56 protein-coding genes and 5 pseudogenes (2 of these 61 cut by a window edge) are annotated in these 57,671 nt (G+C 32.1%); 43 read left to right on the forward strand and 18 right to left on the reverse strand.

All coding sequences use genetic code 11. The annotated features are described in order from the left end of the window. A protein-coding gene (locus AAHN00_RS14195; protein ID WP_342271651.1) for an IS982 family transposase crosses the window boundary here: on the forward strand, positions 1–30 show its final stretch. The gene continues 825 nt to the left of window position 1, outside the view; 30 of the gene's 855 nt are visible here — the last part of the coding sequence; its start codon lies off the left edge, out of view; the stop codon is at positions 28–30. Here the strand turns inward: AAHN00_RS14195 and AAHN00_RS14200 are convergent. The 3 genes and pseudogenes from AAHN00_RS14200 to AAHN00_RS14210 form a co-directional block, all read right to left on the reverse strand. Continuing rightward, a pseudogene (locus tag AAHN00_RS14200) lies at positions 11–271 on the reverse strand (DDE-type integrase/transposase/recombinase); the annotation flags it as partial. The gene AAHN00_RS14195 and the pseudogene AAHN00_RS14200 sit on opposite strands and share 20 nt — an antisense overlap. A 23-nt stretch (positions 272–294) precedes the next feature. Then, positions 295–1,557 (reverse strand): IS256 family transposase, encoded by a 1,263-nt coding sequence (locus AAHN00_RS14205; protein WP_342270914.1) that lies wholly within the window; start codon positions 1,555–1,557, stop codon positions 295–297. Between the two features lie 44 nt (positions 1,558–1,601). Further along, the gene (locus AAHN00_RS14210) at positions 1,602–2,102 is read right to left on the reverse strand and encodes an IS6 family transposase (protein WP_342271652.1); all 501 of its coding nucleotides are present in this window, start codon (positions 2,100–2,102) and stop codon (positions 1,602–1,604) included. A gap of 76 nt (positions 2,103–2,178) precedes the next feature. Here AAHN00_RS14210 and AAHN00_RS14215 point away from each other — a divergent pair, with 76 nt between their 5' ends. The 3 genes from AAHN00_RS14215 (at position 2,179) to AAHN00_RS14225 (ending at position 6,596) form a co-directional block, all read left to right on the forward strand. After that, positions 2,179–2,466, forward strand: a complete 288-nt coding sequence (locus AAHN00_RS14215; RefSeq protein WP_342271653.1) for a type II toxin-antitoxin system RelE/ParE family toxin — start codon at positions 2,179–2,181, stop codon at positions 2,464–2,466. A gap of 256 nt (positions 2,467–2,722) precedes the next feature. Further along, positions 2,723–4,060, forward strand: a complete 1,338-nt coding sequence (gene miaB, locus AAHN00_RS14220; protein WP_342271654.1) for a tRNA (N6-isopentenyl adenosine(37)-C2)-methylthiotransferase MiaB — start codon at positions 2,723–2,725, stop codon at positions 4,058–4,060. A 160-nt stretch (positions 4,061–4,220) separates the two neighbouring features. Beyond that, positions 4,221–6,596: a penicillin-binding protein 1A gene (locus AAHN00_RS14225; RefSeq protein ID WP_342271655.1), complete on the forward strand. Its 2,376-nt coding sequence runs from the start codon at positions 4,221–4,223 to the stop codon at positions 6,594–6,596. Positions 6,597–6,825: 229 nt separating this feature from the next. Here the strand turns inward: AAHN00_RS14225 and AAHN00_RS14230 are convergent, their stop codons facing one another. The 8 genes from AAHN00_RS14230 to AAHN00_RS14265 all read right to left on the reverse strand — a co-directional run bounded on the left by AAHN00_RS14230 (position 6,826) and on the right by AAHN00_RS14265 (position 13,209). Then, entirely contained in the window at positions 6,826–7,317 is a 492-nt protein-coding gene (locus AAHN00_RS14230) for a transposase (protein ID WP_342271656.1), read from the reverse strand. After that, complete coding sequence (locus AAHN00_RS14235) at positions 7,290–8,153, reverse strand: transposase (protein ID WP_342271657.1); 864 nt, start codon at positions 8,151–8,153, stop codon at positions 7,290–7,292. The genes AAHN00_RS14230 and AAHN00_RS14235 overlap by 28 nt, the downstream gene beginning before the upstream one ends. A 246-nt stretch (positions 8,154–8,399) precedes the next feature. Further along, positions 8,400–9,467, reverse strand: a complete 1,068-nt coding sequence (locus AAHN00_RS14240; RefSeq protein ID WP_342271658.1) for a tetratricopeptide repeat protein — start codon at positions 9,465–9,467, stop codon at positions 8,400–8,402. Between the two features lie 4 nt (positions 9,468–9,471). After that, entirely contained in the window at positions 9,472–10,086 is a 615-nt protein-coding gene (locus AAHN00_RS14245) for a hypothetical protein (protein ID WP_342271659.1), read from the reverse strand. After that, on the reverse strand, positions 10,067–10,750 hold the full coding sequence (locus tag AAHN00_RS14250) for a uroporphyrinogen-III synthase (protein ID WP_342271660.1): 684 nt from the start codon (positions 10,748–10,750) through the stop codon (positions 10,067–10,069). Before AAHN00_RS14250 ends, AAHN00_RS14245 begins: the two co-directional genes overlap by 20 nt. After that, entirely contained in the window at positions 10,747–12,009 is a 1,263-nt protein-coding gene (locus AAHN00_RS14255) for a pitrilysin family protein (RefSeq protein ID WP_342271661.1), read from the reverse strand. The genes AAHN00_RS14250 and AAHN00_RS14255 overlap by 4 nt, the downstream gene beginning before the upstream one ends. 248 nt (positions 12,010–12,257) lie before the next feature. Further along, positions 12,258–12,965, reverse strand: coding sequence for an IS6 family transposase (locus AAHN00_RS14260; RefSeq protein ID WP_342270905.1), 708 nt, complete (start codon positions 12,963–12,965; stop codon positions 12,258–12,260). 13 nt (positions 12,966–12,978) lie between these two features. Continuing rightward, a complete protein-coding gene (locus AAHN00_RS14265; RefSeq protein ID WP_342271662.1) occupies positions 12,979–13,209 on the reverse strand; it encodes a hypothetical protein in 231 nt (76 codons plus the stop codon). A gap of 136 nt (positions 13,210–13,345) precedes the next feature. On the opposite strand from AAHN00_RS14265, the pseudogene AAHN00_RS14270 reads away from it, so the two are divergent. From AAHN00_RS14270 to AAHN00_RS14285, 4 genes and pseudogenes are all read left to right on the forward strand, one after another. Next, positions 13,346–13,561 (forward strand): annotated as a pseudogene (locus AAHN00_RS14270) (transposase); the annotation flags it as partial. A gap of 182 nt (positions 13,562–13,743) precedes the next feature. Further along, positions 13,744–14,634, forward strand: a complete 891-nt coding sequence (locus AAHN00_RS14275) for an IS982 family transposase (protein WP_342270981.1) — start codon at positions 13,744–13,746, stop codon at positions 14,632–14,634. Then, positions 14,635–14,895 (forward strand): annotated as a pseudogene (locus AAHN00_RS14280) (transposase); the annotation flags it as partial. 83 nt (positions 14,896–14,978) lie between these two features. After that, positions 14,979–16,163 (forward strand): IS3 family transposase, encoded by a 1,185-nt coding sequence (locus AAHN00_RS14285; RefSeq protein ID WP_342270912.1) that lies wholly within the window; start codon positions 14,979–14,981, stop codon positions 16,161–16,163. Between the two features lie 701 nt (positions 16,164–16,864). Here the strand turns inward: AAHN00_RS14285 and AAHN00_RS14290 are convergent. Then, complete coding sequence (locus AAHN00_RS14290; protein WP_342271663.1) at positions 16,865–17,257, reverse strand: transposase; 393 nt, start codon at positions 17,255–17,257, stop codon at positions 16,865–16,867. Positions 17,258–17,679: 422 nt separating this feature from the next. Here AAHN00_RS14290 and AAHN00_RS14295 point away from each other — a divergent pair, with 422 nt between their 5' ends. The 3 genes from AAHN00_RS14295 to AAHN00_RS14305 all read left to right on the forward strand — a co-directional run bounded on the left by AAHN00_RS14295 (position 17,680) and on the right by AAHN00_RS14305 (position 19,810). Further along, the gene (locus AAHN00_RS14295; protein WP_342271664.1) at positions 17,680–17,835 is read left to right on the forward strand and encodes a hypothetical protein; all 156 of its coding nucleotides are present in this window, start codon (positions 17,680–17,682) and stop codon (positions 17,833–17,835) included. Positions 17,836–17,881: 46 nt separating this feature from the next. After that, positions 17,882–18,550, forward strand: a complete 669-nt coding sequence (locus AAHN00_RS14300; RefSeq protein ID WP_342271665.1) for a hypothetical protein — start codon at positions 17,882–17,884, stop codon at positions 18,548–18,550. 75 nt (positions 18,551–18,625) lie between these two features. After that, entirely contained in the window at positions 18,626–19,810 is a 1,185-nt protein-coding gene (locus AAHN00_RS14305) for an IS3 family transposase (RefSeq protein ID WP_342270912.1), read from the forward strand. Positions 19,811–19,996: 186 nt separating this feature from the next. On the opposite strand, the gene AAHN00_RS14310 is transcribed toward AAHN00_RS14305, so the two are convergent. After that, the gene (locus AAHN00_RS14310) at positions 19,997–20,548 is read right to left on the reverse strand and encodes a winged helix-turn-helix domain-containing protein (protein WP_342271666.1); all 552 of its coding nucleotides are present in this window, start codon (positions 20,546–20,548) and stop codon (positions 19,997–19,999) included. Between the two features lie 177 nt (positions 20,549–20,725). Between AAHN00_RS14310 and AAHN00_RS14315 the strand changes: the two genes are divergently transcribed. From AAHN00_RS14315 to AAHN00_RS14395, 17 genes and pseudogenes are all read left to right on the forward strand, one after another. Then, the gene (locus AAHN00_RS14315) at positions 20,726–21,706 is read left to right on the forward strand and encodes a transposase (RefSeq protein ID WP_342271025.1); all 981 of its coding nucleotides are present in this window, start codon (positions 20,726–20,728) and stop codon (positions 21,704–21,706) included. Positions 21,707–21,949: 243 nt separating this feature from the next. Then, positions 21,950–22,399, forward strand: coding sequence for a helix-turn-helix domain-containing protein (locus tag AAHN00_RS14320; protein ID WP_342270962.1), 450 nt, complete (start codon positions 21,950–21,952; stop codon positions 22,397–22,399). Next, positions 22,393–22,953 (forward strand): IS630 family transposase, encoded by a 561-nt coding sequence (locus AAHN00_RS14325; RefSeq protein ID WP_342270961.1) that lies wholly within the window; start codon positions 22,393–22,395, stop codon positions 22,951–22,953. Before AAHN00_RS14320 ends, AAHN00_RS14325 begins: the two co-directional genes overlap by 7 nt. After that, the gene (locus tag AAHN00_RS14330) at positions 22,940–23,332 is read left to right on the forward strand and encodes an IS630 family transposase (protein WP_342272695.1); all 393 of its coding nucleotides are present in this window, start codon (positions 22,940–22,942) and stop codon (positions 23,330–23,332) included. Before AAHN00_RS14325 ends, AAHN00_RS14330 begins: the two co-directional genes overlap by 14 nt. 67 nt (positions 23,333–23,399) lie before the next feature. Next, positions 23,400–23,852 (forward strand): hypothetical protein, encoded by a 453-nt coding sequence (locus tag AAHN00_RS14335; RefSeq protein WP_342271667.1) that lies wholly within the window; start codon positions 23,400–23,402, stop codon positions 23,850–23,852. Positions 23,853–23,943: 91 nt separating this feature from the next. Beyond that, a complete protein-coding gene (locus AAHN00_RS14340) occupies positions 23,944–25,134 on the forward strand; it encodes a fatty acid desaturase (RefSeq protein WP_342271668.1) in 1,191 nt (396 codons plus the stop codon). Between the two features lie 7 nt (positions 25,135–25,141). Next, the gene (locus tag AAHN00_RS14345) at positions 25,142–25,384 is read left to right on the forward strand and encodes an exodeoxyribonuclease VII small subunit (protein ID WP_410521396.1); all 243 of its coding nucleotides are present in this window, start codon (positions 25,142–25,144) and stop codon (positions 25,382–25,384) included. Between the two features lie 424 nt (positions 25,385–25,808). Then, complete coding sequence (locus AAHN00_RS14350) at positions 25,809–26,012, forward strand: hypothetical protein (RefSeq protein ID WP_342271669.1); 204 nt, start codon at positions 25,809–25,811, stop codon at positions 26,010–26,012. Positions 26,013–26,293: 281 nt separating this feature from the next. Next, positions 26,294–27,424: pseudogene (locus tag AAHN00_RS14355) on the forward strand (IS110 family transposase); the annotation flags it as partial. A 285-nt stretch (positions 27,425–27,709) separates the two neighbouring features. Continuing rightward, positions 27,710–27,940 (forward strand): hypothetical protein, encoded by a 231-nt coding sequence (locus AAHN00_RS14360; protein WP_342271671.1) that lies wholly within the window; start codon positions 27,710–27,712, stop codon positions 27,938–27,940. Between the two features lie 333 nt (positions 27,941–28,273). Further along, positions 28,274–28,660 carry a transposase gene (locus tag AAHN00_RS14365; RefSeq protein WP_342271672.1) on the forward strand — a complete coding sequence of 129 codons (387 nt, stop codon included), beginning with the start codon at positions 28,274–28,276 and terminating at the stop codon, positions 28,658–28,660. Positions 28,661–28,681: 21 nt separating this feature from the next. Next, entirely contained in the window at positions 28,682–29,389 is a 708-nt protein-coding gene (locus AAHN00_RS14370) for an IS6 family transposase (RefSeq protein ID WP_342270905.1), read from the forward strand. 449 nt (positions 29,390–29,838) lie between these two features. Then, positions 29,839–29,988 carry a hypothetical protein gene (locus tag AAHN00_RS14375; RefSeq protein WP_342271673.1) on the forward strand — a complete coding sequence of 50 codons (150 nt, stop codon included), beginning with the start codon at positions 29,839–29,841 and terminating at the stop codon, positions 29,986–29,988. 229 nt (positions 29,989–30,217) lie between these two features. After that, a complete protein-coding gene (locus AAHN00_RS14380; protein ID WP_342271674.1) occupies positions 30,218–30,676 on the forward strand; it encodes a division/cell wall cluster transcriptional repressor MraZ in 459 nt (152 codons plus the stop codon). After that, positions 30,673–31,626, forward strand: a complete 954-nt coding sequence (rsmH, locus tag AAHN00_RS14385; protein WP_342271675.1) for a 16S rRNA (cytosine(1402)-N(4))-methyltransferase RsmH — start codon at positions 30,673–30,675, stop codon at positions 31,624–31,626. The genes AAHN00_RS14380 and rsmH overlap by 4 nt, the downstream gene beginning before the upstream one ends. Beyond that, positions 31,616–32,026, forward strand: coding sequence for a hypothetical protein (locus AAHN00_RS14390; protein ID WP_342271676.1), 411 nt, complete (start codon positions 31,616–31,618; stop codon positions 32,024–32,026). Before rsmH ends, AAHN00_RS14390 begins: the two co-directional genes overlap by 11 nt. A 183-nt stretch (positions 32,027–32,209) precedes the next feature. After that, positions 32,210–33,883: a peptidoglycan D,D-transpeptidase FtsI family protein gene (locus AAHN00_RS14395; RefSeq protein ID WP_410521459.1), complete on the forward strand. Its 1,674-nt coding sequence runs from the start codon at positions 32,210–32,212 to the stop codon at positions 33,881–33,883. Between the two features lie 3 nt (positions 33,884–33,886). Here the strand turns inward: AAHN00_RS14395 and polA are convergent, their stop codons facing one another. Together polA and AAHN00_RS14405 are read right to left on the reverse strand one after the other, a co-directional pair. Continuing rightward, positions 33,887–36,529, reverse strand: a complete 2,643-nt coding sequence (polA, locus tag AAHN00_RS14400; protein WP_342272698.1) for a DNA polymerase I — start codon at positions 36,527–36,529, stop codon at positions 33,887–33,889. 248 nt (positions 36,530–36,777) lie between these two features. Beyond that, positions 36,778–38,016, reverse strand: coding sequence for an MFS transporter (locus AAHN00_RS14405; RefSeq protein ID WP_342271677.1), 1,239 nt, complete (start codon positions 38,014–38,016; stop codon positions 36,778–36,780). Positions 38,017–38,148: 132 nt separating this feature from the next. Here AAHN00_RS14405 and AAHN00_RS14410 point away from each other — a divergent pair, with 132 nt between their 5' ends. From AAHN00_RS14410 to AAHN00_RS14465, 12 genes are all read left to right on the forward strand, one after another. Beyond that, positions 38,149–38,565 carry a DedA family protein gene (locus tag AAHN00_RS14410; RefSeq protein ID WP_342271678.1) on the forward strand — a complete coding sequence of 139 codons (417 nt, stop codon included), beginning with the start codon at positions 38,149–38,151 and terminating at the stop codon, positions 38,563–38,565. 48 nt (positions 38,566–38,613) lie between these two features. Continuing rightward, positions 38,614–41,535 carry a PD-(D/E)XK nuclease family protein gene (locus tag AAHN00_RS14415; RefSeq protein ID WP_342271679.1) on the forward strand — a complete coding sequence of 974 codons (2,922 nt, stop codon included), beginning with the start codon at positions 38,614–38,616 and terminating at the stop codon, positions 41,533–41,535. Between the two features lie 268 nt (positions 41,536–41,803). Continuing rightward, positions 41,804–43,153 carry an exodeoxyribonuclease VII large subunit gene (xseA, locus tag AAHN00_RS14420; protein ID WP_342271680.1) on the forward strand — a complete coding sequence of 450 codons (1,350 nt, stop codon included), beginning with the start codon at positions 41,804–41,806 and terminating at the stop codon, positions 43,151–43,153. A 27-nt stretch (positions 43,154–43,180) separates the two neighbouring features. Beyond that, positions 43,181–44,779 carry a transporter substrate-binding domain-containing protein gene (locus tag AAHN00_RS14425; RefSeq protein WP_342271681.1) on the forward strand — a complete coding sequence of 533 codons (1,599 nt, stop codon included), beginning with the start codon at positions 43,181–43,183 and terminating at the stop codon, positions 44,777–44,779. A gap of 273 nt (positions 44,780–45,052) precedes the next feature. Further along, a complete protein-coding gene (locus tag AAHN00_RS14430; RefSeq protein WP_342271682.1) occupies positions 45,053–45,484 on the forward strand; it encodes a hypothetical protein in 432 nt (143 codons plus the stop codon). 366 nt (positions 45,485–45,850) lie between these two features. Beyond that, positions 45,851–46,180, forward strand: coding sequence for a hypothetical protein (locus AAHN00_RS14435; RefSeq protein WP_342271683.1), 330 nt, complete (start codon positions 45,851–45,853; stop codon positions 46,178–46,180). Next, positions 46,134–48,956, forward strand: a complete 2,823-nt coding sequence (locus AAHN00_RS14440; RefSeq protein ID WP_342271684.1) for a hypothetical protein — start codon at positions 46,134–46,136, stop codon at positions 48,954–48,956. The genes AAHN00_RS14435 and AAHN00_RS14440 overlap by 47 nt, the downstream gene beginning before the upstream one ends. Positions 48,957–49,114: 158 nt before the next feature. Continuing rightward, positions 49,115–50,647 (forward strand): NTP/NDP exchange transporter, encoded by a 1,533-nt coding sequence (locus AAHN00_RS14445; RefSeq protein WP_342271685.1) that lies wholly within the window; start codon positions 49,115–49,117, stop codon positions 50,645–50,647. Positions 50,648–50,997: 350 nt separating this feature from the next. Further along, positions 50,998–51,744 (forward strand): transposase, encoded by a 747-nt coding sequence (locus AAHN00_RS14450; protein ID WP_342271686.1) that lies wholly within the window; start codon positions 50,998–51,000, stop codon positions 51,742–51,744. A gap of 130 nt (positions 51,745–51,874) precedes the next feature. Further along, positions 51,875–52,522 carry a transposase gene (locus AAHN00_RS14455; RefSeq protein ID WP_342270936.1) on the forward strand — a complete coding sequence of 216 codons (648 nt, stop codon included), beginning with the start codon at positions 51,875–51,877 and terminating at the stop codon, positions 52,520–52,522. Between the two features lie 20 nt (positions 52,523–52,542). Then, complete coding sequence (locus AAHN00_RS14460; RefSeq protein ID WP_342271266.1) at positions 52,543–52,704, forward strand: hypothetical protein; 162 nt, start codon at positions 52,543–52,545, stop codon at positions 52,702–52,704. Continuing rightward, entirely contained in the window at positions 52,625–52,792 is a 168-nt protein-coding gene (locus AAHN00_RS14465; RefSeq protein ID WP_342271687.1) for a hypothetical protein, read from the forward strand. Before AAHN00_RS14460 ends, AAHN00_RS14465 begins: the two co-directional genes overlap by 80 nt. Positions 52,793–52,795: 3 nt before the next feature. Here AAHN00_RS14465 and AAHN00_RS14470 read toward each other — a convergent pair whose 3' ends face one another. Beyond that, the gene (locus AAHN00_RS14470; protein WP_342270912.1) at positions 52,796–53,980 is read right to left on the reverse strand and encodes an IS3 family transposase; all 1,185 of its coding nucleotides are present in this window, start codon (positions 53,978–53,980) and stop codon (positions 52,796–52,798) included. Positions 53,981–54,065: 85 nt separating this feature from the next. Between AAHN00_RS14470 and AAHN00_RS14475 the strand changes: the two are divergent. Next, positions 54,066–54,722: pseudogene (locus AAHN00_RS14475) on the forward strand (IS256 family transposase); the annotation flags it as partial. Between the two features lie 11 nt (positions 54,723–54,733). On the opposite strand, the gene AAHN00_RS14480 reads toward AAHN00_RS14475, so the two are convergent. Further along, positions 54,734–55,690, reverse strand: coding sequence for a transposase (locus AAHN00_RS14480; protein ID WP_342271688.1), 957 nt, complete (start codon positions 55,688–55,690; stop codon positions 54,734–54,736). Between the two features lie 399 nt (positions 55,691–56,089). On the opposite strand from AAHN00_RS14480, the gene AAHN00_RS14485 reads away from it, so the two are divergent. Continuing rightward, positions 56,090–56,284 (forward strand): hypothetical protein, encoded by a 195-nt coding sequence (locus AAHN00_RS14485; RefSeq protein ID WP_342271689.1) that lies wholly within the window; start codon positions 56,090–56,092, stop codon positions 56,282–56,284. Positions 56,285–56,415: 131 nt separating this feature from the next. On the opposite strand, the gene ccmA is transcribed toward AAHN00_RS14485, so the two are convergent. Further along, on the reverse strand, positions 56,416–57,018 hold the full coding sequence (gene ccmA, locus AAHN00_RS14490) for a heme ABC exporter ATP-binding protein CcmA (RefSeq protein WP_342271690.1): 603 nt from the start codon (positions 57,016–57,018) through the stop codon (positions 56,416–56,418). A 404-nt stretch (positions 57,019–57,422) separates the two neighbouring features. On the opposite strand from ccmA, the gene acnA reads away from it, so the two are divergent. Next, on the forward strand, positions 57,423–57,671 hold the start of the coding sequence (gene acnA, locus AAHN00_RS14495) for an aconitate hydratase AcnA (RefSeq protein WP_342271691.1). It continues 2,409 nt past the right edge of the window; only the first 249 of its 2,658 coding nucleotides appear in the window; its start codon is at positions 57,423–57,425; the stop codon falls past the right edge of the window.

Here is a 57,671-nt window from a genome sequence, read left to right on the forward strand (position 1 = left end):
GTTTTGGACATTATGATGCCATTAACATAGCAAAATTCTCAAAAGTAGAAAGATTATCATTAGCTCCAATTATTTGTCTTTTTTGCATCATACGAATATTTTCTATACCGGTAATAGTCATTTCTGCAGAATGAAAACTCTTAAAACCAAGCATTGGCTTTGTACGTTTTTTGATAAACCTATGATCTTGTTCTACAAGATTATTCAGGTATTTGGTCTGAATAACCTTAATTTTATAATCTTTAGGAACTTCTGTATTCAAATCATTGAGTCAATCATTTAATTTGTGTAAGTTCATTTTTTATTTTCCAATAAATCATATTTAAAATCTCCACAAAGTATTTCAAATTGATTTAAAGCTAAAGACCAATCTTTAATAGGCATGGTCCATTTTTTGGCTGCATTTTGTAGGGATAAAAATATTATTTTTTGAATTGACTTATCATCTGGAAACACCCCCTTATTTTTGATAATTTTTCTAATTTGACGATTTACAGATTCTATAGTGTTAGTAGTATAAATTACCTTTCTGATCTCTTCAGGAAAGGCAAAAAACGGTATTATCCCAGACCAATTACGTTGCCAAATATCAGAAATTACCGGATATTTTTTATCCCATTTTACACCAAATTGCTGAAGTTTTAAACGTGCCATTTCGTCATTATTAGCTGTATAAATTTGTTTTAGATCTGATGTGACCTCTTTTAAATCTTTATATGACACATACTTTACTGAATTGCGAACCATATGTACAATACATAATTGTACTATAGTACTCGGGAATACACTGCTTATAGCTTCTGGAAAGCCCTTTAAACCATCCACACAAGCAACATAAATTTGTTCAATTCCTCGATTCTTTAACTCAGTAACTACTTGCATCCAAAATTTAGCACCTTCATTTTTGCCTATCCAAATGCCAAGTAACTCCTTTTTCCCTTCTATATTTACAGCAAGTGCTAAATATACTGCTTTATTTATTACTATGTGATTGTCTCTAGATTTTACATAGATACAGTCCAAGTATAATATTGGATACACCCTATCTAAACAACGATTTTGCCACCTAGTTACTTCTTCTATCACCCCATCTGTTATGGTGGATATCAAGTCACCAGATACATCAGTTTGATATATTTCTTCTAAATGCCCTCGGATCTCGCTGACTGTCATACCGCGACCATAAAGGGATATCACTTTCTCATCAAATCCATTAAATCTCCTCAGCCCTTTTGGTATTAATTGAGGATTATACTCTCCTTCCCGATCTCTTGGTACTTCTACTGTCAGCTTACGACCATCCCCATCAATTACTGTCTTCTCATAGCTACCATTACGACGATTATTATCTACTTTTGGCATCTTGCTATGTTTTGAATATCCTAATTCATGATCCAACTCACTTGCTAATATTTTCTCAACTATTTGCTTCTTTAGCTGTTGAAATAAACCATCTCGACCAAATAACTCCGATGGATCTGCTTTTGATAATAATTCTTCTACTAGCTGATTACTGATGTCTAATGTATCTTTATCTGTATCTAATTTTTTAGCCATAATTCCTCCTTGCTTGCTTAAGTTACTTTTTTTACAGTAATCTCTTACTGCTTTCTTTGCAACTTACACAAACTATAGGACAGACTCAAATCATTAAGAGCAGCCGTATTACTACCGCTTTTATCAATTACTACTTTCTCAGGAAAATTATTCTCTCTAAAGGCTTTACGAAAAAATGCAAGTGCTGCAGGCTTGTCTCTATGCTTACGTAGCAGAAAGTCTACAGTATTACCAAGACTATCTAGTGCTCTATATAAATAAACCCATTTACCGTTTAATTTAATATAAGTCTCATCCATTCTCCAACTACTACCAACTGGCTTCTTTCTTTTTCTAACCACCTGATCTATCAATGGTACAAATTTTATAACCCATCTTTGTAATGTAGAGTGATCAATTTTTGCTCCCCTTATACTCATCATTTCTTCCAAATCTCGATAACTTAAAGAAAATCGGCATTTCATATAGACAAATAACATTATTATTTCTGGTGAAGAACAAAATCCTTTGAAATATGATAATAATCTTGCAGTAATACGAAACATCTTAACATCTTTTTTAGATCATTATATCAATCTTTTTTCTATTGTCCAACATATGCGACAGAACCAATAAAGCTTAATGGTTCAGTGTAAATTTACAAATAGTGCGAAACGTGATCTTGAAGATATTACAGATTATACACTAAAACATTGGGGAAGGCAGCAAACTATAAAATATTTAGATGAGATACATAACAAAGCTATTGCTTTAAGTCTTAATCCTAATATAGGTACTTTACGAAATGATATATATCCTACCTTATTGAGCTTCCCTACAAAAAAACATATATTGTATTATCTAAAACAAAAATATGGTATTATCATAGTTAGAGTATTACACAAACATATGTATACTGCTCGTAAATGAAGAGTTGGTAGACGAAGGTCAACTTCAAGAAGAGCTAGGAGTGTCAAAGTCGAGCAGCGGAGCGTACATTAGTACGTGAGCAGCGGATATCTTTAGACACGACGACGCCAATTCTTGAAGTTCACCGAGTATACTAAAGCTTCATAACTTTCCAAACCTTAATAACCTCAAATAAAATCATTCCAAAAAAATATGTCATATTTTTTACAGTATTATATATAATGCAACCTAAATTTATTTTTGTTAAGTAAAAAACGTGAAAAAAAAGCTCTTTATTAAAACTTACGGATGTCAAATGAATGTATATGACTCCATCAAGATGCAGGATTTGCTAGAGCCATTTGATTATCAGCCAACTGATTCTATGTACCAAGCTGATATGATTATTTTAAATACTTGTCATATTAGGGAGAAAGCTGCAGAAAAAATGTATTCCGAGCTTGGTCGCATCAAACAAATTAAAGATGATAGAAAATCAAAGGGAGAAGGTAATGTAATCGTTACTGTTGCTGGATGTGTTGCACAAGCTGAAGGTGATGAAATTTTTAGAAGAGCTAGTTATGTAGATATAGTAGTAGGACCACAATCTTACTACGATTTACCAGAGTTGATAGCAAAAATTGCTAGACATGAAAAACATGTAATTAAATTAGATTTTGTTGAAGAAGCTAAATTTGATAAGCTGCCTGAACAGTCTAATATACAAGGAGTAAGTAGCCTTATTTCAGTTCAAGAAGGTTGTGACAAATTTTGTACTTTCTGTGTTGTACCTTATACTCGGGGTGCAGAATTCTCAAGGAGTCTAGAACAAATATACAGGGAAATTACAAGCTCCGTTTCAAACGGAGCAAGAGAAGTAATCTTGCTAGGTCAAAATGTTAATGCTTATCATGGAAAAACTATTGAAGGCAAAGAGTATAGTTTAGCAGATCTAATCAGCTACATAGCAAAAATACCAAGTCTTGAGCGTATTAGATACGTTACTTCTCATCCTATTGATATGACAGAAGATTTAATTCTGTTACATGGGTCTGAGCCAAAATTAATGCCGTTTTTACACTTGCCAGTACAGTCAGGTTCTAACAAAATTTTAAAATCAATGAATCGTAGACATAACAGAGATTATTATTTTGATATTATTAATCGTTTAAGAAATGCGAGAAGAGATATAGTCTTTTCATCTGACTTTATTGTAGGATTTCCCGGAGAAACGGATGAAGACTTTGCTGACACTTTAGATCTAGTAAAGAAAGTTGGTTATGGTCAGTGTTATTCTTTTAAATATACTCCAAGACCTGGTACACCTGCTGCGGTTAAAGAGCAAGTGCCTGAACATATAAAATCTAGGCGTTTAGCAATTTTACAGCAAGAAATATCTCGCCAACAATTATTGTTTAATGACAGTTGTATTGGCAAAATAATGCCAGTATTATTTGATCGTGACGGTAAATTGGACAATCAACTGATAGGGAAAACATGTTATATGCAGTCGGTGCATGTAATAAGCCCTGCAAAAGATTTGTTCGGTCAGATTATCGACGTAAAAATTACCGAGGCTGGGGCAAGTAGTTTGAGCGGAGAAATGGTGCTGTGATCCAATTTACGCGAATTCGGGATAGGAATTAACTATTCTTATCCCAGTCATCACAACGTAAACTGGGAGCTAAAAAATAAACAGGAAGGATGTTTTAGATGATGATATTATATAAGATAAAACTTTTACTTGAATAAATGTAAGAAACACACTATCAAAAATGCTCAAATTTTTTTATATATCTTTTAAATTATTTATAATATCAGGCATAATAGCTCTTAGTGCTTGTATATATTTGTTGTATCATTACTCTAAGGATTTACCGGACTATTCTCAACTTGCCGATTATCATCCACCATCGGTAACAAGAGTATATGCCCAAAATGGAAAATTAATGGAGGAGTATGCTTTGGAACGTAGAGTTTTTGTACCTATTAGTAGTGTACCACGCTCTCTCATAGAGGCGTTTATTTCAGCAGAAGATAAGAATTTTTTTGAACATCCAGGAGTTGATGTTATAAGTATAATCAGAGCAGCAATATTAAATATCTCTAATATCGTACACCGTCGTAGAGTGGAAGGAGGGTCAACTATTACCCAGCAAGTAGTTAAGAATTTTTTATTAAGCTCTGAGGTATCGATAGAACGTAAGATTAAAGAGGCGATTTTATCATATATGGTCTCAAAAACTTTTACTAAAGATCAAATTTTGGAGTTATATCTTAATCAAACATTTTTTGGTAGGGGAGCTTATGGAGTTGCCATGGCTGCTCAGAATTATTTTAATAAGTCTATTGAAGATTTAACTGTTGCCGAATCAGCTTTTATCGCTGGTCTACCAAAAGCACCATCAAATTTTAATCCGGAGAGAAATTATGCTAGGGTGAAAGATCGTAGAGATTATGTTATTATGAGAATGTTGGAAGATGGTTATATAACGCAAGAGACAGCAAAAGAAGCAGTAGATAGTCCTATTACTTTGCAAAAGCGGGATCGTAATGAAACCGTTACAGCCGGTTATTATGCTGCGCAAGTACGGGAAGAAGTCATTAGTAAAATTGGCAGTAAAGAATATTTCTATACTGGAGGGTTAACGGTCATTACTTCACTTGATGCTGGTTATCAGCAAGCTGCAGAAAATGCTCTTAGGCAAGGCATAAGAGCATATGATAGGAAGCATGGTTTTAGAGGAGTCATAACTAATATTGATCTAAATAACTGGCAAGATAATTTAAATAAAGTAGCAAAGCCTCCAGCTATTTTAGAATATCAATTAGCTGTTGTGTTAAATGTTTCGGATAATCAAGCAGAAATTGGTCTTTGTGACTTGAGTCAGTCAAAAATAGTTTTATCAGAAATGAAGTGGGCAAAAAATGATCTTAAATCAGTAAAAACTCTTTTACAGAAAGGTGACGTTGTAGTAGTCGAAAAAGTAAATGCTAATTACTATTTGCGTCAAATTCCTACTGTTAATGGTGCGATTATAGTGATGAATCCTACAACAGGTCAGGTACTTGCCAGCGTTGGTGGATATGATTTCACAGTTAGTAAATTTGATCGTGCTACTCAGGCACTGCGACAACCAGGGTCACTCAGTAAAACTTTTGTTTATCTTGCTGCTTTAGAAAACGCAATCCAGCCAAATAGAATTTTTGAAGATGGTCCAGTAGAGATTCCGCAAGGTCCTGGCATGCCAGTTTGGCGACCAAAAAATTATAAAGGGAATTTTCTAGGTTCAATTACTATGCGTATAGGGCTTGAGAAATCACGAAACCTTGTTACTGTTAGGGTAGCACAAGCTATAGGGCTAAGCAAAGTTGCTGAGATAATCAAGCGATTTGGTATTAATAATGAGCCGAAGAGATTTTACTCTATGGTGCTTGGTTCGCTCGAAACCACACTAGAAAAAATGACCAATGCTTATGCAATAATTGCTAATTCAGGAAAAAAAGTTACGCCGCATTTCGTAGAGCTAATTAAAGATCGTAATGGTAAAATAATTTATCGTAGAGATAATAGGGAATGTAAAAATTGTAATGTATCTGACTCCCAGCTTACTGATAACTTATCACTCCCTATCCTAGCTCAACCCGACTATCGGATGATTACCGATGAAGCAAGTGATTATCAGATTATCTCATTTCTCACTGGAGCAGTTGAAAGAGGTACGGCAACCGCTGCAAAAAAACTTGGTAAGGTTATAGCTGGTAAAAGTGGTACTACCAATGAGAGTATGGATACTTGGTTTATTGGTTTTACTCCCAAAATAGTTGTCGGAACATATATTGGTTATGATACACCAAAAACACTAGGAAAAACTGCAACAGGTTCAACTGTTGCCTTGCCTATATTTATTGATTTTATGGAGAAGGCTTATTCTGATATTCCATCACTGGCATTTAAAGTACCAGAATCAATTAAATTGTTACCAATAGATCCAACAACTGGTAAAATTACTTCTGCTAGTAGTATTATGGAAGCATTCAAAATTCATGATATACCAGTATTAGATTATCAAGAAGAACACCAAGGTCAAGATAATGATGCTTTCCATAATATCCCTCCCGAAAAAGATACTTCTCAGGAGATATATTAGACTTGCTGCATAAATCAAAGATAGTTGAGTCCGTCCGCCAAAAATATTTAAAGCCCCCCATAATCTATGATTGAATAAAATTTTTACAAAAAAAATTCTAATATTTGCACTAAAATTAAAAATTGTTTTCAATTTTATTGAAAAATTTCTGTTTTAGTAAAATTTTTACATGAGCTTATTGTTAACGATTTTTTTTAATCGTTTAGCAAGTTTTTTAATGATAATTTTTTTATGTAGAGTTAGGCATGATGTGTAAATGATTGGCAATACATCGTAAATTCAAACCTATAGCAGAGATTATTGGATTGATCACATCTCCTATCACACCCTTCAAGAAGTTTCTGCCCATCCTGCCATATTGTTTCAAATGCCCTATTATTGGTTCTATAGCACTGCGTCTCCTGATCATACACTTGTCTTCTTTCAATAACTTTTTCCGAGTTTTTGGGGTATATACCTTACTCTTCTCTTTAACATTGCTGCCAGTATAACCAAGATCAACAAACGATTTTTTTATCTTTATTCCAGTTACATTTTCTACCGCTTCAAAACTCTGCTGCAATGTATGACCATCATAAGGATTATTATGAAACGATTTTGCTGACAGTACAAAATTTCTACGACCACTGACTACTACCGCAACTTTATTGCCAAACTCATATGGCTTGTTTCGTTTTCCCTTCCCTATACACTCTACCTCAGGGGCATGAAAACTATACAATATTTTATTCTGTTCTGTTCTTTGTATTGCTTTTTCTCTTCTCTTTTTAAAACAGATTGGCTATGTATTTGTTTTACTTTTTTCAATACTTCTTGATCTCTGATAGATAAGTTTAATTTCTGATTTTTTATCTCACGCTCACATATTCTAACCAAACGACCAAGTAACGTTTTTAAATGCTTCATTATTTTCCAACGCTTCTTGGCTTTGCTATGCTCTTTATACTTCCAGAGCTTTATTATATCTCGCTTATAGGTTCTAGCGTAGGTTTCGTTTAAACTTATACCCAAACTTTGGCAAAGCTTCACAATACTAAGCCTAGCTTTATCCATTAAATAAACATCATGTGGGTGCTTGATATTCTTAATTTGTACCGTTGTATCAGCAATTATCAATTCCAAATCTTTTTTTTTAATTGTGTTAGTTCTTATTCCAACTCTTATCAACTCTGCTAATATCTCGTTATATCCAGATTCACCTAATAAATTACGAAATCTTCTTATGCTAGTTTCCGACATCGCTATATCTGTTTCTATATATTCCCACCCACAGAAATATTGCCAATACATGTTTTCTTTTAGTTCTTCCTCTGCTAATGAATCTGAAAAATTATACATTGCTTGTAGCATCGTTACACCAAGCATCACTCTATGACATTTTCTATTTCTACCAAATCTCTTAATAGAAACATTTTTTGATAACCATTCTTCTAGACCAGACCAATTTATTAATTCTCTTAATTTATATAGCTTATTATTTGAGTTTAATTCTTCTTTTAATTTATAACCAAAAAGTTTTCCTTGTTTTTGTGATTTGATAATATTTTCTATTGGCATATTGACTGAAATCCATAAGGTTTATTAGCATATTTTAACATTTTCTTATGGATTTCTTTATTATTTTCTGCCATTAAACCCTATTATCTATAAGACTTATAGAGTTTTGCCGGACAGACAGTTGAGGGATTTTTAGGAGAAACGAAGCCGGCTACCTTCGCGTACACAGACGTACGTGAGGAGCGGAGGCGAGTTTCGACGACAAAATCACCAACTAGATTGACTTATGCAGTAAGTCTATTAATCTCAAATATCATGAAAAGGTAATAGTTCAGGTTCATTTTTAAGATTTTTAATCTTTTCCGGTAAGCCTAAATAAGCGGCTATAGCTAAAAATAGCCCTAAATATTGTTTAGGGTTTACTAACATTGCTAGATCTTCATAAATTCTTAAAGGTGGTACAGAAGAAAATTGCTTATATAATTCTACAATCTCAAAAGAAGGGTTATTTGCGAAGGCAGCTTTTAATATTTCAATGTTTTTATTATTCCAGCTAGAAGAGTTCATAGGTAGATAAAGATTTAATGCGGAGATATGTGAAGGTATAAGTTTAATAGCTGATTCTAAATAATGGATAGCATCTTTTGTCTCATTAGCTTCTAGCATATTTTTGGCAGCCTCAACATAATAATCAGCTATTTTGTTCTTTATAGACTCTAGTTTTTGTGTGTCAACTCTGTTAAGTTTGGATACCACAAAGATAAATTTTGTCCACAGAGAAAGTTTAGCATAACAATCAAGTAAAATTTTTAAAGTTTCACTATCAAATTCATTTAGGTTAAATGATCTAACAGCATAATTCTCAGCTGTTTCATACATATTATTTTGATAAAATATTTGTGCAAGTCTTTTAGTAACAAAGGCACTATAATGTTTAGATTGCTCTAATTCATGAAAATATTGTATTCTTATTGAAGTATCTAATTCTGCTTCTGCTAAAAGTAAAGTATGAAATACCTTGTTTTCTTTGCTTAAACGGTAAGCTATTTTCTGACTAGTTGCTACTGATTTTGATTTTTCACCAGCAATATATTCTGCCATAGCCTTCATCAGTAGGTAATTATCAGTAGTGGCTCTTTTGGAAAAGAAAAGATCTTTTAAATTAGCAGGTAGGTCAATAATTAGAAATATTATTTTTAAAAAAATAGCACTAAAAAGTGTAAATAATATATATAAAATAATGAAAGTAAAAAAGGAGGTTTCTATATAATAATCATATAAATTTAAGGTTAATGTTGAGTCAAGCTGATTTAAGACAGAAAAGCCTAAATATAATAACAAAAATGTAATACAAATTATTAATAATCTTATCATTATTTTACTCTACAAATTTTTGCTGTAATTCTTCTGAATAAAAGAAATTAATAAAAAAATCTAGATTGCCTATTATTCTCAACTTTAGTTTTTCTTTGTCTTTGGTAAAACTAGATTTCCTTTCAATCTTAATAAATTTCTCGATCCAACAATTTGCTTTTGGAAATATCTTGACTAAACCTAGACTATTATTAAGTAAATAATTTTCATTATAATTGTGTAGGTCTAGCAAAATATTTTTTATTTTTGTAGGTAACTCTACAGTTTCAATTTGACGAATTTGCTGTGTATAATCTTTATCTTGTAAAAAATTTATCACTAAAAGATTAACGCTAAGTAAATAAATGCTATAATTAGGGGGGGGCTTAGATGATTTGGGTTGGTGGTTTAATAAGACTTCTTCTTGATTCAAACTACTATCTTTTTGAAGTACAACATTTTCTGATATAGTAGCTGGTTTAGAAGTAGTTGGGTTGTCAGGTAGTTCAGTATCTACTTTTTTATTATTTAAAAAAGTCATGTAACCTATTGATATGGCAAATAACACAATTAGAATAATTGTAAGAATAATAGGATTATTACTACGAACTTTTATTATATTAGTTTCTGATTTTTGCATTATAAATTAATAACTCTAACATTTGTTGCGGCTGTCCATTATCACAATAAACCACATTTTTGGCAAAATATCTAATAATATTTGCTACTTTTTCACTTATAGTAATCACTAAACTATTATCTAGTAGTTTTAGCAAATTATTTTTTATTAATAATTCAATGAAAGTCTTAGTGCTGTTCTGTGAATATAGTAAAATAAAATTGATGCCCTTTTCAATCTCTGCTATTTGGTACAGCTGGGTCGCGTATTTTACCCGATAAATAATGTGTCTTTTTATTTTTTGAGGCAAATTTTGAGTAATTTCATTTGACGATAAATATATGGTTTGCTCATATATTTCTTGAGGGATGTTTTCTAGTAGGTCTTGAATATTTGTAGCAACATATCGTACTACAAAATTTCTTTGTTCTAGAATTAACTTTGATGAATTGCCAACTATCCATACGTTCTTTTGTTCTACCTCTTGATGCCCAGCAAGGATTCTAGCAGCAAATTTACTGGTGACAATTATATTAACATAATTATGCAAAATGGTGCTATTTAATGGCAAAGCTTGATATTCCACTAAAGGAGAACAGATATATTTAAAACTACAATTTTTCTCCAATTCTCTAATGGTTTCATTATTATCCTCTAAACTTCTAGTTAATAGCACCGATTTCATAAAGCTAGCTTATGGCATAATTCTTGATAATCTATGGCAAGTGGTTTAGGACCAATAATAGATAAAGTAGGTTTTGTAACAAATATTTTGTTAGCAATATTTATTATATCTTGTTTTGTTATATTCATAATATGTTCAATAGTTTGTTCAGTAGGTATATATTTGCCAAAAACAGCAAAATTCTTACCAATTTCTTCTGATTTATAAGAAGATTCTTCTTGAGCCATATAGATACTAGTTTTTAGTTGTACTTTAGCCCTATCAATTTCTGAGTCTTTGATGTCTGTAGAAACTTTTTTTATTTCATTAACTAATTGTTCTGTAAGGAATGGTAGTTTATCATGATTAGTGGAGGCATATATGCCAAAAATCCCACTATCATAGTAGGAGCTATTATAGCTACCAATTGAATAAACCAGTCCAAGTTTTTCCCTGATTTGTTGAAATAATCTCGATGACATACCATTGCCAAGTATTAGTGAAAGAACTTGCGTATGATATAATTGTTGTATGTTAAAATACGGCACACTCTCGAAACCTAGAACTAGAGTAGTTTGCTCAAGATCTTTGGTGATAAAGCTATGTCCCCCTGTATATCTAACTTTCTCAAAATGACTATTTTGTTTATTTTTTAATGAACAAAATAATTTTTTGGCAAATTCTACAACTTGCTCATGGGAAATATTTCCTGCTACTGATAAGTAAATATTTTCGGCATTATAATGTTTGTCAACGTAATTACTAAAATGTTCTCTATCAAATTTAGCCAAACTGTCGTGAGTTCCTAGAATTGACCTGCCAAGTGCTTGATTCTCATAAGCACTACTGTAAAATTTCTCGTGGATAAGTTCATCAGGGTTATCTTGAACATGAGCAATTTCTTGTAGAATCACCTGATATTCTTTGGCTATTTCTTCCTTTGAAAAAACTGAATTTTGGATGATATCTGCCAGTATTTCTAAAGCTTTATAGCAGTTTTCAGTCAATATTTTTGAATAATAAACAGTTTGTTCATGTGAGGTATATGCATTAAATTGTCCTCCTATCGAGTCAAATTCTTCAGCAATTTGTTTAGCAGACCTAGTTGTTGTGCCTTTAAATGCCATATGTTCAAGAAAATGGGATATGCCTATTTCTGAAGATTGTTCATAGCGGCTACCTACATTAACAATGACATTAATAGCTACAGAATTTACATTAGACATATTATAGGTAAGAATAGTTAGACCATTTTTAAGTTTGCTTGAATTAAAGTCCATTTTATCACTTATTTAGATTCCAATGACCTTAAAATAACTCTTTACAACTAGTTATGCAAGGAGTCATTTCCTATTAAAACAAAAGACTTACTGCATAAGTCAATCTATTTGAGTTGCTGATAACCATTGATTATACTTAACTTCTTTTTTATGCCAGTATATTCAAGTGCAATATGGTAATTATCAACGGTTTTGTCGCATCTATAAATCATACTACATCAAGATTGTTAAAACTAAGGTTTTGGACATTATGATGCCATTAACATAGCAAAATTCTCAAAAGTAGAAAGATTATCATTAGCTCCAATTATTTGTCTTTTTTGCATCATACGAATATTTTCTATACCGGTAATAGTCATTTCTGCAGAATGAAAACTCTTAAAACCAAGCATTGGCTTTGTACGTTTTTTGATAAACCTATGATCTTGTTCTACAAGATTATTCAGGTATTTGGTCTGAATAACCTTAATTTTATAATCTTTAGGAACTTCTGTATTCAAATCATTAAGAGCAGCCGTATTACTACCGCTTTTATCAATTACTACTTTCTCAGGAAAATTATTCTCTCTAAAGGCTTTACGAAAAAATGCAAGTGCTGCAGGCTTGTCTCTATGCTTACGTAGCAGAAAGTCTACAGTATTACCAAGACTATCTAGTGCTCTATATAAATAAACCCATTTACCGTTTAATTTAATATAAGTCTCATCCATTCTCCAACTACTACCAACTGGCTTCTTTCTTTTTCTAACCACCTGATCTATCAATGGTACAAATTTTATAACCCATCTTTGTAATGTAGAGTGATCAATTTTTGCTCCCCTTATACTCATCATTTCTTCCAAATCTCGATAACTTAAAGAAAATCGGCATTTCATATAGACAAATAACATTATTATTTCTGGTGAAGAACAAAATCCTTTGAAATATGATAATAATCTTGCAGTAATACGAAACATCTTAACATCTTTTTTAGATCATTATATCAATCTTTTTTCTATTGTCCAACATATGCGACAGAACCTTTGACACTTCTCTGTAGATCCCGCTAGGGCGGAAATCCTTACTATTTAACCATCGACTTGCACTATCATGAGATAGGTTTATTGGACTTACTTCAGATAATGCTTTACCACTATATCTTACGCTACTTGCTTGTAAAAATGATTTATATAAGTCTTTGCTACATTTTGATCTTGCCATGCTTAACTAAAACTCTTTCTTGCTAGATTAACATATTTTTTGCTAAGTGCGAAACTCCTGATTTAAAATTTATGTTGAAACGACGCACTGCAAGTGCGGGGTTTTTCTCCCAAAGTGGGACAATAAAAGGCGTTATAGCAATAAAGTTTTTAAAGGATTAGCCAAACATAGTAAATCCTCTATGGGGTATTTTTATGGTTTTAAATTACATGTAATAATCAATAATAAAGGGGAGTTTATGGCATTAAAAGTGACCAAAGGCAATGTAGATGATAGGGTTCCAGTACCGGAGTTAACAAAAAGATTAACTGGAATTATAGCAGCTGATAAAGGTTATATTAACCTGAGTTTGACGTAAGCACCAAACAAAATGCTAAGCATTATGTAATAACATAAACAAACTGTTGGTGGTGAGCTATGGTAAAAATAAAACCTTCTTTTAAACTAGTGTGTTAGGAGAAAGAATATTTGAAAAGTAAGAAGGGAGGGATTATAAAGTTCTCGAATAATAACAACAAAATTGGAGAATATATTATGATCCCTCTTACGGAGATTTTCTGCTTAATTGATGATTTTTGCAAGCATTTTGATACGGAGCAAAATAAATATATATTACCAAATCCTAACCGTAAGCGTAAAGTAGTTTGCAGTATAGGACTCTCAGAGATTATTACTATTATAGTAATGTTTCACTTGAGTCACTACCGTACCTTTAAAGATTTTTATTTATGCTGCCTATGTCAAAGTTATAGAAAGGAATTTCCAAAACTTGTGAGCTATAGTCGTTTTATTCAGTTAATGCCAATGAGCTTCATGCCCATGGTGTTACTGCTAAAAAGCCTATCAGGAAAACAAACTGGTCAATATTATATCGACTCTACTAAACTTCCTGCTTGCCATAATTTAAGAATTAATAGACATAAAGTATTCAAAGACATAGCAAAAAGAGGTAAGACTTCCACTGGGTGGTTCTTTGGTTGTAAGCTACATATTGTCATTAACAGTTGCGGAGAGATTATGAGTTTTTCTTTAACTCCAGGAAATGTTGATGATAGAGCAGTGGTGGAAAATTTAGTAGATAAATTACAAGGCTGGCTTTTTGGTGATCGTGGGTATATCAGTAAAAAACTCACTCAATCCCTTGCTAATCAAGGTTTAGAACTAATAACAAAAATTAAAAGTAATATGAAAGAAAAAATAATAGATCCTATTAAAAAGCGGTTTTTAAATAAAAGGTATATTATTGAAACCATTAACGATCAACTAAAAAACCTTTGTCATATAGACCATACAAGGCACAGATCTGTTATGAATTTTCAAACTAACGTATTAGCTGGACTGCTTGCCTATGTTTTTAAGCCTAATAAAATTTCTGTAGCTTTTGGAAAATTAAACAATCTCAACCTTCCTCTTACATCAAACTGAGGTTATATTAAGCAAAATTTGTTCTTAAATTTATATGAAAGAGGCTTAAAAATGATTCATGGAATTAAGAAGAATATGGAAAATAAATTAATGGATTTGAAAGAAAAAATCTTACTTCGAAAGCGTAACTTAATTGAAACAGTTTTTGATTATCTAAAAAATAAAATGAACCTTGAACATACTAGACATAGATCACCAATAAATTCCTTTGTCCATATATTATCTACTCTTGTTGCTTACTCATTAAAGAAAAATATATAATGGACTGAAAAAATTAGACAAAGAAGCAGGTATTTTTGTTTCTCAATAAGTATAGAATAATAAATAAAATTAAAGAGAAACAAATGGGTAAAAAACAAATTAAAAATTTTAGTGCAGAAGCAAAAACTAAAATAGTATTAGAGATGTTAAAAGAAGAATCAACAATAGGTCAGTTATCGGTCAAATATGAAGTAACGGCTAAAACTATGCAAAACTGGAAACGACAATTTTTAGATAATGCGTCATTGGCATTTGAGCCAGCAAAAGCTGTTAGTGAGTACAAAGGGCAGATTAGTGAACTTAAGAATCAAAACGATGAACTTGCAAAAGCATTAGGTAAGGCTACAGTCGAGAGGGACTGGGCGGTGGGAAAGCTAAACAGCTTGGACTTATCAAATAAGAAAAGTCTTGTCGACCCCAAGCTGAGTACGTTAGCAAAGACAAGGCAATGTGAACTATTAAAGATAAGCAGATCTGGAGTATATTATAAAGCTAAAGTAATGAGCTTATATAATCTTGATATTTTAAATAGAATAGATGAAATATATACGGATAACCCTGAGTATGGTTATCGTTATATATACAAACAATTATTGGAAGACGGCTTTAATGTGGGCAGAGATAGGGTGCTTAAATATATGGGAATAATGGGTATAGAAGCTATTCATCCTCATAAAAAGCAATCTACTTCTGTGAAGGATGGTCAACATAAAATTTATAGCTATTTGCTTGAGCCGTACTGGCACAAATCAGGAACGAATAGAACTATTCATGTACCTTATGTTAATCAAGTGTGGAGTGGTGACATTACTTATATTAGAACTAACGGAGGATTTATGTATCTTGTGGCGATTATAGATTGGCATAGTAAGGCAATACTAAGTTATAAAGTATCTAATTCTATGGATGCATCACTTGTAACCGATGTATTAAAAGATGCACTGAATAAATACCCTGCACCACAAATATTCAATAGTGATCAGGGTAGTCAATATACTGGACATGAGCATACGGGAATTCTAAAAGAGAATAATATACAAATCTCAATGAACGGTAAGGGTAGAAGCATTGATAATATTGTGATTGAAAGATTTTTTAGAACTTTAAAATATAATTGTATATTTATAAATGATTTTAAAAATATCGCAGAACTTAAAGATGGTATTGATAAATACATGGATAAATATAACAATCAAAGATTCCATTCAAGTATTGGTTATAAAAAACCGATGAACGTGTATCTTGATTACTTACAAAATGCAGCTTAAAAATTATGTAAAATGGGAAACAAAATTAGTGAAAAATTTGTCTTGAAAAATCAGTCCAGTTTCATAAACCTTCAACAAAATTTGATTTTAATCTACATGTTCACAATATCCTTATCCCAAATTGACGTGTTACGGATTCGAGTACCGCATCATTGTCCAAATCACCAGCAGAAGTAGAGTTTCGAAAGAAGTCTAATAAAAAGAGTTATATTATTGGTAGATATATTCAAGATATAGCTAATCATGAGTTTATTCAAAAGCAAAAATTTGTTGTCAAATATAAGGTAATTTAACCTAAGTTCGGTGTAACAAATTATCAGTATTATCTCTATTAGAGGTGACATCGGGGCTATTAAACCGATGTCTTACATCGAACTCAGATTACATGAATGCTATCTAGACTAAGTTAGTTTACAAAAAAGTTCCTAAATATTTAAAGTATTGTTATTATTTGCTTGACATTAGTTAACAGATATTATTCTAATACTATCCTATAGTAAGTTAACCACTCTGCACTGCAAGTGCAGAGCTTAATATTACGGCATGAATGCCTAATGTATGTACTAACTTAAAAGTTAGAAACTATTTGTATATGGCTCATTTAGAAAGTGTCACAACACAAAAAGAATATATCTGTGAAGTGTAAGATTTTGTTAAAAAATATCTGTATGATTCATTCTTATCTTTTCTTGATAAGATATTTAAAATTTATGTTGAAACGACGCACTGCAAGTGCGGGGTTTTTCTCCCAAAGTGGGACAATAAATACCTGTTTCCTCACCAAACAACAAATGAATCAACATATTTAGCGGTATGAATAATCGTGCCATTAATTCAACAAATCTATTATAACTCAAGGCTTTGGGAAAATCATCCTTATGCATGCACTCTATATAACTTTTATAGAAAAATTTAAAATTCTTAGCATAGGATGTATGAAACATAATTATTATTGTTAACATTTCACTTAGACTCATGCTACAACAGCGATTTCTTTGCTTATTTGATGGTAATAACTTTCTCTGTTCATACTCCAAATAAATTTTACAAAAATCATCTATAAAACTATATAATTCTGTGATATCTTTTCTCATGCCTGTAGTTTGTTTTTTTGTTTAAAAATATAAATACTGCAGGCACTCCTTTTTGACAATCCTTTTATCTATTACTATTTCATCTATATCTTATCCCGAACTGACGTCTATTGTGACTTATTTGACGTATACTGCTCGTAAATGAATAGTTGGTAGACGAAGGTCAACTTCAAGAAGAGCTAGGAGTGTCAAAGTCGAGCAGCGGAGCGTACATTAGTACGTGAGCAGCGGAGATCTTTAGACACGACAACGCCAATTCTTGAAGTTCACCGAGTATCATAGTACCCCACAGATTTTACAGGAGGGTTAAAATAGTTAACCACTCTGCACTGCAAGTGCAGAGCTTAATATTACGGCATGAATGCCTAATGTATGTACTAACTTAAAAGTTAGAAACTATTTGTGTATGGCTCATTTAGAAAGTGTCACAACACAAAAAGAATATATCTGTGAAGTGTAAGATTTTGTTAAAAAATATCTTATCTTTTCTTGATAAGATATTTAAAATTTATGTTGAAACGACGCACTGCAAGTGCGGGGTTTTTCTCCCAAAGTGGGACAATAAATTGAATAAGTGACTGAGAGTAACTAATCTCCGCTGAGAATAAGCAACAGGAGGTATTAATGGACTCTCAATCACTATACCAAATATTATACATATTTTTAGATTGGCACCCAGCACGAATTAAAACATTTGCAGAATTAATTTGTGCAGTAGTAAAAGCTAAAACTGTGAGAATCAAAGAATTAGCACTGTATGTCGCTTCTAAAGGCAATTTGCATGCCAAGATTGTTAAAGTTGAGCGTTTGCTTTTAGAACAAAATATGTGCTTTATAAGTTTAGGAAAAATTATTGTTAAATTGCTCTGTCTAACAGGTAAAATTAGCCTTGCCATAGATAGAACCAGCTGGCAATTTGGTATTAAAAATTTGAATTTTTTTGTTGCAACCATTGTTTATGGTAATATTTCAATTCCTATAGCATGGTTGTTACTTGATAAAAAAGGCAACTCTTCTACTAATGAAAGAAAGAAATTGATTGAGCAAATTTTAACAATTATACCTAAGGAAATGATAGAGCTTATCCTTGCCGATCGGGAATTTGTTGGGGAAGAATGGTTGCAATATATGGGTGGAATCCAAAAATTACCTTTTGCTATTAGGCTAAGAAAAAGCGAGAAAGTCAAGCATTTCAACGGTGGCAAGATGAAGTTGAATAAATGTTTTGCCGATATGCAAATAGGTAACACTAAAACTATAGAAAGCAAAATTTACAATGGTATAATGGACTGAAAAAATTAGACAAAGAAGCAGGTATTTTTGTTTCTCAATAAGTATAGAATAATAAATAAAATTAAAGAGAAACAAATGGGTAAAAAACAAATTAAAAATTTTAGTGCAGAAGCAAAAACTAAAATAGTATTAGAGATGTTAAAAGAAGAATCAACAATAGGTCAGTTATCGGTCAAATATGAAGTAACGGCTAAAACTATGCAAAACTGGAAACGACAATTTTTAGATAATGCGTCATTGGCATTTGAGCCAGCAAAAGCTGTTAGTGAGTACAAAGGGCAGATTAGTGAACTTAAGAATCAAAACGATGAACTTGCAAAAGCATTAGGTAAGGCTACAGTCGAGAGGGACTGGGCGGTGGGAAAGCTAAACAGCTTGGACTTATCAAATAAGAAAAGTCTTGTCGACCCCAAGCTGAGTACGTTAGCAAAGACAAGGCAATGTGAACTATTAAAGATAAGCAGATCTGGAGTATATTATAAAGCTAAAGTAATGAGCTTATATAATCTTGATATTTTAAATAGAATAGATGAAATATATACGGATAACCCTGAGTATGGTTATCGTTATATATACAAACAATTATTGGAAGACGGCTTTAATGTGGGCAGAGATAGGGTGCTTAAATATATGGGAATAATGGGTATAGAAGCTATTCATCCTCATAAAAAGCAATCTACTTCTGTGAAGGATGGTCAACATAAAATTTATAGCTATTTGCTTGAGCCGTACTGGCACAAATCAGGAACGAATAGAACTATTCATGTACCTTATGTTAATCAAGTGTGGAGTGGTGACATTACTTATATTAGAACTAACGGAGGATTTATGTATCTTGTGGCGATTATAGATTGGCATAGTAAGGCAATACTAAGTTATAAAGTATCTAATTCTATGGATGCATCACTTGTAACCGATGTATTAAAAGATGCACTGAATAAATACCCTGCACCACAAATATTCAATAGTGATCAGGGTAGTCAATATACTGGACATGAGCATACGGGAATTCTAAAAGAGAATAATATACAAATCTCAATGAACGGTAAGGGTAGAAGCATTGATAATATTGTGATTGAAAGATTTTTTAGAACTTTAAAATATAATTGTATATTTATAAATGATTTTAAAAATATCGCAGAACTTAAAGATGGTATTGATAAATACATGGATAAATATAACAATCAAAGATTCCATTCAAGTATTGGTTATAAAAAACCGATGAACGTGTATCTTGATTACTTACAAAATGCAGCTTAAAAATTATGTAAAATGGGAAACAAAATTAGTGAAAAATTTGTCTTGAAAAATCAGTCCAGTTTCATGCTCCATAAATATAACTATATTCCCGGATAACTTGTTTAGCGACAGCAGGTCTGTTACCTTTGTAACTCCAACATCTTTTTATATCATTTATTCGTCCAAAACGAGACTCATCTTGAAACATCACTTGTAACTCAAGTCCCTCCGACTTAGACCGGACATTGGCGGCGGTAACCACTGAGCCGAAGTTTTTTTAAAAGATTCCATCTTATCTTTATTTTGGTTTGGATGATGAGGACGGGGAAAAACTTTACGCCAATGATGACGATGTAAAAGTTTGTAGATTGCTGATTTAGTTACTTTCTTCTGCAAAACCTCTTCATATTTTTTCTGTATTTCTCTGACTACTACAACTTCTCCTTGAGATGCCCTATGATTAAAAGATTTCAGTATTTTACTTTCATTAGACTCATCCATATAACAATGATTCCTACCTCCTCTTTTAGTTTCTTTTAATACTGATTCTCCTTGCTGATAATAAGCAGTATGAATTTGCCTAACTCGACTAATACTTAAACCGGTAATTTCAGAAATCTGCTTAGGTAAATATGAAAACTTGGCACGCAAATAAATACATTGTATCTTGCGAAACGCTATTAGTTCTGGTGCCAATTTTAACAAAAATTCCATCCGACAAATTGTTTCAGGTGGATAAACATATTGATAACCTGACATTACTTTTTTTATTTTTATTTTATAACCTCATTATACCATATTAATTCTATTTTGAAAGATAATTAGTATCAGTATCAAACAAAAGCCCGTTATGGTTCGATCAGAAAGAATCAAAATCAGGAGTTTCGCACTTAGCAAAAAATATGTTAATCTAGCAAGAAAGAGTTTTAGTTAAGCATGGCAAGATCAAAATGTAGCAAAGACTTATATAAATCATTTTTACAAGCAAGTAGCGTAAGATATAGTGGTAAAGCATTATCTGAAGTAAGTCCAATAAACCTATCTCATGATAGTGCAAGTCGATGGTTAAATAGTAAGGATTTCCGCCCTAGCGGGATCTACAGAGAAGTGTCAAAATATATTGATAGGGAAGCTTCTTGTTTATTAGTGGGAGATGACACGTTATTGTCAAAGCAATACAGTAAGAAAATTGAGCTTGTACATTATCAATATTCTGGAGCTGTACATGATGTTATACCTGGTATAGGGATGGTCAACTTACTGCATTACAATGCTAAAACTGATCAATCTACCCCTGTAGATTATAGAATATATGATAAAGAAACTGATGGAAAAACAAAGAATGAGCATTTTTGTGATATGCTTACTTTAGCTAAGGAAAGAGGGATCAATCCTGATGCAGTAGTAATGGATGCGTGGTATAGCGGTTTGGAGAATTTGAAACATATACGTAATTTAGGTTGGACATGGGTTAGTAACCTAAGAAAAAATAGAAAAGTTAATCATAATGTTAGCTTAGAAAGTTTAGAGATTCCTGATGAGGGACTAAAAATTCACCTACGTGGATACGGTTGGGTTACGGTATTTAAGTTTGTGGCAAAAAATGGTCGCATTGATTACATAACAACTAACTTAGAAAATCCAACACGTGAACAAATAGAGAAAATTGTTAAGGCACGGTGGTCTATAGAAGTTTATCATCGAGAATTAAAACAAACTTGTGGTATTGAACGCTGTCAGGCACGCACGGGTCGAGCTCAGAGAAATCATATTTGCCTTGCCGTATTTGCTTGGCTCGATATGAACAAAAGGAGGATAAATGAAAAAATTACTTTATATCAACAAACTTGGGAAGTTATAAAAACATCAATTCAGAACAACATTAGATGCCTTTTAGCTGATTCGCAATTTTGCTAACTGCGAAACTCCTGAAAATAAAACTTTACCAACATTTAGTGGCTGGAAAAGTAAGCATTTAATAGGAGCAATTAATTTATCTGATTTGCAATTAGTTAGCACAGATAATCCTAAAGTAAGCGGTGATTATACCAATTGCAATAATTAACGCAGTGTTATAAAATGGGTTTTTAACTGATAAAAGGTAATCAAATAGCTAGGTTAATATTACCGCAAGGTTTTGAAGGTCATGATTTTATAAAAATGATGAAACATGAGCCGCATGGTCGAAATCGTATACGTTTATTGGCGATGTATCACCTTCAATTAGGCAAATCTTTTAAAGCCATATCTGCAATAGTGAAGTCACACTGGAAAACTGTGCAATCATGGCTCAGAAGATTTAGGAATCATGGTTTTGAAGGATTATTTGAATCACAAAGAAGCGGTGCCCCTAGGAAGATTAACACTATACAAGAGTCTGCTCTTTTTGATAAAATCAATACGCTCAGTGAAAGTAAAACTGGTGGGTATATAACTGGAAAGGAGTTACATATCATGTTACTTGAGGAATATGGTGCTAAATGTGCGTTAAAAACAGTCTACAATACTATGCACCGCCTTGGTTTTAGCTGGATTACTTCTCGTTCAATGCATCCAAAGTCAAATCAAGAGACTCAAAATACATATAAAAAAACTTTCCAGATATGTTAACAGAATTATTACCAAAAAATATCGATAGATGTAAAGTTGATATATGGTCTCAGGATGAAACTCGAGTTGGGCAACAAGGTAGCTTAACTCGTATATGGGCTAAGCGTGGCACTAGACCCCGTAAAGTTCGGCAACAGCAATTCATTTCAACATATATTTATGGAGCTGCTTGCCATGATACAGGAGAAGCTTTTGCATTAATTTTACCATATGCAAACACACAGGCAATGAATAAATTCTTAGAAGACCTTTCTCGCAGTATTCAAGGCAACCGACATATAGCTTTACTAACGGATAATGCAGGTTGGCACACAGCCAAAAAACTAACTGTGCCAAGCAATATCACTTTGATACCGCTTCCGCCCTATGCACCGGAACTTAATGCAATGGAACAAGTTTGGGAATGGATCAAGAATCATTACTTGTCTAACCAATGTTATGGTGTATATGAAGATATCGTCACTATGGCTTGTTACGCTTGGAATCAACTTGCTCATAATGTAGATTTAGTAAAATCAATTATGTATAGAGACTGGATAAATACACCGTGTTAATTATTGCAATTGGTATTATATAATCAATTTTTTACAAAAATTAGAAGCAGAAAATCCTAATAAAGAGAAGATATATTTAATTTGTGATAATGCTGGGTATCATAAGTCAAAGAAAGTAAAGGAGTATCTAGTAAATAGCAAAATAGAATTAGTATTTTTACCACCCTATAGCCCTAATCTTAATCCGATTGAACGATTATGGAAATTTATGCATAGAATTGTAACAAATAATAAATTTTACCATAATTTTGCTCAATTCTCAGAAGCTATAGATAGATTTTTTGCTAATATTGATCAATACAAAGGTAATTTGCTTACTCTTATAACTGACCAATTTCAGACTATAACTTTTAATCATTTTGCCAACTCTTCAGGTTAATTGAGTATATTAGTGCAGAGAAAAACTTTACTATAATTATATTATACTAAAACTTAATGAGCATTTTATGATTACACTACTTGCTTCAATAACGGGCTTTATTAGCTCAATTATTCCGGAGATTTTAAAAATTCTAAAGGATCAAAATGATAAAAAACATGCACTTAATCTTTTAGATCGACAAATTGAAATCAATAAACTAGGACATACAAAGCTACTGACAGAGCTTGATGCTTCAAAAGACATTGCTGAAAATAATACTTTATATTCAACATATAAATCAGGCGTTAATTGGGTTGACGCATTGAATGGGTCAGTTCGCCCTGTCCTTGCCTATAGTTTTTTTATTATGTATGCCTACATCAAATATATACAATATAGAACCATACAGAGTACGGCGATCCTTGTAGAATATCTTGATGTTTTATGGAATATAGACGATCAGGCTATTTTTGCCGGTATTATTAGTTTCTATTTCGGACAACGGATGTTTAACAAATTATGGAAACGTAAAATGTAATATTGCATATGTTCCATATTGCAATATGTTGCAATATGTTATATTGTAACTATGGAGTTAAGGACATTTAATTTATTTAAAGATTAGATATATGCTAAAAAGAATCGTTTGGTCCATTTTCTTTGTGCTAATTATATACCCAATTATACTTTCATATTTGGGTATAAAATACTATGTTAGCCATAAAATAGGTGTATTTGAGATAAGTTTGTTTATAGCTGGCTATTATGGTTCTAATATTGCTGTTGGTGTTGGGTTGCATAGGCTGTGGTCACATCATGCCTTTAAAACAAATAAGATGGTGGAATTTATTCTTGTTATGATGTCAGCTGGTACGTTACAAGGACCAGTATTATCTTGGGCATCTAATCATTTCAAACACCATGCTTATACTGATAAAGATCAAGATCCGCATAGCCCATTGAAGTTTGAGAATAGAATTTTAGGATTTTTATGGTCACATATTGGGTGGATGATCATTGATGGCAGCTATAAGTCCATTGACCGAATTACTATGGTTAAACTTGGTAGAAACAAATTGCTAAGATGGCAATTAAAATATTATTGGCAAATTGCTGCGTTTATGAATATTGTATTTCCAGCATTAATAGGTTACTTAATAGGTGGTACTATCATCTCTGCCTATGCTGGTTTCTTGTTTATTGGTATTGGTAGAGCACTGCAACAACATGCAACTTTTTGCGTTAATTCTCTATGTCATTTCGTTGGTAGTAAACAATATTATAAAGGTACTGCAGGAGATATTTGGTGGATGGCTTTGTTCTTATTAGGTGAAAACTGGCATAATTTCCACCATGCCTTCCCATCAGATTATCGCAATGGTGCTAAGTGGTATCATTTTGATGTCCATAAATGGATAATATACGTAATGAGCAAACTTGGACTAGCTTGGAATTTAGAAGTTACTTCCAAAATCAGAATACAAGCCAAGATAAATGAGACTAGTAAATACCTAATAGAGGGACGCAAACAACAATTAAATTTACTGCAAGATAAAATTAATCAACTGGTAGAACATGTGTATGTAAAGCTTAATGAGCTTGAGAATTCTTCTGTATCTATTAAAGCTCAATTACAAAAATCTTTTATGGAAATTCAAGAATCACTGAAGAAGCTTGCTGAACGGCTACATTCATCAATCCAATTAACTGAAAAGTCATCAGAAAGATTACTAAAAATTGCTAGTAAAAAGATTAAAGATCGAGAAATTGCAATTTATAGACTATATAACGAGCTAGATAGAAAGTATATTAGGAACTAGGGGGGGCATGATATCAGACTTAAAATCTATTGGAAATATGAGCTTTGAAGCTGCCTTAGCTGAACTAAAAGAAATTGTAAAAAAAATTGATACGGGAGAAGAAAGCTTAGATTCATCAATTAATAGTTTTGAAAGAGGGGTCTTACTAAAAGATCACTGTGAAAAGAAACTACAAGCCGCTCGCTTAAAGATTGAAAAAATCACTAAACTGCCAGATTCAACCATTACTATAGAAAAGGTAGAGTCCTAATTTATAGTCAATTCAGGAGAATTGGATAGCAGGAACGCTGGAGCGAAGCCTATATATACTGCTTGTAAATAAAGAGTTGATAGAATCAAAATCATGATAGTAGCGGGAATTACCAAGTCGAGGAGCGAGCGGAGCGTATATATAGTCACACTACTGGACAAAAGAGATGGAATAATTGAAAGAGCTAGTAAATAGAGTATTTTAGATTGAATACAAAAAAATCTGTGATACTCTATTATGCAATGGCAGTTAACCACTCTGCACTGCAAGTGCAGAGCTTAATATTACGGCATGAATGCCTCATGTATGTACTAACTTAAAAGTTAGAAACTATTTGTGTATGGTTCATTTAAAAAGTGTCACAACACAAAAAGAATATATCTGTGAAGTGTAAGATTTTGTTAAAAAAATATCTTATCTTTTCTTGATAAGATATTTAAAATTTATGTTGAAACGACGCACTGCAAGTGCGGGGTTTTTCTCCCAAAGTGGGACAATAAAAATAGGAACAATTGGAGAGCAAGAGCAACCGATAAAAATGAAGAAAATGCTAGGATGTAGGAGTTATTCTGTACTACAGTTAGGTATAAGCACCAAACAAAATGCAGTGCATTATGTAATAACATAAACAAACTGTTGTTGGTGGTCTATCAACCTCATTGTATAGTATTTACGGCTGTCCTGTGTTAAAGTTGCAGTTAGCCGAGTTGGTTAAAGAGCTATAACCGGAAGTTTCAATGGTGCAGCGGAAGCAGCCCGTGTATAAGCATGGTTTTGGAGTTGTTGGTAATATCATTGATGGCATTATGTATTTATGATACATAAGAGACTTCGTTTAGGAGATTAATTTTTTCATTCAATACTCCAACTTAAAATTAGCTCGGTCTAATTTTTAACGTAGGAAATGATATGACAAATAAAAAGAATGATAAACAAAAATTATCTGTAATTAATCCTGATGCAGCGGGTATTGATATTGGTTCTAGAGAACATTACGTTTGCGTACCAGCTGATAGGGACGAAAAGAACGTGCGAAAATTCGCCGCTTTTACCAGTGATTTGAGAGAAATGGCGGATTGGTTAAGAAAATGTGGGGTAAAGACAATAGCTATGGAATCAACTGGGGTATACTGGCTTCCAGTATTTCAGATTTTAGAGACTAGAGACTTTGAAGTAATATTAGTAAATGCTAGGCATGTAAAAAACGTACCTGGACGTAAAACAGATGTTCAGGATTGCCAGTGGTTACAACAACTTCATAGCTATGGATTATTAAGTGGTTCATTTCGTCCACAAGATCAAATATGTGAATTAAGAACTCTTACTAGACAAAGAGATAGATTAAGAAAAAATGCTACAACCCATGTAAACCGTATGCAGAAAGCACTGAATGAAATGAACATCCAGTTACATCATGTGATTAGCAATATAACAGGCGTAACAGGAATGAATATAATAAAAGCAATTATAGAGGGCGAGAGAGATGCAAATAAATTAGCTGCATTTAGAGACTATCGTATAAAAAGTGATGAAAAGACTATCGTCAAAGCACTAGAAGGAGATTACCGCAAAGAGCATCTTATAGTATTAAAGCAAGAATTAGATATTTATGAATTTTACCTAAAACAAATCAGTGAGTGTGACGAAGCAATAGAAATATGCTACAAAAAGTTTGATAAACGTGGTGATGGTGATTTAACAAATAGTAAAAAGCAACGCAAGAGCAGGAACTCCCCAAAGTTTGATTTACAACAATCATTATATAATGCCGCAGGAGTAGATTTTACCACAATCCCAGGGTTAAGTGAGTTAAGTGTACAAACGATAATATCAGAAGTGGGGTTAGAGATGGACAGATGGAGTACAGAGAAACATTTTACCTCTTGGCTTGGTTTAAGTCCTGCTAATAAAATTACTGGTGGTAAAGTATTTGATACGAGAACAAAAAAGGTAGAAAATAAAGCAAGTATGGCTTTCAGGATGGCAGCTCTTAACCTAGGTAGAGGTAAATCAGCATTAGCAGGATTTTACAGAAGGCTCAATAACAACCAGCTGAAGCTGGTGGGTTGATATCTAGACTGGAAGTCGCTATTACTCTAAAGAGATATTACTAACGCCTGTGCATTATCTCTCTGATCCTAACTCTTAGGTTACCCTGCAGTATTTTATAGCGATATTTAGTGATTCAAACAACATTAAAGCGATGGTAAAATACAGTGTGGCTAGTCTTGTTAAAATATCATATGTTCAAGTTATAGTGAATTGAAATATTAGAACAAGGACTAAAGTCTTTCCCAGCTGAAGCTGGGGGTTTTAACCAAAAAGGTGACTATAAAAAGTAGGGCTGGAACACCAAAAGCTATTACTGCTACAGCAAGGAAGTTGGCATGTATGTTTTATCGGCTGTTAAAATATGGTCAAGACTATGTAGAACAGGGAATTGAGGTTTATGAAAAACAATATCAAGAAACAATGGTGAAAAACCTACAAAAACAGGCAACACGATTAGGGTTTAGTGTGGTTAAAATAGAATCTTTGGGAGGAGCAGTTTGTTAGGAGATCAATTAAACAAGCTTATAGTCGTTCTAAGCAATTTTTTGGTTTCTTAATCATAAAATTGTTTAAGTTACACTTTGTGCAACCAACCTAACCTTTTTGTTCAGTCAGTGTGACATATAGTATGTGCACACCGCAGATCTTGGATAATGACGACACAATTCTTGATTTTCATCGAGTATAATAGGCAAGCAAACTAGGTGTACATTTACTAGTCTGTCCGGCAAAACTCTATAAGTCTTATAGATAATAGGGTTTAATGGCAGAAAATAATAAAGAAATCCATAAGAAAATGTTAAAATATGCTAATAAACCTTATGGATTTCAGTCAATATGCCAATAGAAAATATTATCAAATCACAAAAACAAGGAAAACTTTTTGGTTATAAATTAAAAGAAGAATTAAACTCAAATAATAAGCTATATAAATTAAGAGAATTAATAAATTGGTCTGGTCTAGAAGAATGGTTATCAAAAAATGTTTCTATTAAGAGATTTGGTAGAAATAGAAAATGTCATAGAGTGATGCTTGGTGTAACGATGCTACAAGCAATGTATAATTTTTCAGATTCATTAGCAGAGGAAGAACTAAAAGAAAACATGTATTGGCAATATTTCTGTGGGTGGGAATATATAGAAACAGATATAGCGATGTCGGAAACTAGCATAAGAAGATGGTTCTGTCGCATATGTTGGACAATAGAAAAAAGATTGATATAATGATCTAAAAAAGATGTTAAGATGTTTCGTATTACTGCAAGATTATTATCATATTTCAAAGGATTTTGTTCTTCACCAGAAATAATAATGTTATTTGTCTATATGAAATGCCGATTTTCTTTAAGTTATCGAGATTTGGAAGAAATGATGAGTATAAGGGGAGCAAAAATTGATCACTCTACATTACAAAGATGGGTTATAAAATTTGTACCATTGATAGATCAGGTGGTTAGAAAAAGAAAGAAGCCAGTTGGTAGTAGTTGGAGAATGGATGAGACTTATATTAAATTAAACGGTAAATGGGTTTATTTATATAGAGCACTAGATAGTCTTGGTAATACTGTAGACTTTCTGCTACGTAAGCATAGAGACAAGCCTGCAGCACTTGCATTTTTTCGTAAAGCCTTTAGAGAGAATAATTTTCCTGAGAAAGTAGTAATTGATAAAAGCGGTAGTAATACGGCTGCTCTTAATGATTTGAATACAGAAGTTCCTAAAGATTATAAAATTAAGGTTATTCAGACCAAATACCTGAATAATCTTGTAGAACAAGATCATAGGTTTATCAAAAAACGTACAAAGCCAATGCTTGGTTTTAAGAGTTTTCATTCTGCAGAAATGACTATTACCGGTATAGAAAATATTCGTATGATGCAAAAAAGACAAATAATTGGAGCTAATGATAATCTTTCTACTTTTGAGAATTTTGCTATGTTAATGGCATCATAATGTCCAAAACCTTAGTTTTAACAATCTTGATATAGTATGATTTATAGATGCGACAAAACCCTTAATTGAAACAGTTTTTGATTATCTAAAAACTCAATAACAACCAGCTGAAGCTGGTGGGTTGATATCTAGACTGGAAGTCGCTATTACTCTAAAGAGATATTACTAATGCCTGTGCTATCTCTCTGATCCTAATTCTTATAAGTTACCCTGCAATACTTTTGTAGCGATATTTAGTGATCCAAACAACATGAAAGCGATGGTAAAATACAGTGTGGCTAGTCTTGTTATAATCTGTCATATATGATATTTTAATATACATGAAGAGCTTGCTCTTATGTATATTAAAATATCATATATTCAAGTTATAGTGAATTGAAATATTAGAACAAGGACTGAAGTCTTTCCCAGCTGAAGCTGGGGGTTTTAACCAAAAAGGTGACTATAAAATGAACCTTGAACATACTAGACATAGATCACCAATAAATTCCTTGGTCCATATATTATCTACTCTTGTTGCTTACTCATTAAAGAAAAATAAATCTTCAACAAAATTTGATTTTAATCTACATGTTCACAATATCCTTATCCCAAATTGACGTAATAGATAAAAATTTGTAATTTGTTTATCAACTGTTTAAAACCTTCTTGACTCTATAATTATAGTATAATATCCTAAAAATTCCATATAATCCCAAATTATCCCAATTATAACCAAAAATTAGTTATAACTTAATTATGGGATAATATTTAAGCAATTTTGCTGTCATCTCAGTGTAGGCTGGGATCTGATACCCCATGTGGTAATTATTGAAAGGTAAAGGGTAAATGAATATTTTTTTATCAAAATATATAAACAATCTTGATAAGAAAGGTCGGGTTTCGATACCTGCCAGCTATAGATTAGCTTTGTCTAGTCAGTCATTTAATGGAGTCATTGTTTATCCATCTTTTAGAAATAAATGTATTGAAGGCTGTAGTTTAAAGAGGCTTGAAGAACTAAGTCAAATGATCCAAACTTTAGACCCATATTCTGAGGAACGAGATGCTTTCGAAACGATCATTCTTGGTGAAGCTATCCAGCTTAGTTTTGATAGTGAGGGAAGGGTGATTCTACCTAAATCTTTAATAGAGCATGCTGATATATCAGATCAAGCTTGCTTTGTAGGGAAGGGATTGGTCTTTGAAATTTGGCAGCCACAAAATTTTGAAACGTATCTTTCTTCAGCTCGGCAAATTGCTCAAGATAACCGTTTAACTCTTAAGAATATCAATAAGGATATATGATACAAGAATCCGCATCATCTCATACAGCTGTTATGTTAAATGAAGTTAAGGAAGTCTTGTGTCCTAAAGATGGGGGGAATTATCTAGACTGTACTTTTGGTTTTGGTGGTTATAGTCGGATGATACTTGATTGTTGTAATTGTCAATTAGTGGCAATTGATCGTGATCCAAATGTTATAACCTACGCCAATCAATTAATAAATGATTATCCTGGTAAAGTGAGATTTATTCAGACAGGTTTTGCTGAAAGCTTTTCAGAATTAGGTCCGTTGAAATTTGATGGCATAGTTATGGATTTAGGGGTTTCTTCTATGCAGATTGATTCTGGAGATAGAGGGTTTTCCTTTACTCATGATGGACCACTTGATATGAGAATGAGTGGAGTAGGGGAGAGTGCTGCAGATTTTATAAATAAGGCTGATGAACAAGAAATAGCTGATGTGATTTATAAATATGGTGATGAATCTTATTCTCGAAGAATTGCCAAAAAAATTATAGAACACAGGTTATTAGAGCCTATTACCAATACAGCAAGATTTGCTCATATTGTTCGTAGTAGTATAGGTTTTAGAAAAGGTAAAATTGATTCCGCTACTAAGACTTTTCAAGCAATTCGTATTCATATCAATGATGAATTGGGGCAATTAGAAAGGTTTCTAATTAATAGCAAGAATATTTTAGCACCAAATGGTCGCCTAGTAATTGTTTCATTTCATTCATTAGAAGATCGAATTGTTAAAAATTTTTTAAAAGCAAATTCTGCTAAATTAGTTGCTAGGTCTAAATATGCGGCAAAAATTCTAGCTGAAGAAAATTCTAAGGAATGGCTTAAAATTCTTACAAAAAAACCATTATGTCCATCGTCTAGGGAAGTTGCACTTAATCCAAGAGCAAGATCTGCAAAATTAAGGGCTGGACAAAAAATAGATGGTACTACATATGATAGTTAGAATATTTAGTTGTATAACTGTATGTACTATAATTTTTTCTATTTATGGATTATTTAGAGTTAAAGATCAGGTTATTGCCTTGCATTATCAGCTTGGAGAGGTTTCAAAACAGTTGACTGGTGAGAGTGATAGAATTCACGTGTTAAAAGTCGAACAATCATACCTTACTTCTCCTGCTAGACTAAGAAAATTAGCATCACTTTATTTACAATTAGATACTGTTAAAGTTAAGCAAATGATTAGTGATCCTTTGCTACCTGAGAGTAAGAAATATGCAAAGTCTAACGAGGTAGGTGGTTCATATTTTAGTAAAACCAATGTTAAGTGGCGTTATAAAACAATTGCTAATAATAAATACATAAAAACCGTTTCAACTAGAAAATCAGAGTATATTCGATGAAAATCAACATTAGTATAGTACTTACATGGCAAAAAAGATGTTATCTTGTTTCGGTGCGGAATCTGAAAAAATACCTTGCAAGACTATTCAGTATTATATATCCGCTACTTTTGCAGAATGACATACTAGTAAGCAATTAGCAGCAGTATGTAGATGGATAATAATATATTTTTATTAGCATTTATAAAAAATATTCTAACTAAAATGAAAAGAAATTTTAGTAGTATTATTTTATGGGATGTAGGTGCTAACAATACCAAAATCAGATTATTAATAGTTAGCTGTTGTTTTGCTATATTTTTTTGTGGTTTATTATATCGCTTAATAATTGTTGCGACCAATGGCTATGTTAAGCTAGAATATCAAGTAAAAAATAGTGACTTTAGGAAAGAGATAGTAGATCGTAATGGTAACTTATTAGCAGTCAATTTACCTTCCTCCTCATTGTTTGCTAATCCACAGAAAGTAATTAATCCTTCGCAATGTTTAGAAAGATTATCCAATATCTTGCCTGAGATTGATAAAATGAAGTTACTTGCAGAGTTACAAAGTAACAAAAGTTTTGTATGGATCAAAAGGGATTTATTGCCAAAAGAGCAAGAAGCGATATCAAATTTGGGAATGCCAGGTTTTAGTTTTGAACAAGAACAAAAAAGAATCTATACTTTTTCCAATTTATTGTCACATATTATAGGATATGTGGGTAGGGATTTGGTTGGTCTTGCTGGGTTAGAAAAAACCTATGATAAGTTTCTAACTAATTCTGACTTTATACAGCCGGATCAACTTAAAAAACCTCTTGAACTATCTATAGACGTAAGATTACAAAATATTCTAAGTGAAGAAATAGATAGGACGTTAAAGGAGTTTAGTGCAATAGGAGCAGTAGGAATAATTGTCAACCCTAATAATGGTGAGATTTTAGCTATTGTTAGTAAGCCGGATTTTAATCCACATTATCCGAGTAGAGCAAAGCCAGAAGAGCTATTTAATATGGCAAGTCTTGGTATCTATGAGATGGGGTCTGTATTTAAAACTTTGACTATGGCCGTAGCTTTTGATACTGATGCTATAGCAATGAATGATGCTTATGATATTAGCTATATGAAGGTAGGGGGGGTTAATATCAAAGATTATCATCCAAGGCAAGGGTGGCACAGTGTTCCAGAAATTTTCTTGCATTCGTCGAATATTGGTGTTAGTCAAATTATGCTTGAAGTTGGAAAGAATGATTTTAAAAATTATTTAAAGAAATTAGGTTTACTAGATCAGCTTAAAATTGAGTTACCAGAGAGAGGTACTCCTTTGTTTCCATCTGACAAGAGGTGGAGTGATCTTACTACTGCTGTCATGGCCTATGGTTATGGCATTTCAATTAGCCCTTTACACTTTATGCAAGCAGTATTGCCAATAGTAAATGGAGGGATATTATATGATCTGACTTTAATCAAAAGGCGCGATGAGCGTCTTGTTGGCACGCGTGTTTTTAGTGAGAAAACCTCTAAACAAATGAGTGAGTTATTTCGTTTGGTGGTAAAAGAAGGGACAGGACGTAGAGCCGATGTTAAAGGATATCTTGTCGGTGGTAAAACTGGTACTGCTGAAAAATTAACTTCAGATGGGCATAGCAAGAAAAAATATCTTAAGAATAGCAGAATGTCATCATTTTTAGGTTTATTACCAGCCATTGATCCGCAATATATTATTTTTATAATGTTTGATGAACCAAAAGGAACAAAAGAATCCTTTGGCTTTGCTACTGCTGGCTGGACTGCAGCTCCTGCTGTTGGAAGAGTTCTTGAGCGAATGGTAGCACTATATGGAATAGAGCCAGTTGAAAAAGGAGAGGGGTTGTGAAGTTCACCGAGTATATGTATTTAGCCAATTATCTCCTACCTTGGTTTCAACAATAAGTGGAATGGCTAATTTAGGTGAGTTCTCCATAGTGGCTTTGATTAGGTGAGTAGCTACTTCTATTTCATCAATAGGAGACTCAAAAAGTAACTCGTCATGGATTTGTAGAATTAGCTTGGTTCTTAATTTTAATTTCCGTATTTTACGATCAAGATCAATCATTGCCACTTTTATAATGTCTGCACTAGTTCCTTGAATTGGAGCATTGATTGCTGCCCTTTCAGCAAATTGCTGTAGGGAGTGTTTCTTATCATGGATTAAGGGAATAAAACATTTCCGTCCGAATAGGTTTAGGACATAACCATGTTCCTTGGCATAGTTTTTTATATATTCCATATATTTTTGAATTTCTGGATATTCTTCAAAATATTTTTTTATATATTCTGCTGCTTGTGAAGAGCTAATATTTAACTGTTTTGCCAGTCCAAAGCTACTGATACCATAAATAATACCAAAATTTATGGCTTTTGCTTTACGCCTATGTTCTAGTGTTAAATCTTTTTCAGTAATTTTAAATATATTACAAGCCGTTTTATTATGTATATCCTCACCATTAACAAAAGCTTGCTTTAAGGAGGGTATATCTGCCATACTACTTAAGATTCGGAGTTCAATTTGTGAATAGTCAGCTGAAATTAATTTATGCCCATATTCTGCAATAAAAGCTGCTCTGATTTTGTTGCCTTCTTTCGAACGAATTGGCACATTCTGTAAGTTCGGATCTTCAGAACTAAGCCTACCAGTGCTAGTTGAAGTTTGTAAAAATGTGGTATGTACCCTATTAGTTATTGGATTTACTTGCAGGGGTAAGCTATCCGTATAAGTATTTTTTAATTTAGTTAAATGACGCCATTTTAATAATAAATCGGCAATAGCAAAACCACTCTCGCTAATTTTTTCAAGTATTTCTGCACTAGTAGAATAAGACTTAGCTTTTGATGACAATTTACCAAAGGGTAGTTGCATTTTCTCAAACAAAATTTCTCCCAGTTGCTTTGGCGAGGCAATGTTAAACTTTGTACCAGTAATGGTAAAAATTTCCTGCTCTAATTTAGTAATTTCATTACCAAATTCACTTGATAGCTGTTTAAGATACCGTGAATCGATTTTAACTCCGGCTTTCTCCATTTTATCTATTATATAGCATAAAGGTAAATCAATTTCTTTGTATAGCGCTAATGCATGATTATCCTTTAACTCTAACAATAGTTTTTGATAATCAGTACTAAAGCCAGTAATTATTTCTGCCATGGCTTCTAAATTATCCTTTTTCACCGAATCAAACGGGTTTTTTTGGGGTTTGCCAGCAGAAATCAGATATTGCATTAGTTCAAGATCCTCACATGAGTATACCTCACTATCGACAAAGAATTTTAATAATGATTTTAGTTTATAAGTGATTTTCTTAATAGACTTATTTTTTAGCAATTTGAGAATATCAGGTATAAACCATTGATGCAGATAATTTTGGCAAGAATCATCAGAAAGTAAATCAGACATATCGCTAGGGGTTCTAGCTGTAAACTTAATGTTGTAGCACTTATCATCAATAGATAAAATTATGGAAGGATTTTGTCCTAGATGATCTGATAGATAAATACTAATGACCCCATGCTCTTCAGCTTTAATCATCACAGAATCAAGCTGTTGTTTAGAAGATATCTCCTGAACTATGATTTGCTTAGTAGGTAAAGATTCGTTGGTAATTTGTATTTGGAATAAATTTTCCACTCGTTTGTTTAGAGATTTAAAATCATACTCTGCTAAAAAGTTAGAGATTTGCCTACTATCAGGTGGAGTATATTGCAATACACTAAAGTCTAAATCGATATCAACATTATAATCTAAACCAACTAGTTGCCAGGAAATTAATGCTAGATCCTTTGAGGAGTTAATAATTTCTCTCTGACGATTGTTACTGATTTGATCTAGTGAATTTAACAGCTCTGCTAATGAACCAAACTGTTTTATAAGTGTTGCAGCAGTTTTAGGACCAATGCTTGGAACACCTGGTATATTATCTGACTTATCCCCAATCAAAGCCATTACTTCCCTGAGCTTATTTGGTTCTACACCAAATTTTTCTATCACGTCATCTTCAGATATGTATTTTGCTTTTATAGGGTCATACATTTTAGTATGCGAATTAATTAATTGCATTAAATCTTTATCAGAAGATATAATAATAGTATTTTCTTGTAAGGTAGTTGTTTTATTGGCTAGAGTGGCAATTATATCATCTGCCTCACAACCAGCTTTTTCAATTATTGGGAAATTTAGGCTACTTGCTGCTAGACGAATCAGTGGTAATTGATCATTCAAGTCCTTTGGTGTAGGAGGTCTATTTGCTTTATATTGCTCATAAATTTGGTGACGAAAATTCTTACCACCGGAATCAAGAATAATGACAGCATGCTTTGGCTTAAAATCGTTCAATAGCTTTAACAACATGGAGGTAAAACCATACAATGCTCCAACAAGTAAGCCACTCGGAGAAGTTAATGGTGGTTGAACATGGTATGCTCTGAAGACAAATCCGTAACCATCAATTAGTAATAAAGTATTTTTGTTAATTGTTTCGTTGGTCATTTTGTTATTAGGACAAATGGTTATGTTTATGTAGTATACAACAATTATAATTTGCACTAAGCTTTATTAGTAATATTTTATAAAATAGACTTGCTGCATAAATCAAAGATAGTTGGTGATTTTGTCGTCGAAACTCGCCTCCGCTCCTCACGTACGTCTGTGTACGCGAAGGTAGCCGGCTTCGTTTCTCCTAAAAATCCCTCAACTATCTTTGATTTATGCAGCAAGTCTAATATTACTATTTAAGCTTAAACAGTCTTTTCCACAGGTCTATAGATTGATATTTGAGTTTTTGACTTTTTGGACAAACAGTAAAAGCCGATGATTCCGACAAGGCAACAAATTGGAACTATAGAAATTGCCATAATAAAATCAAAGCGACTATAAATAGGTACAGCTGATTCACTTAGTAGCCCATCCCAGTTGTAAGATATTAAATTACTCATAATTTTATGGAAGAAATGTCCGAATGACATATTAATGCAATTGACTATCGCAATAGCAAGTCCAGCAGATTTATCTGTAACAAGGTTACCTACAACAGTAAAAATTAGAACTTGATAACAACAAAAAACTCCTAATAAAAACATTAGAGTACTACTAATAAAGAAATTTAATGAAGGACAATATAATAGGATACTAAAAATTGCTATCGTTAGCAATCCAGTTATTATAATTATAAAATTAGATGATTTTGATAAATTAGCAATAAGTGCAAGTATTGGACCACCAAAACACATGCCTATATAAACGAATGAGGTAACCAAGTTACTTTCCATAGCATTCATTTGATAAACTTGTTTGAATAATGGAATAGCCCATACGTCAGCAAAACCTTCTAATGTTCCTACCATTAGACCACCACAAACTCCAATAAGTAAAATAGTAGGGTTTAATAATAGTTTCAATATTGAAGATTCAGGATCGCTAGTATTAGAATTACTTCTTATATCATCAGTTTTTACTAATAAAATCATTAGTCCAATGATAAATCCAACTAGAGCTAGACTATTAAAAGTTACGTCATAACCAAAATGTGTAAATAATAGCTTCATTGGAGTAATGCCAAATACTGCTCCAAGTAAGCCAAAGGTAAAGGAGAAGCCAAGCATTAAGGAATGATATTTAGTTGGGAAAGAGCTTCTAGTAATCTTAGCTACTGATAAAAAACCTACAGCAGAACCAGCTCCAATCATAAATCTACCAATGAGTAAGTAATTAAAATCAGTGCTAGCAACAAAAGTTAGAGTACCAAGAGAGGTAACTAAGATAGATAAGAATGTGACAATCCTAAAATTAAATTTATCTAGCATTATACCAATTGGTAATTGCATTCCTGCATAACCTAGATAATAATATCCAGCAAACGTACCAAATGCTATGGTATCAATGGCAAATTTTTGTATAATTTCTTCTCTAAGAATTCCAGTTGAGAGTCTTAATATAAATTGAAAAGCAAAAAACAGGGTGGCAAGAGACCATAGCAAAAGTGGTTTTTTAATGATAAAGCTTTATTCACAGGAAAATTTAAATTATAATTATGTTGTATTTTAAGGTAGCAAATTATAGTATCGATAATATTTTGTCAAACCTATTATTTTTATAAACCAGTTTGAATTATGGGTCAGTTTGAGGCATATTCGTTATTATTTATTGATAGTTTAGTAGGTAATTTAGTTGTAAGTTTAGATAGTGAATTAATCGTTCACTCTATGAAGATATTTGGTGTTTATAATAATTTAATAATAGTTACTGTCGCTACCATTGCTTCATTATTTGCTACTGGTATAAATTATTTCTTTGGTTTGATCTTATTGAAAATTTTTTATTATTCTAAAAATGAACAGGTTCATACTAACCACCAATCATTTTCCCAATTTTTTTTAAAATATAACATATTTATACTTTGGTTTATGATAATACCGTTATGGGGCAAATTTATTCCTTTAATTGCCGGTTTTACTAAAACAAAATTTTTAAGAGTTTTAGTTATTAGTGGTGTTGTCAAGTTATGTTATTATATTTGTATGATATAATTAGGGAATTTAATGAACCTTTATAGAGTCAATCCGTCTTCATCGTTTTTGGATATAGTAGCTGATTTTATTCTAGATAATTTTGCTAAAGAATCTATTAGCAATCTTAAAATTATATTGCCAAGTGGCTTTGCTTGTTTAAATTTACAAAATATTTTGATTAAGAAGCAAAATATTGCGATTTTACCGAATATTATCCCTTTTTCCAATATTATGGCTGAAGGTGAGGAAATATTTGGTATTACATCAGAAAATCTAGAACCTATAACGCTAGAGCCTATAACGCTAAAGCCTATAACGTTTTTGCAAGAGAGAATTATATTAGCAGAAATCATCCATAATTACCCTAAGCTACAATTCAGTATAACACAATCTTTACAGTTTTGTTCAACAATAGCAGAGTTATTTTATCAGCTAGCTTGTAATAATTTATCGATAGATTCTGTAAATGAAATAGAAAAACTGAATCCATCAAAATATTGGAATGTTATTTATGAATTTCTTAAATATACTCATCAGCAATGGAAAAAACAGATAGAATTGTTAGGATTGCTAGATCGTGTAAATTATCAAATAACTATGATGGAAGCAGAGATAGCACGGTTGAAAAGAGCTGATACCAATTTAATAGTAGCGGGTATCATAGGTCACAATCTTATATCATGGAATTTCTTAAAGAATGTTGCTAATTCACCATGTGGTTTTATAATTTTACCGCCTATTAGTAATAGATCTCTATTAGAATATGATAATCCTGAAGAAGATTATTTATATAGCCTAAAAAAATTACTGACAATTCTAAATAAAGATTTATCAGATTTTCAGCCTTTAGGTAATGAGCAGCAACATCATTCTATTTTAGATCAGATAATTTTTGAAGATAAAGATTTAACACTTGCTAAGCAGGAACATTTAAATATTGAAGGAAATAGGGATGACATTGGTCTAGTAAAATATTTTGAGCTTGAGGATCTTTTTCAAGAAGCAGAACAAATAAGCCTGATCTGTAAACAGTATAGTGATAAGAAGATAGCTATTATTGTTAATAATCAAACAAGCAAAAGTTTTTACTATAATTTTTTGACCAAATATTCTTTGGAATTCCAGGATTTACTAGGTGATAATTTAACAAAAATGCTAGTTAGTTCTTTAATAATTTCTGTTAGTGAAATATTATGTAATGATTTTGATATAAAAAAGTTATTCTTACTATTAAAGAATCCTTTTATTAATTGTAAATTAGTAGCAAAATTAGAACTATTAATGAGCGGCAAGAACCGTTTCATACGGCAACCTAGTCAGATGCTGTCTTTAGTAGAAAAAACCAATGATAATGCATTAATAAATTGGTGTAAGAAACTAATAGACTTACTTTATACAAATAGTGGTAGTAGTTTTATTAAAATATTAAAATCCTCGATTAAGATTGCTGAAAAACTTTATCCAAATATTTGGTATGAACAGCCGGCTACTGAACTATCAACTTTTTTATCTAGCTTAATCAAAGATAATTGCGATCTAACATTAAGTAATAAAAAATGCTTTCCAGAGTTACTTAAATCTTTAATGTTTAGTTGTAAGTATTTTGCACATAATAATTATTCTAAAAATATAATTATTGGTAAAGCTGAAGATTTAATGTTACTTAAATTTGACCTAGTAATTTTAGCCGACTTTAATCAAGGGAGCTTAGCTTCGTTATCAGCTGTGAATCAGTGGATTAATGAGCAGACGCTTAAAAAATTACATATTGCTACTGGATATGCCATACATCAATATTATTTCTATTTATTTTTGCATAATGCTCAAGTGATAATTACTAGAGCAAAAAGACAAGATAGTAAAGCTGGTTTGTTACCATCAAATTTATTATTAAAATTGCAATTTATTTTACAGAAAAGTTTGATTTCAGAAAATTATTTAACATATTTATCAGAAAATAACTTAGTGGATGTACCAAATAATGTTAATATGGTTGAGTCAATTATAACTAATCCTATTAATATTAGTTCCAATTTACAGGATGATTTAAAAATCGTAGGGGAAATAAACTCTAATCCTCATTGCGAGGAGGTCGTAGAATTGACAAAGCAATCCAAGGAAACTTATACTAATCTAGATTGCTTCTTTGCTGCTAAAACAGTTCCTCGCAATGACGTTAATTTACTTAGTTACGTTAGTAGTCCAATCTTTCCTGAGATAATCTCAGTTACTGATATAGAAATGTTGGTACGGAATCCTTATAGTTTCTATGCTAAGAAGATTCTGAATTTGAGAAGCAAGGATATGATAGGGCAGGAGCCTAAAATATCTGAATTTGGTAGTTTTGTTCATAAGGTCTTAGAACAATATTCTAAAAATTATGATAAGTTAGAAAATAACAAAGTTGGATTAATATTGGAAATTAGTAATAATATTTTACAGAATACTATTCTGCCAGCCTATACACAAAAAATTTGGCAAATAAAATTTATTCCTATTGCTGAGTCTTTTATTGAGTTTGATGAAAAACGCAGAAGTGATTTCCAATATGTTTATTCAGAATGTAGAGGAGAAATTTTGTTAAATATTGGAGGGCAAGAATTAACAATAATTGGAGTTGCTGATAGAATTGAGGTAGATAAGCTTGGGGCAGCTGTCATTATCGATTATAAGACTGGTAGCTTACCGAGTAAAAAAGATGTAGAAGCTGGATTATCTCCGCAGTTAATCATTGAAGGCTTAATGTTACAGGAAGGTGGTTTTGCTATGAAAGTTCATAGCGTTAAACAGGTTACTTATGTAAAAATTTCTAGCTCGAAGCCAATAATCCAAACTTTGGAAATAGACTTAACGAAAGAAGACTTAGATCGTCATAAACAGGGGATGATGGGAGTGCTAGAATATTATGTAACGAATAAAAACTTTCCATATGATATTGATTTACTAAAGTATGACGACTATGCACATTTGGCAAGGAGAGATTTATGAAGAAAATAGCTCGGCGTCATTGCAAGAAGCTACTTTTAGTAGCGACTAAGCAATCTAATTAATGTGGATTGCCACTACGCTCACGTGGTCTTGCAATGACGGGTTTTAACTTTCGCAGTTATGGCATAACCTAGGCTATTAAACCGATGTCTTACATCAATATTTGAGGTTATAATACACTAATTGTCTATTTGTTCTTGAATTTATTAGTTTAAAATGCTTATATAAAATCATTTTCAAAACCCACTATCCAAATCAGTGTATCATTATGTTAGAAGAAGATAGTTTTATTACTAATCTAGTAGATCAGGAATTTTCAGTTACTGAAATTTCTAGTAAGATCAAGGAGTTGCTAGAGAATAATTTTGGTTATATTAGAGTAAAGGGAGAAATTTCTGGTCTTAAGATAGCAACTTCTGGTCATGGTTACTTTAATCTTAAAGAAAATACAGCTATTCTAGCCTGTACTTGTTGGCGTCCTGTACTAGCAAAAATTAAGTTTGTACCAATTGATGGTATGGAAGTGGTAGCTAGAGGTAAGCTTTCTGGGTATGCAGGAAATTCACGATATCAGCTATCGGTAGAAGTCCTTGAACCTGCAGGTCTTGGTGCTATCATGCAAATTCTCAAGGAGCGGCAAGAGAGATTAGAAAAAGAAGGTATATTCAATAAACAAAAAAAGCCACTACCTTTTCTGCCTAATAAGATTGGGGTGGTTACATCAATGACTGGGGCGGTAATTAAGGACATTATACACCGTATTAATGACCGCTGTCCATCTCATATACTAATATGGCCAGTTGTTGTTCAAGGCGAAAATGCTGCAAGTGAAATTGCTAGTGCTATTTCAGGATTTAATGAATTAGATAAAGATATAAAACCTGATGTTATAATTGTTGCAAGGGGAGGGGGGTCTATAGAAGATCTGTGGGCTTTCAATGAAGAGGTAGTAGTACGGAGCGTATTTAATTCAGCTATTCCTATTATTTCTGCAGTTGGACATGAAGTGGATAATACTTTAATCGATTTGGTAGCTGACAGGCGAGCCCCCACACCAACTGCTGCAGCTGAATTTGCTGTACCTGTGCTTTCTAATTTACATTATACAATCAGTTCGTATTATGATGCATTATGCAGTCGTATTAATCAGCTAGTTAAATATGAACAGCAAGCAGTTAACTCTAATACTGACATTTTTAGGAGTATAACTACTTATATAGACTATAATCAACAACTTCTTGATGAACTCAGTTTTAGATTAATAGATTCTTTGCCTAACCTACTCAGATTTAAAGTGGCAAAACTTGACTCACTTAATATAGAAATATTAAATCCTCTAAAAATAGTTAATTATCAGTCGTTGGAATTAGTGCATCAATCTAATTATATGCTAAAATCTATTAGCACTAAGTTAAAAAATTATGAGCATCAATTAAATTTAAATAATTTGCTACTTACAAGTCTAGATTATAAAACTGTACTAAAACGTGGCTTTGCGGTAATTAAATCAGAAAATGGAGAATTTATAACATCAAAAGTTGTTGCAAGCAAAAAACAAGAATTTAATATTAAGTTCTTTGACGGTGATATTAATGTATGCTGCAAAAACTTGGAATAGACCTTAATTTAGGAGAACTAATGCAAAATGCAAGTACTTAAAAGTATCATCCCGATTATTATTATTGTGCAAAACTTTTTTACCTTTGCTAATCCTGAGGATAGTAGTAATCAACTATCTAATATTCAGGACAAATATTTTACTCAATGTACTGAAGAAATGTCTGATAAAGATAATCTGCTTGTTGATTGGTATCCACTAGAACCCTACCAATTTAGTCATATAGCTAAAAATGGTCACTATTGTGTTACTGGCTTAGATATTGAATTAATTAATAGTATTAGTAGCAAAATTAGCATTGGCGTACAATATGCTGATTCTGTGTGGGAGCGAGCAATATCAAATATAGGGCAGGGTAGCAGTGATATGGTGGCGGGAGCTACTTATACTGCTGAGAGAGCAGACTTTGCCAATTTTTCTCTCCCATATCGATTTGAAGAAATTTCCTTATTTACTTTACGTTCAGCAAAAAAACATTTGAGTTTTAGTAATATAAATGAATTTTTAGCTCAGATACGTTTACTAAATTTTCGTCTTGGTATAATTAAAAAAGCTGTTTATGGTGATGCAAGAACGACTGATTACCTGAATCAGGTGAGTAATAACGATATTATCATTAAATATGGAAGTAATCTAGAGTTATTTAATGGGCTGCTAAGTAATGAAATTGACGGGTTTCTTGCTGACAGAATTTCAGGGGTAGCTCTTTCATTAAACTATATTAAAAAAGATCAAATAGAAGAAATCCCTACTGGTATTAAAACCCCTGTACATTTAATGTTCAGTAAGAAAACTGTAACTCCTAACATAGTTGCACGGTTTAACGATTCAATAAAAGAATTTGTCGATAGCGATGAATATAAAAAAATCGTTAAAAGCTATATATATCATATTTTATTGCCAAAATCTATTGATTCAGAATGGTGTTATATTATTGGAGTTATCGGGAGTATAGCATTCGCGATTTCTGCTATCACTATATCCTCTAAAACAAATGCCACGTTGTTTGGTACTTTTGTATTAGCAATGTTACCGTCTCTATTAGGATGTATTTTACTCGATATTATAATAGTACACCATGGTTATAATATAAATCTTGTTTTGACTCCATATTATACTTTCCGTGTTTTTATAACGGTACTTATTGGCTTCTTTACCGTTAAACTCCTAGCTTATTATAATAAGCAGTTATATGAGGATAGTTTTATCCAAAAAATATGGAGTAATACTCTTGTTATTTGTGATTCTTTAGGGCAGGCATCCTTTATGATAATTGGCGTTGTAACCGTAATTGTACAAAGAATTGAACCGTTAGAGTTTTGGGGACCATGTTTTGCGTGTTTGACTTCTAGTGCTGGTATAATATTGCGGAATTTAATTTGTAAGCATGATAAGAATATGGAGTATATACCTAGAGAAGTTAATTTTGAAATATTTATATTATGGGGTGGAATTTTTAGTATATTATTAGATGCTTATGCTTATAACCCTAATTATAGTACAATAAAATATTCTATGATTACAGTAATTGCAGGTGCTTTTGTCAGTAGGTTTTTAGTTCACTACTATAATATTCCAAACTTAACTTTTCGTTCGGATAATGGGAGTACAACTGTTGAAAGTTAAAAACCATCATTGCAAGGAGGCATGAGCCGACGAAGCAATCCACAAAAATATAATAAGTAATTTGGATTGCCGCGTCACCACTAAAGCGGCTTCTCGCAATGGCGTTTAACTAAAAGTTGTATACATCTTACTAATTTTGTGTGCATCGCCTAGGGTAGTGGGGTCTAAAATAACCTGATTCGATGTAACTTGTTATATCAAATTCAGGTTAAGCTAAGATTAACATATGGCTAAAACCTTCTTAGGTTAACTATAAATAAAGGAGAATTAGATATGAGTAAAACAAATGATAAGGTATCAATTTTTACTAAAGCCGTTAAGCAAGTTTTTAAATCGGCTAATCATACTTTGAAAAATCTACAAGAAAATATTTATAAAAAAGAAAAAGAAGTATTAGATATAAAGAACCTCAAAGATAAAGAAAAAATTGCCAAACAATCAGCAAAAATAGAAAAAAAGATAAAAAAAATAGAGGAATATAAAAAATTAGTTGAGCAAAGGCAAGCGAATTTATTAGCAGAAATTACTAAGTATAAAGAGTTAATTGAATTAGCAAGGCAAAAACCTCAAGAAAAAAAGACAAGAGAACAAGTGAAGTCATGGGAAGAAAAACTTAATGCATGTAACAAAGAGATAGAGGATTATAACAAGTTAGTTAACTCCCATGACAAACAGCAAGCAGTAAAGGAGACAAAACAGGAATAAAAGCAAGAAGAGCAACAGAAAAAGCAAGAAAAAAAGGAGATAAAGCAACAGCAAAAGCGAGAACTTTCCTATCAAGAAGAAAAAGAAAAATTTTTTAAAATATGTAGCGATATTTTAAAAGATCAAACTCGTTTAGAGAAAATATTATCTCCTTTAGCAGAGCCTAGAACAAAAGAAAAAGGTATTGGTAAAGGTCAGGCATTTAAAGCTGCCATAGAGGGTATACAATTCGCAGTAAGTCATGCTAAAACAACTGTTGGCGTTATAACTTCAGGAGGGTTTTATGCTAAGGAAATAGAGAAATTACAGAAAATATTAAATGGTGAAGAAAAATATGATCCATCTAACCTTCCTTTCTTTATAAAATTGTTACAAGATCCTGATACAAAAACATTTCTTACTCAAAATGTTGAAATAATTAATGGATTAGTGGAAAATCTTGCTCCAGTTCTTACCAAGATTGCATTAAAAGAGATGGGGAAAATAGATGAGATACAAAAAGATTTTAACTCTAAAAAAGATGATATACAGAAATTACCGGAACTAGACAAAGAATTACAAGAGCTAAAATCGTCTACAATAAGAAAAGAACCTAAAATTAAAGAATTAGAAGAAAAAATTGATTCTTTAAAATCTCTACAAGCCAAGTATGATAGGGCTATTTTATTACAAGAAATTAAAGAAAGCTGGTTTTGATGAAAAATATATAAACAGTCAATTATTACCTATTGTCAAAAATATCGTTGTTGAGATACTTAAAACCCCTGAAAATATTATAGAAATTGTGCAGCTAACTGCTGACAGAGCTTTATCTGACGACCCTCAAGTAAAAAAAGATTTACTTGGTACAATATTAGATAAAATAGATATTAGTGTACTTATAAAAAATGATATACTATCTAAATTCTTAATTAATGATGGAGAAAATATAGCAAAAGCATCGCAAATAATCATTGAATCCAATACAGAATTGCAGGGAACGCTTAGTAGCTTAGGAATAGGAAAAGAATTATTACCAAAAATAGTACCTGTACTTTCAGAACTTATTGGTAACGTTTTAGCAGACCATGAAGGGGTTAGTAATATATATGAAGCTTTAAAGCCAGTTATATTGAATGATACTGATGATAAAGTGCAAGAGGCTAAAACTATTTCGGAAGTAAGTCACCTAGATAAACAAGGTGGAGCTAAAAAACTTGCTATTATTAAACAGTTACCTAATATTTTGTTACAAGATGCAACCTTAACAACATTAAAGGAAAAATTGCCAGATGTTTTAGCAAAAAATAAAACAGAGATTGCCAATATTGCTGTTCAAGTTCTGCCAAAATTACTTGAAACACTAAAGAGTAATGCTAAATCTTTGGCTCAAAGCAATACTCAAAATTTAGAAAAAGAGGATATTTATAAAGTAGTAGCATCACCTATTATTCCGATTCTAGCTAATGTGAACCCTGAATTTTATGGGAAGGTAATTCCTGTAGCTATTGATGTACTACAAAATACCATGAAAGCGGTAAGTCTAGAACAAATAAAGGAACTTTATCAAGATATACAAACAATAACTCAGGAAACTAGCGATATTGAGTTAAAAGATCAAGCTACAGAAAGAGTAATTAAACAATTTATAGGACTACTTGAAAATGCAGATATCCAGCAAAATATAAAGGAGGATTTGCCAAATTTACTTAGAGAAAATACAGAAACTATTAAGGCTATAGTTAATAATATTAGCAATAATAATCCTCAAATTGCAAGATATGCTGTACCACAAGAATTGATAGATGCTACAGTACCATTAATTGTTGATATAGTGTCAGATGGTCTTAGTACAGTGCCAGAGCTAGTTAGAATTAATAGTAATTTAGCTAAGTACCAAAATGCAGCTAGTAATGAGGTTTCGCTAGGAATTTTGTCTAATATAATTGATGATGTAGGTAGGGTTGCTCAAAATATTACTCCTCTATTAACTAAGAACATCCCTGCTTATTTACAACAAAATAAAGCTACTATTTTAGCAGTTACAAAAAATGTAACTGAGCAACAAGAGATTAAAAATGCCCTAGATCCCGCTGGAGTTAAACCTGAGCTGGTATTAAAGATGGCTGAGTTAGCTATTGATACTGTTCCACAAATATTACCAATAGCAACTGATTTGGTTAATGCTACTTTAAAAGATAAAGAGGGGGTAACAACTATTATTACTAAAATTCAAGACCTAGTAAATAGTCCTGAAGAAGAGAAAATTGCTCAAGCTGTTACAGTAGCAGATTCTATTTTAGATTTTATAAATAAACCAAAAAATGCAGATGTGAGGAAAATAATTGATAAAGATATTCCAAAGTTTCTTGGCGAGAATGCTGAGCGATTTGGTGCTGTAGTTGATGAATTTCTCAATACAACAGTTGTGGGTAGGAATTTAAAAGTAAAAGGTCAGGAAATTATTGAATTAGCTGGCAACAAGATACCAGATTTAACAAAGATAGCCGAACAATTTAAGACTGGTAATTATAACATGGGTATGTTCGGGATATTCAAATTATTATCTGACAGGAAATTACTAGGAATAGTATCAGAAACATTAGTTGAAGGGGCTAGATTCCTAATACAAAGAAGTTTTACCTCATTGAGAACACGTAGACAAAAATGGAGTGAATCTTTAGGCAAAGTTCATTTTAGTTTTTCTGATAAAGATTCTCAACAGAGTTCTCAGCAAATAGATGGACAGAAACTTGATTTAGGTAAGTTACTGCAACAACAAGCTGATGCCACTGATATTAGTACAATCTCAAAAACTGTAGAATATTCTCTAATAAGTAAAGATTTCAGAGGTTTTGTTTTTGACAAAGAAAATCCGATACCTACTAAAAATGTTATAGTTAATGGGTTTAATTTTGATAAGGCGATATTTAAAGAACGTTCTTTTCAAAATAGCGAAATTAGCAATTGTTCTTTTAAAGGAGCTATTTTTAAAGATAAAATTAGTTTCGAAGGGACAACTATTGATGCAAAATCTTTAAAAACTCTTTTGCCTGCAATTAATCAATATAATAAAAATCATGCAAATAATAAAATAACTTTAGATAATGTGAAAATTGTTGGCGATATAAGTGGGCTAACATTTAAAGATATTTCTATGAAAGGCACGGATTTGACTGAGGCACAATTTACTTCAGAAGACTCTAAGAGCAAGACAATTAGTAAAGCTACGTTTGATCAGGTTAGTTTTGACGAGAGGACGAAATTACCTGAACATAAAAAAGATGTTCAAAGTGAGGCTAGAAAAATAGGTCAAGAAGCAACTAGTTATGTGGCAAAGAGTACTAAAAGCAAGAATAGTGAAATGGTCATTAATGATATAAAGGATAGTGTATCTAAACATGTTGTGCCAAATAGGACATCTAACAGCGATATAAAACATTTGCCATCTCCCAAGTCTAAACAAACAGCAATTACTGGAAGCGTAATATAACCTCAAGTATCGATGTAAGACATTGGTTTAATAGCCTAGGGTGTCCCTGCGTAGGTAGCGGGATATAAAAAACTTGATTATCGAGTATTAAATTATAAAACTACTTGACATGGTTTTTTTTATAGTTTAGGTTGCTTGGAAATGAGCATGGGTATTAAATGGATGCAGTAAATTCTTCTTGCAATATGTGGAATAGGGCTAGAAATAGTAAATTTAGACACGTTGTTTGGCCTATTAGATCTAACGAGTTAGTAAAGTTTATACCTATGGCTTTACTAATGTTTTGTATTCTCCTTAACCAAAATCTAGTACGTAGTATCAAAGATAGCTTGGTAGTAACATTAATTAGTACGGAAGTTTTAAGCTTTATAAAACTTTGGGGTGAGATGCCTATGGGTGTCTTATTTGTCATTCTTTACTCCAAACTTTGTAATATTATGACAACTGAGCAAGTGTTTAGGATAGTAGTATCTTTTTTCTTGGGATTCTTCATATTATTTGCTTTTGTGTTGTTTCCATACCGGGAATATCTTCATCCAGATCCTGAAGTAATAGAATATTATGTTACCGTACTTCCACATTTAAAATGGTTTATCATCATTTGGGGAAAATGGAGTATTGTTTTATTTTATATAATGGGGGAGTTGTGGCCAGTAATTGTATTTACACTATTATACTGGCAACTTGCTAATAAGATTACCAGTATTGAAGAAGCTCCAAGATTTTATACGTTTTTTTCCTTATTTGGTCAAACTAACTTACTAATATCTGGTAGTATAATTATATATTTTGCCAAAGGTGAACATTTTTTGTTACCTCTATTTTCCCATCTTAACGACAAAACAGAAATTCTCCTTAAATCGTTTATGCTAATCATTATAATTTCCGGCCTAATTTGTTTAATCTTGCATAGATTTGTTGAATTGAAAATTATAGAAACTACTAAAAATATTAGATTCAAAAATAAAAGAACCGATATACTAAAATTGGGGTTAGTTGACAGCAGCAAAATAATTTTTACATCTAAATATTTAGGAATTATTTGTGTATTAATGATTTCATATTCCATGACAATCAACCTAATTGAAGGATTATGGATGTCTAAAACCAAGCAATTATACCCTAGTACCCAAGCATTTATATCTTACACTGGTGAGGTGTTTTTTTGGACAGGAGTACTTACTTTAATTTGTGCTTTTCTAGGTAGTAGTTTAGTTAGGGTTTGTGGTTGGTTTTGGGGAGCAGTGATCACCCCTATCGTAACACTGTTATCAGGTATGATGTTTTTTACCTTTGTTGTACTAGAAAAACCTTTATTGGCAATTATGACTGGTCTTAGTTATTTTTCTCCATTAATGATAATTGTTTTTGTAGGTGGTTTGTGGCATGTTTTAGGGAAAAGCGTAAAATATTCATTGTTTGATTCTACTAAAGAAATGGTATATATACCTCTTGATAATGAAATGAAAACTAAGGGAAAGGCAGCAGTAGATGTACTTGGATACAAAGTAGGAAAATCTTCTGGAGCAATTATTCAATTCGTCTCTTTCAGTATTTTCCCAAATGCTGTACATAACGATCTAGCTGGTTTTCTGATGGTTGTTTTTCTTGTTGTTTGTGTAGTTTGGATTTTGGGTGTAAAAGTCTTAAATCGATATTACAAAAACTTACTAAACCTGAATTCGATGTAACTTGTTACATCGAATTCAGTGATATATATAGAAACAATCAGGTTTGAAGCGGTTGCCCACCTGATTGTTAAATATTAATTTGCTAATAATTTTATTTTTATAGTCTGTCCGGCAAAACTCTATAAGTCTTATAGATAATAGGGTTTAATGGCAGAAAATAGTTAACCACTCTGCACTGCAAGTGCAGAGCTTAATATTACGGCATGAATGCCTCATGTATGTACTAACTTAAAAGTTAGAAACTATTTGTGTATGGCTCATTTAGAAAGTGTCACAACACAAAAAGAATATATCTGTGAAGTGTAAGATTTTGTTAAAAAATATCTTATCTTATCTTATCTTATCTTTTCTTGATAAGATATTTAAAATTTATGTTGAAACGACGCACTGCAAGTGCGGGGTTTTTCTCCCAAAGTGGGACAATAAAGCTCTGGAAGTATAAAGAGCATAGCAAAGCCAAGAAGCGTTGGAAAATAATGAAGCATTTAAAAACGTTACTTGGTCGTTTGGTTAGAATATGTGAGCGTGAGATAAAAAATCAGAAATTAAACTTATCTATCAGAGATCAAGAAGTATTGAAAAAAGTAAAACAAATACATAGCCAATCTGTTTTAAAAAGAGAAGAGAAAAAGCAATACAAAGAACAGAATAAAATATTGTATAGTTTTCATGCCCCTGAGGTAGAGTGTATAGTGAAGGGAAAACGAAACAAGCCATATGAGTTTGGCAATAAAGTTGCGGTAGTAGTCAGTGGTCGTAGAAATTTTGTACTGTCAGCAAAATCGTTTCATAATAATCCTTATGATGGTCATACATTGCAGCAGAGTTTTGAAGCGGTAGAAAATGTAACTGGAATAAAGATAAAAAAATCGTTTGTTGATCTTGGTTATACTGGCAGCAATGTTAAAGAGAAGAGTAAGGTATATACCCCAAAAACTCGGAAAAAGTTATTGAAAGAAGACAAGTGTATGATCAGGAGACGCAGTGCTATAGAACCAATAATAGGGCATTTGAAACAATATGGCAGGATGGGCAGAAACTTCTTGAAGGGTGTGATAGGAGATGTGATCAATCCAATACAGGAGTTTCGCAGTTAGCAAAATTGCGAATCAGCTAAAAGGCATCTAATGTTGTTCTGAAGAGTCTGTCCTATAGTTTGTGTAAGTTGCAAAGAAAGCAGTAAGAGATTACTGTAAAAAAAGTAACTTAAGCAAGCAAGGAGGAATTATGGCTAAAAAATTAGATACAGATAAAGATACATTAGACATCAGTAATCAGCTAGTAGAAGAATTATTATCAAAAGCAGATCCATCGGAGTTATTTGGTCGAGATGGTTTATTTCAACAGCTAAAGAAGCAAATAGTTGAGAAAATATTAGCAAGTGAGTTGGATCATGAATTAGGATATTCAAAACATAGCAAGATGCCAAAAGTAGATAATAATCGTCGTAATGGTAGCTATGAGAAGACAGTAATTGATGGGGATGGTCGTAAGCTGACAGTAGAAGTACCAAGAGATCGGGAAGGAGAGTATAATCCTCAATTAATACCAAAAGGGCTGAGGAGATTTAATGGATTTGATGAGAAAGTGATATCCCTTTATGGTCGCGGTATGACAGTCAGCGAGATCCGAGGGCATTTAGAAGAAATATATCAAACTGATGTATCTGGTGACTTGATATCCACCATAACAGATGGGGTGATAGAAGAAGTAACTAGGTGGCAAAATCGTTGTTTAGATAGGGTGTATCCAATATTATACTTGGACTGTATCTATGTAAAATCTAGAGACAATCACATAGTAGTTAACCACTCTGCACTGCAAGTGCAGAGCTTAATATTACGGCATGAATGCCTCATGTATGTACTAACTTAAAAGTTAGAAACTATTTGTGTATGGCTCATTTAGAAAGTGTCACAACACAAAAAAATATATCTGTGAAGTGTAAGATTTTGTTAAAAAATATCCTATCTTTTCTTGATAAGATATTTAAAATTTATGTTGAAACGACGCACTGCAAGTGCGGGGTTTTTCTCCCAAAGTGGGACAATAAATAAAGCAGTATATTTAGCACTTGCTGTAAATGAAACTGGACTGATTTTTCAAGACAAATTTTTCACTAATTTTGTTTCCCATTTTACATAATTTTTAAGCTGCATTTTGTAAGTAATCAAGATACACGTTCATCGGTTTTTTATAACCAATACTTGAATGGAATCTTTGATTGTTATATTTATCCATGTATTTATCAATACCATCTTTAAGTTCTGCGATATTTTTAAAATCATTTATAAATATACAATTATATTTTAAAGTTCTAAAAAATCTTTCAATCACAATATTATCAATGCTTCTACCCTTACCGTTCATTGAGATTTGTATATTATTCTCTTTTAGAATTCCCGTATGCTCATGTCCAGTATATTGACTACCCTGATCACTATTGAATATTTGTGGTGCAGGGTATTTATTCAGTGCATCTTTTAATACATCGGTTACAAGTGATGCATCCATAGAATTAGATACTTTATAACTTAGTATTGCCTTACTATGCCAATCTATAATCGCCACAAGATACATAAATCCTCCGTTAGTTCTAATATAAGTAATGTCACCACTCCACACTTGATTAACATAAGGTACATGAATAGTTCTATTCGTTCCTGATTTGTGCCAGTACGGCTCAAGCAAATAGCTATAAATTTTATGTTGACCATCCTTCACAGAAGTAGATTGCTTTTTATGAGGATGAATAGCTTCTATACCCATTATTCCCATATATTTAAGCACCCTATCTCTGCCCACATTAAAGCCGTCTTCCAATAATTGTTTGTATATATAACGATAACCATACTCAGGGTTATCCGTATATATTTCATCTATTCTATTTAAAATATCAAGATTATATAAGCTCATTACTTTAGCTTTATAATATACTCCAGATCTGCTTATCTTTAATAGTTCACATTGCCTTGTCTTTGCTAACGTACTCAGCTTGGGGTCGACAAGACTTTTCTTATTTGATAAGTCCAAGCTGTTTAGCTTTCCCACCGCCCAGTCCCTCTCGACTGTAGCCTTACCTAATGCTTTTGCAAGTTCATCGTTTTGATTCTTAAGTTCACTAATCTGCCCTTTGTACTCACTAACAGCTTTTGCTGGCTCAAATGCCAATGACGCATTATCTAAAAATTGTCGTTTCCAGTTTTGCATAGTTTTAGCCGTTACTTCATATTTGACCGATAACTGACCTATTGTTGATTCTTCTTTTAACATCTCTAATACTATTTTAGTTTTTGCTTCTGCACTAAAATTTTTAATTTGTTTTTTACCCATTTGTTTCTCTTTAATTTTATTTATTATTCTATACTTATTGAGAAACAAAAATACCTGCTTCTTTGTCTAATTTTTTCAGTCCATTATAAATATAGAAGGGAAAAAGGAGTTACTTGGCATTTGGATAGGCAAAAATGAAGGTGCTAAATTTTGGATGCAAGTAGTTACTGAGTTAAAGAATCGAGGAATTGAACAAATTTATGTTGCTTGTGTGGATGGTTTAAAGGGCTTTCCAGAAGCTATAAGCAGTGTATTCCCGAGTACTATAGTACAATTATGTATTGTACATATGGTTCGCAATTCAGTAAAGTATGTGTCATATAAAGATTTAAAAGAGGTCACATCAGATCTAAAACAAATTTATACAGCTAATAATGACGAAATGGCACGTTTAAAACTTCAGCAATTTGGTGTAAAATGGGATAAAAAATATCCGGTAATTTCTGATATTTGGCAACGTAATTGGTCTGGGATAATACCGTTTTTTGCCTTTCCTGAAGAGATCAGAAAGGTAATTTATACTACTAACACTATAGAATCTGTAAATCGTCAAATTAGAAAAATTATCAAAAATAAGGGGGTGTTTCCAGATGATAAGTCAATTCAAAAAATAATATTTTTATCCCTACAAAATGCAGCCAAAAAATGGACCATGCCTATTAAAGATTGGTCTTTAGCTTTAAATCAATTTGAAATACTTTGTGGAGATTTTAAATATGATTTATTGGAAAATAAAAAATGAACTTACACAAATTAAATGATTGACTCGTTCTGAATTGATGTTTTTATAACTTCCCAAGTTTGTTGATATAAAGTAATTTTTTCATTTATCCTCCTTTTGTTCATATCGAGCCAAGCAAATACAGCAAGGCAAATATGATTTCTCTGAGCTCGACCCGTGCGTGCCTGACAGCGTTCAATACCACAAGTTTGTTTTAATTCTCGATGATAAACTTCTATAGACCACCGTGCCTTAACAATTTTCTCTATTTGTTCACGTGTTGGATTTTCTAAGTTAGTTGTTATGTAATCAATGCGACCATTTTTTGCCACAAACTTAAATACCGTAACCCAACCGTATCCACGTAGGTGAATTTTTAGTCCCTCATCAGGAATCTCTAAACTTTCTAAGCTAACATTATGATTAACTTTTCTATTTTTTCTTAGGTTACTAACCCATGTCCAACCTAAATTACGTATATGTTTCAAATTCTCCAAACCGCTATACCACGCATCCATTACTACTGCATCAGGATTGATCCCTCTTTCCTTAGCTAAAGTAAGCATATCACAAAAATGCTCATTCTTTGTTTTTCCATCAGTTTCTTTATCATATATTCTATAATCTACAGGGGTAGATTGATCAGTTTTAGCATTGTAATGCAGTAAGTTGACCATCCCTATACCAGGTATAACATCATGTACAGCTCCAGAATATTGATAATGTACAAGCTCAATTTTCTTACTGTATTGCTTTGACAATAACGTGTCATCTCCCACTAATAAACAAGAAGCTTCCCTATCAATATATTTTGACACTTCTCTGTAGATCCCGCTAGGGCGGAAATCCTTACTATTTAACCATCGACTTGCACTATCATGAGATAGGTTTATTGGACTTACTTCAGATAATGCTTTACCACTATATCTTACGCTACTTGCTTGTAAAAATGATTTATATAAGTCTTTGCTACATTTTGATCTTGCCATGCTTAACTAAAACTCTTTCTTGCTAGATTAACATATTTTTTGCTAAGTGCGAAACTCCTGCAATAATCTCTGCTATAGGTTTGAATTTACGATGTATTGCCAATCATTTACACATCATGCCTAACTCTACATAAAAAAATTATCATTAAAAAACTTGCTAAACGATTAAAAAAATCGTTAACAATAAGCTCATGTAAAAATTTTACTAAAACAGAAATTTTTCAGTTAACCACTCTGCACTGCAAGTGCAGAGCTTAATATTACGGCATGAATGCCTCATGTATGTACTAACTTAAAAGTTAGAAACTATTTGTGTATGGCTCATTTAGAAAGTGTCACAACACAAAAAGAATATATTTGTGAAGTGTAAGATTTTGTTAAAAAATATCCTATCTTTTCTTGATAAGATATTTAAAATTTATGTTGAAACGACGCACTGCAAGTGCGGGGTTTTTCTCCCAAAGTGGGACAATAAAATTGAAAACAATTTTTAATTTTAGTGCAAATATTAGAATTTTTTTTGTAAAAATTTTATTCAATCATAGATTATGGGGGGCTTTAAATATTTTTGGCGGACGGACTTTATACTTATAAAAATAAAATTATTAGCGGTAATAGATTGAAATGCATTCGTGCCAGCCGCTTCAAGAGTGCATTTTTCATTATAAGAAGCCAATTCGATATAAGAATTATTAATTCTTATATCGAATTAAGGTTACTAAGGTCTAACAATTATAATCCTTAAAATTGATTATTTGTGCTGTCTTAATATCTATATTAGAGTGGGAGGTGCCCACAATAACTCCACCATTATTTGCTTTCAAAATAATCAAGTTATATAGTAATTCTTTGTTTTCTTGATCTAGGTTTGCTTCTACTTCATCTAATAGCCATAAATTTGACTGGCAAGCAATGAGTTTTGCTAAGGCAACTTTCTTTTGGTTACCAGCAGACAGCTTGTAACATTTCTCATGCAAAATATTATGTAACTTGAAATAGTATATCGAAGATTCTAAAGCTTCAAGGGAATCATAAATTGTAGACCAAAATTTTAGATACTCTAATACAGTTATTTGGGATTTTAATCCAAGATTATGTCCAATATAATTACAATAAGGTTTCTTTAAATATTTACAGTTCAATGATCTATACAAAACATTGCCACTTGTTGGATTTTGTATATTAGCTACAATTCTAAGTAGTGAAGTCTTCCCGCAACCATTTGCTCCCTGTAAATAAACTATAGATGATGGTAAAAAAGTCATACTAATATTAGTGAAGATAGTTTTTTCGTCTATAATAAGAGTGAGTTGTTCAAATGACAGCATTTATACGATTCTAAGAAATTTTTTATATAATTTACTTCAAATATTTATTTTTTCAAGTTAAGTTAAATGAAAGGCTTAGTGGTAGGTATTTTTAAGTGTATACTCAAAGTATGGCAATTCGGGATAAGAATTAGTTAATCCTTATCTCGAATTGCCTTTAATATAAGGAAAAATGCATTCTTAAAGCGGTTTTGCAAATGCATTTTAAACCTTTCTAAAGCTAAAAACATGATTTTAATTTTTTAAAATCATATTTTTAGCAAAATATTAATTTAACAATCAGATGCAGAGCCGTCTCAAATCTGATTGTTTCGATAATTTCACCGAATTTGGTATAAGAATTTGTCAATTCTTATACCAAATTCGCGTAAACCCTAATGATTAAAAAAATTGGAGGAACGGGAATGAATCCTGATTATCTTAAAGAAATATCTGTAGGAGATAATCTTTATAAAATTTTTGATATAAATAAAGCGGCAAGTGATATTAATCTTGAGTTAAAGCATCTACCTTATAGCTTAAGGATATTATTTGAAAATGTCCTTCGTCTAACTGGTAATAAAGAAAACTTGTTACTATTTAAAGAATGGCTTAAGGCTAGAAAATCTGACGCTGAGATACCGTTTATGCCGGCTAGGGTACTAATGCAGGAT

It is taken from the genome of Candidatus Tisiphia endosymbiont of Parasteatoda lunata, from assembly GCF_964030955.1.
Lineage (GTDB): Bacteria > Pseudomonadota > Alphaproteobacteria > Rickettsiales > Rickettsiaceae > Tisiphia.

Excerpts from the sequence above, each read along its gene's own strand:
- AAHN00_RS14205 (WP_342270914.1), bottom strand. The coding sequence starts at position 1,557 with ATGGCTAAAAAATTAGATACAGATAAAGATACATTAGACATCAGTAAT.
- AAHN00_RS14210 (WP_342271652.1), bottom strand. The coding sequence starts at position 2,102 with ATGTTTCGTATTACTGCAAGATTATTATCATATTTCAAAGGATTTTGT.
- AAHN00_RS14215 (WP_342271653.1), top strand. The coding sequence starts at position 2,179 with ATGGTTCAGTGTAAATTTACAAATAGTGCGAAACGTGATCTTGAAGAT.
- AAHN00_RS14225 (WP_342271655.1), top strand. The coding sequence starts at position 4,221 with ATGCTCAAATTTTTTTATATATCTTTTAAATTATTTATAATATCAGGC.
- AAHN00_RS14235 (WP_342271657.1), bottom strand. The coding sequence starts at position 8,153 with ATGCCAATAGAAAATATTATCAAATCACAAAAACAAGGAAAACTTTTT.
- AAHN00_RS14240 (WP_342271658.1), bottom strand. The coding sequence starts at position 9,467 with ATGATAAGATTATTAATAATTTGTATTACATTTTTGTTATTATATTTA.
- AAHN00_RS14245 (WP_342271659.1), bottom strand. The coding sequence starts at position 10,086 with ATGCAAAAATCAGAAACTAATATAATAAAAGTTCGTAGTAATAATCCT.
- AAHN00_RS14250 (WP_342271660.1), bottom strand. The coding sequence starts at position 10,750 with ATGAAATCGGTGCTATTAACTAGAAGTTTAGAGGATAATAATGAAACC.
- AAHN00_RS14255 (WP_342271661.1), bottom strand. The coding sequence starts at position 12,009 with ATGGACTTTAATTCAAGCAAACTTAAAAATGGTCTAACTATTCTTACC.
- AAHN00_RS14260 (WP_342270905.1), bottom strand. The coding sequence starts at position 12,965 with ATGTTTCGTATTACTGCAAGATTATTATCATATTTCAAAGGATTTTGT.
- AAHN00_RS14265 (WP_342271662.1), bottom strand. The coding sequence starts at position 13,209 with ATGGCAAGATCAAAATGTAGCAAAGACTTATATAAATCATTTTTACAA.
- AAHN00_RS14275 (WP_342270981.1), top strand. The coding sequence starts at position 13,744 with ATGATCCCTCTTACGGAGATTTTCTGCTTAATTGATGATTTTTGCAAG.
- AAHN00_RS14285 (WP_342270912.1), top strand. The coding sequence starts at position 14,979 with ATGGGTAAAAAACAAATTAAAAATTTTAGTGCAGAAGCAAAAACTAAA.
- AAHN00_RS14290 (WP_342271663.1), bottom strand. The coding sequence starts at position 17,257 with ATGAGAAAAGATATCACAGAATTATATAGTTTTATAGATGATTTTTGT.
- AAHN00_RS14300 (WP_342271665.1), top strand. The coding sequence starts at position 17,882 with ATGGACTCTCAATCACTATACCAAATATTATACATATTTTTAGATTGG.
- AAHN00_RS14305 (WP_342270912.1), top strand. The coding sequence starts at position 18,626 with ATGGGTAAAAAACAAATTAAAAATTTTAGTGCAGAAGCAAAAACTAAA.
- AAHN00_RS14310 (WP_342271666.1), bottom strand. The coding sequence starts at position 20,548 with ATGTCAGGTTATCAATATGTTTATCCACCTGAAACAATTTGTCGGATG.
- AAHN00_RS14315 (WP_342271025.1), top strand. The coding sequence starts at position 20,726 with ATGGCAAGATCAAAATGTAGCAAAGACTTATATAAATCATTTTTACAA.
- AAHN00_RS14320 (WP_342270962.1), top strand. The coding sequence starts at position 21,950 with ATGATGAAACATGAGCCGCATGGTCGAAATCGTATACGTTTATTGGCG.
- AAHN00_RS14325 (WP_342270961.1), top strand. The coding sequence starts at position 22,393 with ATGTTAACAGAATTATTACCAAAAAATATCGATAGATGTAAAGTTGAT.
- AAHN00_RS14335 (WP_342271667.1), top strand. The coding sequence starts at position 23,400 with ATGATTACACTACTTGCTTCAATAACGGGCTTTATTAGCTCAATTATT.
- AAHN00_RS14340 (WP_342271668.1), top strand. The coding sequence starts at position 23,944 with ATGCTAAAAAGAATCGTTTGGTCCATTTTCTTTGTGCTAATTATATAC.
- AAHN00_RS14345 (WP_410521396.1), top strand. The coding sequence starts at position 25,142 with ATGATATCAGACTTAAAATCTATTGGAAATATGAGCTTTGAAGCTGCC.
- AAHN00_RS14365 (WP_342271672.1), top strand. The coding sequence starts at position 28,274 with ATGCCAATAGAAAATATTATCAAATCACAAAAACAAGGAAAACTTTTT.
- AAHN00_RS14370 (WP_342270905.1), top strand. The coding sequence starts at position 28,682 with ATGTTTCGTATTACTGCAAGATTATTATCATATTTCAAAGGATTTTGT.
- AAHN00_RS14375 (WP_342271673.1), top strand. The coding sequence starts at position 29,839 with ATGAACCTTGAACATACTAGACATAGATCACCAATAAATTCCTTGGTC.
- AAHN00_RS14380 (WP_342271674.1), top strand. The coding sequence starts at position 30,218 with ATGAATATTTTTTTATCAAAATATATAAACAATCTTGATAAGAAAGGT.
- rsmH (WP_342271675.1), top strand. The coding sequence starts at position 30,673 with ATGATACAAGAATCCGCATCATCTCATACAGCTGTTATGTTAAATGAA.
- AAHN00_RS14390 (WP_342271676.1), top strand. The coding sequence starts at position 31,616 with ATGATAGTTAGAATATTTAGTTGTATAACTGTATGTACTATAATTTTT.
- polA (WP_342272698.1), bottom strand. The coding sequence starts at position 36,529 with ATGACCAACGAAACAATTAACAAAAATACTTTATTACTAATTGATGGT.
- AAHN00_RS14410 (WP_342271678.1), top strand. The coding sequence starts at position 38,149 with ATGGGTCAGTTTGAGGCATATTCGTTATTATTTATTGATAGTTTAGTA.
- xseA (WP_342271680.1), top strand. The coding sequence starts at position 41,804 with ATGTTAGAAGAAGATAGTTTTATTACTAATCTAGTAGATCAGGAATTT.
- AAHN00_RS14425 (WP_342271681.1), top strand. The coding sequence starts at position 43,181 with ATGCAAGTACTTAAAAGTATCATCCCGATTATTATTATTGTGCAAAAC.
- AAHN00_RS14430 (WP_342271682.1), top strand. The coding sequence starts at position 45,053 with ATGAGTAAAACAAATGATAAGGTATCAATTTTTACTAAAGCCGTTAAG.
- AAHN00_RS14440 (WP_342271684.1), top strand. The coding sequence starts at position 46,134 with ATGATAGGGCTATTTTATTACAAGAAATTAAAGAAAGCTGGTTTTGAT.
- AAHN00_RS14445 (WP_342271685.1), top strand. The coding sequence starts at position 49,115 with ATGGATGCAGTAAATTCTTCTTGCAATATGTGGAATAGGGCTAGAAAT.
- AAHN00_RS14455 (WP_342270936.1), top strand. The coding sequence starts at position 51,875 with ATGGCTAAAAAATTAGATACAGATAAAGATACATTAGACATCAGTAAT.
- AAHN00_RS14460 (WP_342271266.1), top strand. The coding sequence starts at position 52,543 with ATGGCTCATTTAGAAAGTGTCACAACACAAAAAAATATATCTGTGAAG.
- AAHN00_RS14470 (WP_342270912.1), bottom strand. The coding sequence starts at position 53,980 with ATGGGTAAAAAACAAATTAAAAATTTTAGTGCAGAAGCAAAAACTAAA.
- AAHN00_RS14480 (WP_342271688.1), bottom strand. The coding sequence starts at position 55,690 with ATGGCAAGATCAAAATGTAGCAAAGACTTATATAAATCATTTTTACAA.
- ccmA (WP_342271690.1), bottom strand. The coding sequence starts at position 57,018 with ATGCTGTCATTTGAACAACTCACTCTTATTATAGACGAAAAAACTATC.